Here is a 51016-nt window from a genome sequence, read left to right as displayed (position 1 = left end):
CCCCCCCCCCCCGAAAATATGTTATAATTAGCTCACATTTTATGCACTTTGCACAAAGACTGGAGGTTTCACCATGAAAAAATTGAAGCGCATTTTTTCCGCCCTTCTGATCGGTGCCATGGCCCTGACCTTGTTGGTCGGATGCGGCGGCAGCGGCGGCTCTACCGGCTCTTCCGTCCAGTACATGGACGAGAGCTCTGCCGCCCTGAATACCTTTATTGCCAGCGGCGAATCCTGGGCCAGCGGCGGCCCCATCGACATCATTGAAAATGAAGCCCTGCGCGAGCTCACCGACAAGTGGGCTGAAGAAGCCTCGTTTGCTCTTAGCAGACTCTGCGATCCCAATGCGGGCGGGGAGGATGGCTTTATTGAAAACTATCTCAAGCGCCCGTTTGATGCCCGCTGCGAAAACGTTCTGAGTGCGGAAGGTATCCTTAATGATGACACAAATCGCATGGATACCGGCCTTATGATTATCGGGGCCGAAGATCTCCCGGAAAGCGAACTGAACAATGCTCTTACCCAGTTTTTCAAAGATCAACAGCACATTGGAGAGAATCAAATCCCCAGCGGCGTTGCTCTGCACGTCTATCTGGTGACCGACGCCACCAACGAATACCAGAAAGCCTGGATCGCCTTCCTGGTCGTGACTGGCTCCAACAAGTAATTCCTTACATTCTCGCACAGAACAACAATACTATACTTAACACCGCCGCAGCGCCATCCGCCTGCGGCGGTGTTTTATTCGCGCTGTACGTTGGGCGGGGGCCGCTACGCCCGAGTCGCGGCAGTCGCAGGTTTCATCGCGCCTTAGGTGCAAGATGTAGGTGGGTTTAAAATAACTTATTCACTATTCACCCTTACTTCTTACCTCAAACTGCGGAGCACCGGCTGAACCTGCCGGCCCGCAAAGGCCGCCTCCAGCGTGTCGGGCAAAAGGGTGAGGTCCGCTTTCAGGCTCTGGGGTTTGTTCACCCAGTCGTCCTGCAAAAAGGGCACGAAGTAGTAGTGTTTGCGGTTCATCAGCCGGGCGATGTTCTCCGCCGAGGCCCCCAGGCCGTCGTTGGTGGAAACGGCGATCACCACCGGGCACCCCACCCGCAAAAGGCTCTTGGCCGCCAACGTCACCGGCGTGTCACTGAGGCCCGCCGCCAGCCGGGCCAGGGTGGTGCCGGTGCAGGGGGCGATCACCAGCGCCTGGGCCAGGCCTTTGGGGCCCAGGGGCTCCACCGCCGTCAGGCTGGCCCGCACCGGCTGGCCGGTGATCTCCTCCAGTTTATCCTTCCAGTCGGCGGCCTGGCCGAACCGGGTGTCCAGCCCCGCCGCCGAAAAGCTCATCACCGGCAGCACCTTCCACCCCGCCGACACCAGCCGGGCCGCCTGGGGCACCGCCGCCTCAAAGGTGCAAAAACTGCCGCACATGGCAAACGCAATGGTTCCCCGGCTGCCGGGCCGGGTGTTCTCCTGTTTCATCCCTCTGCCTCCTCCTTCTGTGCCGGGCCCTCCCGCCCGGCCAAAATCCCCAAAACCGCCCGGGCCACATACTCCCCCGCGCTCTCGGGGGCGCACCGGCCCGGCAGGCTCAGCGCGTGGATGGCCTTATGTCCCAGGGCCGACGCCGCGGCGAAATCCGTCCCCCCGGGCTTGCTGGCCAGGTCCACGATCAGACTGGCCGGGGGCAGCCGCCCCAGCACCGCCGCCGTCAAAACCGGAGCGGGGACGGTGTTCACCACCGTGTCAAACCCCGGGGCCAGTTCTTCCAGCCGGGCGATCTCCGCCCCTTTGGCCCCTTGAGCCTCGGCCAGGGCTCGCTGGGCCGGGCGGCGGGCCGCCACCGTGACACGGGCCCCCAGGGCCGTCAGCCGCACCGCCAGCGCCTGGCCCACCGGGCCGTAGCCCGTTACCAGAATCGGCGAGCCCCAGAGGGTCCGGGGCCGCTCGGCCAGCAACATCCCGATGCAGCCCTCCGCCGTGGGGATGGCGTTTAAAATGGTCAGCTCCTCCCGGGCGAAGTAGTCCACCAGCTCCACCCCGGCCCCGGCGGCCAGAGCCCGGGCCGCCGCCGAGGGTTTGCCCCCCAGGGCCAGGGCCCCGGGTTTGGCCGCCCGCAACAGCCCCGCCAGGCCCTCCCGCTCGGCGTCCAGGGGCAGGGGCAGCAGGATATAATCCGCCCGGGGCACCTGCTCGGCCCCGCCCACGGCATACCCCGCCTTTTCCAGCGCCCGGCCCGCGGCGGCCTGGCGGGGGTCAGACCCCACCACCGCAAACAACTTTTTCCCTTCCATCTCGCTTCTCCCCTTTTCCCGGCTGTTTGGCGTTTTGCTCTGGGCCATCCTATGCGGGGGCGGGGCGGGGTGACAATCTTTTTTAGGGAAGAGTGAATAGTGAAGAAGTATCGGGCGCGGTTGATCCCCCAGCCCACATAAAACCCTAGGGGTTCGCAGGGCCCGCGGCTGTCGCGGCGCGAGCCTTCCGGTTTCCGCCAGGTTACGGCGCGAATAAAAAAGCGGGCCCGAAGGCCCGCCGGAATCGATGTTTTGTGTAATATATAAGGTTCAGCCGCCGCGCCCATCTTTTGCGGGGCTTACTTCAGATACTTTGCCACCGCCCGGGCCACCACGCCGCCCAGGATGCCGCTGACCAAAAACTCAGCCACGCCCTGGATGCCCACCAGCAGCACCACGAACATCAGGGGGTTGGCGGCGCCGTTCTTGGCCACCAGGCCCTGGACGTAATCGCAGTTGTAGAAGGCCAGCACAATGTACCCCATGAAAAACAGGGTGTTGAGGGCGGGGGCCATCATGGCGCTGAGGATGTAGCTCCAGCCGCCGGCCTGGTCGGCTTTCCGCAGGGCGGCGAAGATCAGGGCCACGCACAGGCCCATGAGCATCCGGGTCACCACGCAGAGGATGAAGGTGTGCACCGGGCTGACCTGGAACAGGGCGCTGGTCATGGCCGAGCCGCCGGTGATGGCGTCGTAGAAGCTCACCGCGCCGAACACGCCGCCCAGCACCAGACCCGCCACCGGGCCCATGGCGATGGCGCCCACCGCGATGGGCAGGGTCAGAAAGCTCATGTACAGGGGGCCCATGGGCACGCTGCCCAGGCCGACGGCTTTCATCACCAGTTCGATGGCCACCAAAAGGGCCAGACGGGTGAGCATCTTAAGGTCCATTGCTTGTTTGTTCATTGTAAAATCCTCCTGCTGCCGTTCCGCCCTAAAATGTCGGATACGGCGCAAACCTGCCCGCCCAAAACGGGGCGGGAATCGTTTTTGTTGTACGGACAAATCCGGATATAATTTGATAGATGGGCTCGGTGCTTTTCAGACAAAGTGACCTTGCCTGCAAAGCCTAATAAATGGGGGCCGCCAAGGCGAGCGCCCGCAAAAAGATAAATCGCGGTTAAAAACTTAGGGTTCGCAGCCGTTACAGCTGCCGCGGCTCGGGCCTTACGGTTCCCGCTAAAGTTACGGCGCGGTTGAATCGTTGGGGAATACAATGCCAGCCGACTGGCGGGCCTGGGTCAAAACACGGCTGACAGCCAGGCTGGTGTCCAGCATCCGGCTGCACAGCTCCTGATCCCCCGACTTGATGGCCCGGGCGAAGGCCTCGAACTCCGCCGCCTGGCGGGGGCGTTTGCCGTTGAGGCTGAAATACTCCTCCTTGCCGCTGTTCAGGTGGAGGGTCACCACCCCGCAGAGGTTGGCGGTGGTTTTCTGGAGCAGGTAGCCCTTGGTGCCCTGGATGACGTACCGGGCGGGGGCGGCGCAGTCCTTGGCGGCGATGCAGACCGCCTTGAACCCCTGGTAATCCAGGCTCAGGATGCCGCTGGTGTCGATGCCCCGGTCGAGGTTGGCCGCATACCGCACCTGCCGCGGCGCGCCGAAGAGGCCCACCACATAGCTGATGTTGTAGACGTTCAGGTCCATCAGGGCGCCGCCGGCACAGGCCGGGTCAAAGACCGGCGGGGTCTCCCCCGCGCAGAAGGCGTCGTACCGGCTGGAATACTGGCTGAAATTGCAGTGCACCAGCTTGACAGAACCGATCCGGGGCAGCAGCTCCCGGATCTTCTGGTAATTCTCCAGGTACTGGGTGGTCATGGCCTCGAAGAGGAAGAGCCCCTTCTTCCGGGCCAGGGCCGCCAGCTGTTCGGCCTCGGCGTCGGTGGCGGCCATGGGTTTTTCCACGATCACGTTCCGCCCGGCTTCCAGGGCCTTTTTGGCATAGGGCGCGTGGAGGTGGTTGGGCAGGGCAATGTAAACGGTGTCCACCGCCTCCAGCATGGCCGCGTAGTCGGTGAACTGCCGGGGGATGTGGTAGTCGATACAGAGCTGGGTGGCCAGCTGGGCCGAACGGGGGGTGCTGCACAGCGCCGCCAGCTCCACCGCCGGGCTCTGGGCCAGCCAGGGCAAAAATTCCTTGACGATGGCGCCGGTGCCCAGGATGCCTAGCTTCATCTATTGTTCCTCCTTCTCATGCACAGGAGGCGGCCGCCGCGTTCTTCCGGCGCGCCCCGCGGGGGCGGCTGAGGCGCGGCTTGCCGCCAGCGGGTTCCTGCCCCCGGGCCGGGCCGGGGCCCGAGCGGCGGCGGGGGGCGTTGAGCTTATAGAGCAGCGCCAGCCCTTTCAGCAAAAGCTCCGGGTCGTAGGTCAGGGGGTGGCGGCAGAGGGGGGTGACATACTTGGCCAGCCCTCCGGTCACCACCAGGGAGACCGGTTTGCCCAGCTCCTCCTCGATCCGGGCGGTGATCCCGTCCAGCAGGACGGCGGTGCCCAGCACCGAGCCCGAGAGCATGCACTCCTCGGTGTTGGTGCCGATGGCGTGGCGGGGCTGGCTCAGATGCACCTGGGGCAGCTGGGCGCACCGCTCCCCCAGGGCTTTCAGCCCGGTGGAGAGCCCCGGGCAGATCACCCCGCCCCGGAACACCCGGTGTTCGTCCACTACATTAAAGGTGGTGGCGGTGCCCAGGTCCACGGTCACCACCGGCAGGGGGTAATGGGCCGCCGCATAGGCGGCATCCACCAGCCGGTCTTTGCCCACGGCGGCGGGGTCGGGCACCCCCATGATCAGCCCGGTGCGGATCTCGGGCCCCACGATCACCGGTTTTGCGCCGCCGGTGTAGTGGCGGGCGCACTCGGCCAGGGCCCCGGTGATCTGGGGCACAACGCTGGTCAGCACCGCCCCCTCGAACCGGACCGGCCGCTCCGGGTGCTTGCGGTGGGAGAAAATCTTTTCCATCTCGGCGCGGTACTCCGCCGCCGTGCGAGTGCGTACCGTGTCCATGTGGGCCACAAAGCATACACGTCCGTCCCGAATGCCCCCGAGGGCGACGGTGGTGTTGCCTATATCAATGGCTAAAATCATTCTGTTTATAACCTCCGGGTCATCCCCTGCCAGGGGGCAGGGGGCTTGGGTGTTTTTCCGTTTTTCCCAAAGTGTACACCCTATTTTACCGCATTTTGCCCAAAGACACAAGATGCCCCGCCGGGGCCGCCAAAGATTTTGTTGTTTTGCCGGGCGGATTGGTTTATACTAGGGGCAGCATTGGCATTTCCGCCCCAATCGGGGGGAAACGCGAAACCGATCCGGGAGGTTTTTGGGAATGGATCTGAAAGGCAAATGCGTCCTGTTGGGCGTTTCGGGCGGGATCGCCGCCTACAAAATGGCAAATGTGGCCAGCGCACTGAAAAAACTGGGGGCCGACGTGGAGGTCATCATGACCCGCAACGCCACCCAGTTCATCACCCCGCTGACCTTTGAGACACTCACCGGCCACAAGTGTATGGTGGACACCTTCGACCGGGATTTTAAATTTGAAGTCACCCATATTTCCCTGGCCAAAAAGGCGGATGTGATCCTGGTGGCCCCGGCCACCGCCAACGTCATCGCCAAGATGGCCCACGGCATCGCCGACGATATGCTGACCACAGTGGTGCTGGCGGCGGGCTGCCCGAAACTGGTCTCCCCTGCCATGAACACCGGCATGCTGGAAAACCCCATCACCCAGGACAACCTGGCCACGTTGGAAAAATACGGCTTTACCGTGATCCCCTCCGAGAGCGGGCTGCTGGCCTGCAAGGACGTGGGCAGCGGCCGTCTGCCCAAAGAAGAGGTGCTGATCGACTACATCTGCCGGGCCATCGCCAAGCCCAAGGACCTGGCGGGGCTGCGGCTCACCGTCACCGCCGGGGCCACCCAGGAGGCCCTGGACCCGGTGCGGTATCTCACCAACCACTCCACCGGCAAGATGGGCTACGCCATCGCCCGGGCGGCGGTGATGCGGGGGGCCAAGGTCACCCTGATCCACGGCCAGACGGCCCTTGACCCGGTGCGTTTCGCCGAGGATGTGCCCATCGTCTCGGCCCAGGAGATGTACGAGGCGGTGGCGGGCCGGTTCGACGAGACCGACGTTTTAATCATGGCTGCGGCCGTGGCGGACTACCGCCCCGCAACGGTGGCCGGGGACAAGATCAAGAAGTCCGACGGGGAGATGAGCATTCCCCTAGCCCGGACGGCGGACATCCTGGGCACCCTGGGCCCCAAAAAGACCCACCAGTTCATCTGCGGCTTTTCCATGGAGACCCGAGACCTGATCGAGAACTCCTCGGCCAAGCTCCATAAAAAGAACCTGGACATGATCGTGGCCAACAACTTAAAAGTCGAGGGAGCCGGCTTCGGGGTGGACACCAACGTAGTGACCTTTGTGACGGGGGACGGGGTGCGGCAGCTGCCCCTCATGAGCAAAGCCGACGTGGCGGACGCCATCCTGGACGAGATTCTGGCCCGGCGGAGCTTATTTTAACCCACCCACCCGCCCTTTAGATGTTCCCCCGGCCCTACGGGCCCGCCCCCAGGGGGCTCTAAGCGGAGAGCGGCTTCCTCCAAGGGCCGCCGCCCGGATTTGCCCATCTGTCCCCGCCAAGACATCCCACCACGCGGTCTGTAGTGGCGGGGCCAGCTGGTCAAACCGTTCGGCTGCCTGCCCGTCGGGTCCGCAGCCGGTACAGCTGCCGCGGCGCGGGCGTTTTGGTTTACACCAGGTTACGGCGCGGTTAAAACTGCCGCGGCGCGGGCCTGCCGGTTTCCATGCAAGCAAGGGCGCGAATGAAAAAGCGCGGATGAAAATTGTGGATTTGGCACAAAAAGTTTTTCCCGCCCCGTAGGTTTTAAGAAAAATTATGGCAAACCTGTTTATTTTGTCCGCCAAAAAATATATAATAAGGATATTACCGGGTAGTATTGCGCAATCGGCCGCGCCGGGCTGGCCGTAAAATAGGGAGGTTCACTCTTATGTTTTTTTCCGATTACAACCAGCACCTGCTGGATAATGTAAAAAAGATCCACTTCATCGGCTGCGGCGGCAGCGGCATGTATCCCCTGATCCAGATCCTGGCCTCCAAGGGGTACGAGATCTCGGGCAGCGACGTGCTGGAGGGCAGCATCATCGAGTCCGAGCGGGCCATGGGGGTCAAAGTCACCCTGGGCCACGACGCGGCCAATATCACCGGGGCGGACCTGGTGGTGTATTCGGCGGCCATCCCCAAGGATAACGTGGAGCTGGCGGCGGCGGGTTCCTACGGCATCCGCACCGTGGAGCGGAGCGTCCTTCTGGGCTATGTGAGCCGCCTGTATAAGAGCAGCATCTGCGTCTCGGGCACCCACGGCAAGACCACCACCACCGCCCTCATCACCACCGCCCTGGAGCTGGCCGGGCGGGACCCCAGCGCCGTCATCGGCGGCAAACTGCCCCTGATCGGCGGCTACGGCAAGGCCGGCAAAGGGGATGAAGTGGTCATCGAGGCCTGCGAATACGCCGAGACCTTCCTCAAGCTGACCCCCTATCTGTCGGTGGTGCTGAACATCGACAACGACCATCTGGACTACTACGGCAGCATGGGCGAGCTGAAATTCGCTTTCAAGCGGTTCTCCCTCATGACCCAGTTCATGATCTTCGCCAACGCCGACGACAAGAACACCATGGACGTCATGTTCACCCTGAACCGCCGGGTCCGCACCTTCGGCATCGAGCACAGCGCCGACTACCAGGCCGTCAACGTCCAGGAGTATAAGCCCGGCTTCTATGAGTTCGACCTCAAGGAGTGGGACAACGAGAGCGGCCACATCCGCCTGGCCATCCCCGGGCGGCACAACATCTACAACGCCCTGGCCATGTGCGCGGTCTGCCGCCTGCTGGGCCTGACCATCGAGCAGTGCGCGGCCGCCGCCGCCGACTTCAAGGGCGCGGGCCGCCGGTTCGAGGTCTACGGCGAGTGCAACGGCGCTCTGGTGGTGGATGACTACGCCCACCACCCCACCGAGCTGCGGGCCACCCTGGAGACCGCCCGGAAACTGGGCTACAAGCGGGTCATCGCCGTCCATCAGCCGTTTACATACAGCCGCACCAAAGCGCTGTTGAACGACTTCGTGGATGTTTTGAAACTGGCGGACGTCACCGTCCTGACCCCGATCCTGGGCAGCCGGGAGCCCAACGACCCCACCATCTCCAGCGCCAAACTGGCGGAGAAGCTGCCGGGTTCCGTCCTGGTGGACAGCCTGGAAGCTGCCGCCGACTGGGTCAAGGCCAACGCCAAAGAGGGCGATCTGGTCATTACCTTAGGCTGCGGCGACGTCTACAAGGCCAGCAAGATGATGGTGAAGTAACCCCCCCAAACAACAGACAATCCCCTCAGGGCGCCCCCCTGGGGGATTTTTTTGCAGAAAAGGCTTGCAATCCGCCGCCGGATGTGGTATAATTTCTGAGTCGATACGGCATCTGGACGGTTAGCTCAGCTGGTAGAGCATCTGCTTGACGTGCAGGAGGTCACAGGTTCGAGTCCTGTACCGTCCACCAGAACACCCGAGGGGATTTCCCCTCGGGTGTTTTTTTGCCTTTTTCTGTGTAAAGCGGGGGCCGCCGGTTTCTGCCGCCCGGCCAACGATCCCAAACGGTTTTTGTCAGGGCAGCTTCTCATACACCGGCTCGGCGGCAGCGTCCCGCCGCTTGCGGCGGAAGGGGCGGGTGGCGGCGTCCGCCAGGAAATCGTGCCCGCTGGGGGTCGCCCGGTCCACCCGCAGGCCCCGGCCGCTGCCGCTGTGGGCCGCCTGGAACTGGTCCAGAGTTTTGCACCCCCTCGCGGCGCACTGGTCCAGGCTGCTGCGCAGATAGGCCAGGGGCGCTTTGGGCTGATGCTCCGCCGTCCGGCGGATGACCTCCGCCAGCACCCCCTCCTCGATCCCTTTGGCCCGGCTCTCGGCCAGCAGCTGGGTCAGGGCCGGCAGCGCCCCCTCCCCCAGCCCCAGCCGGGCCCAGAGGGCTTCGGGGGTCTCGGGGGCCGCCTTTAAAAAAGCCAGGCAGCTGTCCAGGGTGGCCATCGGCTCGGCCGGGTCCGGCCCCGTCCCTTCTCCCGGAAAAAATTCCGGCGTCCTCCTCGTCGTCCTCTCCTCCCCTGCCTCAGGGGCAGGACCAGGATGAGGATCAGGCTCAGATTCAGGGACAGGTTCAGGATGAGGATCAGGGACAGATTCAGGGACAGGATCAGGATCATGTTCAGGCGATTTTGCCGACTTTTGCCGTCCGGCCTCGCCGGTGGGGTCCGGGCTGCCCCATCGCTTGCGGTTGGTGACCTCGGCGCCTTTTCGCCCGGCCTCCCGGCGCTTTTCGCAGGTCTGGCGGTACTTCTCCTGGTCCCGGCCGATCTGGGCCGACAAAAAGCTGAACGCCATCGCCACCAGCCCGTCCCCGATCTCGGCGGGGGCGGGGGATCGGCCCTCGGCGGCAAAGTCCAGCAAAAGCCGGAACAGCTGCCCCGCCTGGGCGTCGGACATCATCCCGATGTGCCGCCGGGCGTCGCAGTAAAGAATAAAGCTCTGTTTTTCCTGGGGCATGGGTTTTCCTCCTTTTTTGCCTTTTCTGTGGAAAACTTTCTTCTCACCCATGATACGCCCCCCGCCGGCGCGGGAACAGTGCGGCTTTTTGGGCGCAAAAAACGGGCGGCAGAGAGCATAAAACCCTCTGCCGCCCGCTGATTTTTCTATAAAATTTCTCAGCCCGCGGCTTCCACCAGGCGGGTGGGGCCGTAGACGCTGACCCGGGCGCTGCCGCCGGTGCCGGTAAAGACCGACGGGGCGGTCTTGCCCTCGCCCACCAGGTCGTACCGGGCGTAGAGCTGGCCCCCTTCGGCGGGGATCTGGGCCGTCATCCGGCCGCCCTCGGCGGTGGTGGGCAGCTTTTCGCCCCCGGCCGCGGCGATCTCCGCCGGGATGTTGGCGGCCACCGTGGTGCGGTAGATGCCGTCCGCCCCGCCGAAGCCGTTCAGCTCACAGTAGGCCGCGGCGGCGGCGCCCCCCTCGGTCTGGATGCCGCCCACCCAGGGGGTCAGGCCCCCCAGGTCGATGACCCCCTGGCCGCTGGTGAGGATATGGAGTTTGCCGCTGTCCTTGAGGTTGACGGCCTCCCCCAGATGGGCCTTGATGGTGCCGCCCGACAGGTAGGCCACCCCCTCCAGGCAGAGGGGCACCCGGGCCGACTGTTCCCGGCCGTTGTCCAGCTCGCCGCCGTTCATATACAGGGTTCCGCCGGGCTTGACCCGCAGGTTGCGGATGGTGCCGCCGTTGATCTCCACCACGCCCCGGGTCTCCACCGCGTAGTGGGTGCCGTTCTTCCGGCCATAGGTGCCGTGGTTGATGACGATCCGGGTGCCGGCCGCCGGGGAGTAGACCGCTCCCTCAGCGCCCCAGACGGTGCCCACGCTGTTCAGGTAGGCCGCCGCCCCCGACTCCATCAGTTTGATGGCGTGGCCCACCTCGGCGCCGCCCGTCCCAAACTCGGTGCGCAGCTGGACGCTGCCCCGGGTGATCAGGGTGGAATCGGCGTAGATCTCCACCGGGTCGAGGGCCCGGTAGGCAAACCCGCGGCTCCGGGTGTCGTTGATGTAAAGGCTGTCGTCCAGGATCAGGGTGGCGCCGTTTTTCACCTTGAATTCCACGTACCGCAGCACGCCCCCGCCCCGCAGGCAGAGGTCCCGGGTGATCTCGTACTCCCGGCCCTCGCCCCAGCAGTCCTCGAACTCAATGGTCCCCGCCACCTCGATGGTGGTGACGGCGGGGTTTTCCAGGGCGGCGACAAACTCCGCCTTGGTGGAGGCGGTCACCGTCCGGCCCGCCTGGATGGCCTCCTGGGCGGCCAGGATCTTCTCGGCCTGGGCCAGCTTGTCCCCGCAGGAGATCTGGGCCTGTTCCTCGGGGCTCAGGGCCTCATAGGCGGCCCGGGCGGCCTCCACCGCCCCGGCGTTTTCCAGCCCGGGGATCTCGGGCAGGGCCTCGATCAACGTCTCGGCCTTCCGCCAGGCGGGCAGCGCGTCCTCCCCGGTTTTGTCGATGGCGAAACTGTCGATGAGGATGCTCTGGCCGTTCTCCACCTTATAGGCCTGGTAATACAGCCGCCCGCCCGCGAGGGTGACCCCCGCGTAGACCGGGCAGTCCAGATCCAGGGCCAGGGCGCTGGGCACCTCGGCCAGAAGGGTCTGGGTGTAGTTCTTGACGCCGGCGGTGCCCGCCGTCACAAAGACGGTGCCGCCGGGGTTAAAGGCGGTCTCGAAGCTCTGGCCGTTGTAGCTGGTGGGCCGGGTCTCGGTGTTCTGGACCTTGCCGTAGTTGAGCCAGGGGGTGCGGTTGTAGACGTGGTCGTGGCCCGAGAGGACCAGGTCGATGTCGTACTCCGCCGCCAGCTGGTTCACCTGGGCGCGGATGGCCTCCACATCGTCGTCCTCGGCGTGGGGGCCGTTGGAGTAGGGGGATTTGTGGAGGAGGAGGATCTTCCACTGGGCGTCGGTTTCAGCGGCGGTGCGGCAGGCCCAGTCGAACTGCGCCTGGGACAGGCCGCCGCCCTCGCCCAGGTCGTTGGTGTTCAGGACGATGAAGGCCGCGTTCTGATACTCGAAGCTGTAATACACCCCGGTGGAGGTGTCCTGTTCGGGCAGGTTCTGGAGGTTGAAGTGGGACATCAGGGCGTTGGGCTCGGTGACCCCCGCCACGCTGGACCGGTTCTCGTGGTTGCCGGCGGCGGGCAGGGTGGGCAGAGCCTGGGCGTCGGCGCTGTCCAGCACCATGGTCCAGTAGTTTTCGTTGCTGCCGTCGTCCACAAAGTCGCCGGCGTGGACCAGGAACTCCGCCTCGGGGAAGGTCTGGCGCGCCAGGGCCAGGGCCTCATGGTAGGCGTCGTAGTCGGAGCGGATCATCCCCTGGGAGTCGTTCAGGTTCAGGAAGGTGAAGGAATCGGAATCCGGGTCCCCGGTGGTGAAGGAGGCAATCTCACTCCAATACCCCTTTTCGGGGCAGCCCACCCGGTAATAGTAGGTGGTGTTCGGTTCAAGGCCCTCCACCGCCGCGGTATGGCGCTGGACCGTCTTGGTGGTGTAGGTGGTGAAAAGCCCCAGGTTCATGAGGGGGTAGGGCCGCTCCACCCGGGCGGACTGGGCCGGGATGATCTCGGCCCCGCTCATATCCGGCGAAGTGGAGAGCTGGACGGCCCCGGTCTCCACCAGGACCCCGGTGTACCAGCTGAAGGCCCGGCCGGTCTCGGCGTCGGAGCCCAAGGTCAGGGTGATCTGGTCGGGCAGCAGGCCGTTTTCGGCGGTGGGGGCGGGTTTTTCCACCGCGCCCTCAAAGAGGATGGTCCGGCTCTCGCCGTCCAGCTGGTCGTCCTGGACCTCGTCCTCGATCATGGAGCCCGCCATCTCGTCCAAGAGGCCACCCATCCCGGAGAGGAAGCTCTCGCTCATGTACTCCCCCACCAGGCTGTCCAGCAGCGCCCGCAGGTCAAACCCGGCGATCTTGAGCACCGACAAGAGGCTGGTCTCCACCCCGGTGATCTTGGTCCACATCTCCCCCAGCAGGATGGCCGGGTCCAAAAGCAGGTGGGTGGCCAGATCCTCGGCCAGATCCACTACTTCTTCCAGGGCGACTTCGATGATGTTGGAGACGATCTTGCCGCTCTGGATGTACTGCCGGGCCTCCTTCACCCAGTCGGGGGCGTTCTCGCCGCCCGCGTCGTGGCTCAGGAGGGTGTAGATCATCAGGTCATAAAAACTTTTTTCGTCCTCGGTGCCGATCTGGGCCACCCCGGTCTCCGAGAGGCGGGCCGCCGCCGACTCGATCCGGTTCAAAACCAGGTCGGGGCTGTACAGGCAGAGATCTTCAAACTGGGCCATCAGGTCGTCCACCGCGGCGATGATCTCCTCGTCGGTGATGAGGATCTCCCCCACCAGGCCCACGTTGCCCGAGGGGGCCAGATGGATGGCGCCGTTCCGGTAGCTGGCGTAGACCCGGCCGATGCCCCAGCCCAGTTCCAGCTGTTTGCCGCCCAGAAGGACGTCCTGGACTTTCTGGAGGATGGCCTCATTCAGATCCAGCCCGGGCACCAGCTCGGCCAGGGTGGCCCGGACCCCGTTCTGGCCGATGGAGGCCAGCAGGGGCGCCAGACGGCCCCGGGCCAGGTCCCCCAGCATACTGTCGGGGTAGAGGTGCTCCATGGTATAGGCGGGAAAATCGCTGATCCGCACCCCCTGGAAGGTGATGGACTGGACGCTCCGGCTGCTGAGGGTGATGCTCTCTTTGGTGCGGAGGGTGCCGTCGTTCAAAGGCTCGCCTTTTTCCAGGGTGACCGTCCGCACCGGGGACCCCCAGGAAGAGAGGGAGCCGGTCTCCACGTCCACAATGTGGTTGCCGTTGAGGGTGGTGTACTCGGCGATGTCGTTGGCGTGCATGTGGCCGGTGAAGACATACCGCAGCCCGGCGTCAGCCAGGGCAGAGGCGGTCTGCTCCCAGTCGTTCACAATAAAGGCGCTCATCAGCTCGGCTTCCATCCCGAAATGGGGCAGGATGGCGTGGTGCATCAGGCCGATGACGGTTTTGCCCTCGGCCTCGGCGGCGGCGATCTGCTCCACCGCCCAGGCCAGCAGATCCGGGTCCACCTGGCCGCCGGTCACCTGCTGGTTGGTCTCGAGGCCGGTGGCCTCGGGGCTGTACATACAGGTATCCAGGGCCAGGATCAGATAGTCGTCCTCCACCGTCACCGCGTAGGACAGGCCCCCCGCCTGTTTGCCCTCGGGCGGGGTGTAGTAGACGGCGTCGTATTCGCCGTTGTAGCCGAACTCGGCGTAGATGGCCCGGAACTCGGCGGGGGTCACCGTCTCGGCGGATTCCTTGACCCCGTTCTGGAAGGTACAGGCGTTTTTATAGTTGTAGATATCGTGGTTGCCGTCGATGACGAACACCGGCGCGCCGGTGGTTTGTTCCAGCTGGCGCATCTTCTCGGCGAATTCCAGGTGGGCCTGTTTTTCGCCGTCCTTGGTCAGGTCGCCGGACACCAGGATCAGGTCGGGCTGATCGGCGGCGATCATGGCCATGGCCTCGTCCAGGATGGCCCCCGACTCGGCCAGGAGTTTCGGGTCCGCGCCGATGTAGTTCTGGTAATCGGGGCAGTCGGACACATAGGTCAGGGGATAATAATGGGCGTCGGAAATGACGCAGATTCTCAGGCTGCTGGGGTCGGGGGCCACCGCCGCCAGAGCCGACGCCGGGGGCAGCAGCCCCAGCACCATGGCCCCCAGCAGGCAGAAGCTGAGAATCCGCCGGGTGAGTTGTTTGAACATAGTCTTCTCCGTTTCCTCGGTTTGCCCCGGCATACCCTCCGGGGCCGATCAGAACAATTATGACACATTCTGCCACCAAAATCAAACCCGCCGCCCCCGCCCCCAGCCCCGAAAAGCAAAAAACCGCGCGGCACAGCGTCCTTTTTGCTGTGCCGCGCGGCGCGTTTTTTCACATCTTTTTCAGTAGCTGCCAAGCCCCAGGCTCACGTCCAGGGCCTGATCCACCCGTTTCTGATCCTCGGGGGTAATCTGGCCGGCCCGCTCCCGCAGGCGGTGTTTATCCAGGGTGCGGATCTGCTCCAGCAGGACCACGCTGTCCTTGGCCAGGCCGGTGTCCGCCGCCCGGATGTTGATGTGGGTGGGCAGCCGGGTTTTATCCAGCCGGGATGTAATGGCCGCCGCGATGACGGTGGGGCTGTGGCGGTTGCCGATCTCGTTCTGGACGATCAGCACCGGCCGGACGCCCCCCTGCTCCGACCCGACCACCGGCGAAAGATCGGCGTAGAAAACTTCTCCTCTGTGTACCTCCATGGAACGTCCCTCCTTGAAAAATTGGGGGATGCAGCCGCCTATGTGGTGCGCGGCCGCCGCCCCTTTGGGTTCACAAGCAGTATTGCCCAAAGGCGGGGCGGCTATGCACACGGGGTGCTGTTCCATTTTATGCGGCGCGGCGCAGGAATTACGAATTGACAAGTACCAAAGGCAGGTGGGTTATTTTTGCAGCGGCTCCCGGGCAAGGGCGGCCAAAGTTCCTATTGTTTCAGATTCGGTCAGGTGGTGCGCTATTGATCTATCCTCCCTCCCACCCGCCCTTTTAAGGAACTTGGGGCTCCGCCCCAAACCCCGTTTGGACTCCGTGCGAATCCAGACGGCGGTTTTAGAGATAGCCGCCGTTTTCGGTTTAGAGCCCCCACGGGGGGCGGGGCCGCAGGGCCCAGGGGGTACATTAAAAAGGGCGGGCGGGTGGGTTCCAATCATTTTTCCAGGGTGCAAAAGGCCAGGGCCACCCCGCCGTCGTGGCTTAAGGAGAGCCGGGCGGCGAGGCCCCGCTCGGCTACCCAGGCCGCCGTCCGGCCGGAAAAGCGATATTCCGGCGCGCCGGATTCCAGCCGCACCGCCTCGATCTCCGCCAGGGAGAAGGGCCCTGCGAGGCCCGTCCCCGCCGCCTTTAAAAAAGCCTCTTTGGCGGCGAAGTTGGCCGCCGCGCTGGCCGCTGTTTTATGGGAGAGGGGGGCCCCAACCTCCAGGCCCAGGGCCGCCCGCTCCGCCGGGCCGAACACCCGCCGGGCAAAGGCCGCCCCGTGGGGGCCGGAGAGGCTTTTCTCCAGCCGGGCGATTTCGCACAGGTCGCATCCAATACCATACAGCATAAAATAGCGTCACGCTCCTTTTTTGGGGGGCGGCCCGGGGGATAAATCCCGCAATTCCAGCAGGATACACTTGAAGTTTCGGGCCAATTCGTGTAAAATAAACCATAGTATTATATAAGGGGGTGCATTGCGTGGGCGAACCTACTGCTATTTTCTCCATCCACGACGAAAAGGACGACGAGATCCGCGACATCGTGCAGCAAGTGTATGCTGCGCTCAAGGAAAAAGGCTATAACCCGGTCAATCAGATGGTGGGCTACATCCTTTCGGAGGACCCCACCTACATCACCACGCACAAAGGCGCGCGTTCCCTGATCCGAAAAATCGACCGCTACGATCTGCTTCAGGCCCTGCTGCGCAGCTACCTGAACGTCTGATCCCCCAACCCGTCCCCCGCTGCCCATCCGGGCGGCGGGTTTTTTGTTTATTCGGCCTCGTCCCGGAGGGGCAGCTGGGCGAAGATCTGGCCCACCGTCACCTCGTATTCCCAGGGCTGGCGCTGTTTGCGGAGCTGTTTTTCCAGCTTTTCGGCCCCCTCGAACCGGCCGAAGAGATACTGCCAGAACCCCTTCATCCGGCTGATGGCGCACCCCGCGCTGCCGAAGGCCTCGGTGTACCCGGCGTAGAGGGCCGCCGCAAAGGCCCGCAGCTCCTCCCGGGTGGCGGGGGCCCCGCCCCTTGCCCGGCGGAAAAGGGCCGGGTCGGCGATCAGCCCCCGCCCCACCATGGCAGAGGCAAGGCCGGGGTACTCCCCTTCCAGCCCGGTGAGCTGGCCCGGGGCGGTGATGTCCCCGTTATAACAGACCGGCATCCTGCACTGACCGAAGGCCCGGGCAAAGGCGGCCCGGTCGGCCTCGCCCCGGTAGAGCTGTTTCAGCACCCGGGGGTGGATGATCAGCTCACAGAGGGGGTATTTGTTGTAGACTTCCAGAATTTCGCCGAACTCGTCGGGGTCGGCCACCCCCAGCCGGGTCTTGACCGACACCGGCCCGCCCGCCTGGTCAAAGACAGTATACAGAAATTCATCCAGGGCGGCGGGGCTGCGGAGCATCCCGGCCCCCTTGCCCTTGGCGGTGACGGTGCCCGAGGGGCAGCCGAAGTTGAGATTCACCTCGGTGTACCCCAGCCCCCGCAGCTGGCCGATCATCCAGGCGGCCAGGGCGCCGTCTTTCGCCAGCAGCTGGGGGATCACCGGGGCCCCGGGGTTTTGTTCGGGGGCCACCTCGGCCATCTTTTTGGGGATGAGGACCCGGTTCTCCGGCGGGGAAATAAAGGGCGCATAATACCTCTCCGGCGCGGCCTCAGGGCCGAAAACCGCCTGGTGGGCCTGACGAAAGACCCGGTCGGTGAGCCCCTCCATGGGGGCGGCGTAATAGTGCATGGGCAGTGTGTTTCCTTTCGGTTTTGTCCCCGCAAACATAGCACAGCCCCGGCGGGCTTGTCAACCCGGCGGGGCTGTTTGAGGAAGAAGGGCGAATTAGAGTCCATTCGCCCCTCCCCCGGCGGAATCAGATATTAAACATGGGGGTAGACAGATACCGGTCGCCGGTGTCGGGCAGCAGGACCACGATGTTCTTGCCCGCGTACTCGGGCCGCCGGGCCAGCTGCACCGCGGCCCAGGCCGCCGCGCCGGAGGAGATGCCCACCAGCACCCCTTCTTTCTGGCCGATGGCCCGGCCCATGGCGTAGGCGTCCGCCTCTTTCACCGGGATGATCTCGTCGTAGATGCCGGTGTCCAGCACCCCGGGCACAAAGCCCGCGCCGATGCCCTGGAGGCCGTGGGGGCCGGCTTTCCCGCCGCTGAGGACCGGGCTGCCGGCGGGCTCCACCCCGACGATCTTGACATTGGGGTTCCGGCTCTTGAGGTACCGGCCCACGCCGGTGATGGTGCCGCCGGTGCCGATGCCCGCCACAAAGACGTCCACTGCCCCGTCGGTGTCGGCCCAGATCTCGGGGCCGGTGGTGGCCTCGTGGGCGGCGGCGTTGGCGGGGTTGTCGAACTGGCCGGGGATGAAGGCCCCCGGGATCTCCTGCGCCAGCTGGTTTGCCTTCTCGATGGCGCCGGACATTCCCTTGGCGCCCTCGGTGAGCACCAGCTCGGCGCCGTAGGCCTTCATAATCTGGCGGCGCTCCACGCTCATGGTCTCGGGCATGACGATGATGACCCGATAGCCCCGGACGGCGGCCATCACCGCCAGGCCGATGCCGGTGTTGCCCGAGGTGGGCTCAATGATGACCGAGCCCTCTTTCAAAAGGCCCTTGGCCTCGGCGTCCTCGATCATGGCCCGGGCCACCCGGTCCTTCACCGACCCGGCGGGGTTGAGGTATTCGAGCTTTGCCAGCAGACGGGCGCTCAGGCCCTCGGCCTGTTCCAGCCGGGCCAGCTCCAAAAGGGGGGTATGGCCGATGAGCTGCTCGGCCGAAGTATAAATCTTTGCCATAAAAAAGCTCCTTTCCGCCCGGGGGGGACGGGGGTACACAGACCCCGGCCCGGGCTTTGCTTTGGCAACGTTTCGCGGTTTATAAAACAGATGATACCGCAGCTTTTGGGTTTGTCAAGCAAAACCAAGAATTTTCACTTTCCGGGGCCAAAACCCAGCCGGAAAAGGGGCCGTTCGGCTTGTGGCCGCCGGGCGGATATGGTAGAATAAAGGGGATTCTGCGGCCCCGATTCCGGGCCGCCACAACAGCGGGGCGCCCCCCGGGAAAGAAAGAGGATTTCTGCCATGAAACGGTACGCAATCTTTGATATGGATGGTCTTTTGGTGGACAGCGAACACGTGTTCCGGGTGGTGTTCGAGGAGATGGCCGCCGAGCGGGGCCTGACGGTGGACCCCCGGTTTTTCCACGACGTCTGCGGCACCTGCGGCGACTACGAGATGCAGATCATCCACCAGTATTACCCCACCCTCAACCCGCCGGTTTTCTGGCAGGAGTGGCACAACCGGGGGATGAAGCGGATGGAAACCCAGGTGGATCTGAAACCCGGCGTGGTGGAGCTGCTCTCCTATCTCAAGGGCCAGGGGGTACAGATCGCGGTGGCCAGCTCCAGCGGGCCGGAGGTGATCCGCCATCATTTGGAAGTGGGCGGCATCCGGGAGTATTTCTCCCACATCGTCAGCGGCCAGCAGGTGGAGCACTGCAAGCCCGCCCCGGATATCTTCCTGTTGGCGGCCCGGGAGCTGGGGGCCGACCCCACCGAGTGCTATGTCTTTGAGGACAGCCGCCAGGGGGGCTGGGCCGGGGTCAAGGCCGGATGCACCACCGTTCTGGTGCCCGACCAGGTGCCCCCCACCCCCGAGCTGGAACAGGCGGTGGCGGCGGTCTGCCCCACCCTGAACCATGCGCTGGAGATGATCCAGGAGGGGAAGCTGTAAAAATTATTTTAACCCACCCTCCTCTTGCGCTTAGCCAATATTTGCGGCGTGACTAGCACACTTGCAAATATTGGAGCGCGGCGCCAACAACAGCTCCCTCCCCCTGCCACTGGCAGCGGTCGCTGTTGTTGCCCGCCCATTTAATGTACCCCCCTTGCCGCTGCGCGGCGTTCCCCCTCCGGGGGAAATAAACCGTCGGCATCTGCTCTAAGGGCCGCCGCCCGGATTCGCCCGGCAGTCCCCGCAAGTCGGTCCACAACGCGGCCCGAAGGTGCGGGGCCAGCCGGTCAAACCGTTCGGCTGCCTTTTCAACTTCATGGTCCGCAGCACGTACAGCTGCCGCGGCATGAGCCTCCCGGTTTCCATCAAGTTACGGCGCGGACGAAAACGGCGCGAATAAAAACCCGTCCCCCAGCAGCTAAGGGGGACGGGTTTTTATGTCAGAGCGGGGCAGGCGCGGGGGTTAGACGGCGCTCTCGTAGTCCAGCATGAACTGGGTCACCCCGTCCATGGCCAGCTCCCGGGGGTCGAGCTTGAGCTCGCCGGCCCGGATCTTGTTGTAAGAGAGGGGCATGTACTGGTGCAGCATGTTCATGGGGATGGGATACTCCCGCAGATTGTCGAACAGCTTGTTCATGGCAGCCACCACCTCGGGCTGGCCGATGTAATACCGGGCCCGGTCGGAGTAGCTGTACTTCCGGCAAAGGGCCAGCTGGCGCTCGTCGCCATGGTAGTGCTTGGCCCAGTTGGCGGGGTTGGCCAGCATGACCTCTTCCAGGGTCTCGATGAAGTTGGCCCGCTTTTCCTCGGGCACCAGCTCCTTCTCCATCATGCTCAGGGAGAACAGCGCCTCCCGCAGACCGTAGGTCAGGGCGGGGCCGACTTTCAGGATGGCGATGCCGTCGGTGACCATGTTGTAGAGATCCTGGGCGGTCTGGTAGTCGGTGGAGTGGCCCTCAAAGCAGATGCCGGGGAACTCCTTCAGGGCGGCGCAGAGGTCTACTGCGGCGGCGGGGTTGTAGTCAAAGACCTGCTCGTCGCCGAACTCCACGCCGGGCTGAACCACCACGGCGATCACGTCGGCCATGCCGTCGCCCACGCCCTCCTCGGCCCAGACCCGCTGGTAGGTGGAGACGGTGTCCCGGAATGCCTCGGGCTTGGTGACGGCCAGGGTGTCCTCGGCCTCGGTGGCGCCGCCGGGGATGGGCACCTCGCTGCCGATGACGAAGACCGGGCGCATGGCGTCGGGCTTCTCGGCTTTCAGCTCCTCATAGCCCTTCATGGCGGCCTTATAGAGGGCGGCGCCGCGGCGGGCCACCACCTCCGTGGAGAGCAGCCCCTCGGGGTCGTCGGCCACCTTCATGCTGGTGTCCAGGTGAATCTTGGTGAAGCCCGCCCGGGCGTACTGGTAGACCAGCTCCCGGGAGTTCTCCATGGCCTTTTCCTCGGGCAGGTTCTGCCAGGTCAGGGGGCCCAGATGGTCGCCCGCCAGGATAATCCTATTTTCAGGCAGGTCGATGGCCTGGGCCATCTTGAGCACCATCTGATAGAAGTCCCCCGGCACCATGCCGGTGTAGCCGCCGAACTGGTTGACCTGGTTGGCGGTGGCCTCGATCAGGACGGGGGTGTTCCGCTCCTTGGCCCGGCGGAGGGCGATCTCCAGCACCAGCTCATTGGCGCTGCAATACGAGGGGATGCCGCAGCGGATGCCCTGGCGGCGCTTTTCCATCATTTCCTGCAAGGGGTGTTTCATGGTTTTAACCTCCTCTTTGGCTCAGAGCTTGGGCTCGCCCATGCAATAGGTCTGCAATACGGTGTAATCGGTGTCCAGCACCACCAGGTCGGCGTCCTTGCCCACCTGGATGGAGCCCTTGCGGTCGGCCACGCCCAGGCAGTTGGCGGGGTTGATGGTGCAGGCGTTGATGGCGTAGTTGAAGGGCACCATGGCCTCCTCCACCAGGATCCGCAGGCCCTGGTTCAGCCGCAGGGTGGAGCCCGCCAGGCCGCCGGTGGAAGTCAGGTGGGCGCTGCCGTCGGGGTAGATGACAATTTCATTGCCGCCGAAGAGGAACTTGCTGCCCACGGGGGTGCCCTTGGCCATCAGGGCGTCCGAGATCATGATGGCGTAGTCGGGGCCCTTGGACATGAAGTAGTTGTTCAGGGCGGCGGGGGTGGAGTGGTTGCCGTCGCAGATGATCTCGCCGTACATGGTGCGGATGCGGTAGGCCGCCCCCACCAGGCCGTTGGCCCGGTGGTTGAAGGGGGTCATGCCGTTGTAGACGTGGGTCATGGACCGGGCGCCGTGGGCCCAGGCCATCACCGCCTGGTCATAGGTGGCGGCGGAATGGCCGATGCTCACCACCACGCCGTGCTCGGCGCAGTAGCGGGTCAGGGCGAAATCCTCGTCGGTCTCGGTGGCCATGGTGATGTACTTGATGTGGCCCTTGGCGGCGGCCTGGTACCGCTTGAACTGCTCGATGGTGGGCTTGGCGATGTACTGCTCGGGCTGGGCTCCCTTATACACCATATCCAGATAGGGCCCCTCGAAGTGGATGCCCAGGATCTCGGCGCCCTCGTAGCCCTCCTCCATCACGTTGGCCACGTTTGCCACGGCGGCGGTCAGGACCTCCTCGCTCTGGGTGATGGTGGTGGCCAGGAAGCTGGTCACGCCCTCGGTGACGATGTTCTTGGCCCAGTTGCGCAGGCCCTCGGGGTTTGCGTCGTTGGTGTCGAACTCAAAGGCCCCGTGGCAGTGAATATCCATAAAGCCGGGGACGACGCGTTTGTCGCCGTAATCCACATCCACCGGGCCGCTGCCATAGGGGGAAATCTCTGCGATTTTGCCTCCCTCCAGCCGGACGGCGGCGGGCACAAACTGGTCGGCGATCCATACCTTTTTGCTTTGAAGAATCATAAAAAGCTGGCCTCCTTTGAATCCAGGGTTCACAGGGCAAAAAACCGCCCATCTTGGTTATCTTGCATATATTATAACGCCCCTGCGGCCAAAAATATTTGCAATTTTTAGCTCACTTGTTGCCGCTTTTAGTATTTGGGTTGTTTTTTGGAAGAAAGGTGCGATATAATGAAATCACCAGAAACACCCGACAGGAGGTTTGCAACCATGAACATTTTTAATCTGTCTGAAGAGAAAATGAAGGAGACCTTCTCCAGCTACACCATCCACGAAATTTACCAGCAGCCCGCCACCTGGCGCAAGACCTGCGCCCAGCTGGCCTCCTGCAAGGACGAGCTGCAGAAGTTCCTGGACCAGGTTGTCAAGGCCGAGGACTTTGACATCGTCCTCACCGGCGCGGGCACCAGCGAGTTTGTCGGCAACTCGCTGTTCCAGGCTCTGGCCCAGAAGTACAACTACAAGGTCAAGAGCTACGCCACCACCGACATCGTCCCCTCGCCGGAGAATTTCCTCTCCCGTGAGAAACCCACCCTGCTGATCAGCTTCGGCCGCTCGGGCAACAGCCCCGAGTCCCTGGGCGCTGTCCAGGCCGCCGAGGTGGTCTGCAAGAACCTGTACCACCTGTTTGTCACCTGCAACCACGAGGGCACCCTGTCCAAGCTGGCCAACGACCGCACCAACTGCTTCGCCCTCAACCTGACCCCCGAGACCCACGACCAGTCCTTCGCCATGACCTCCAGCTATTCCAATATGTACATGGCCACCTATCTGGCCCTGAACCTGGACCGCCTGGAGGAGCTGACCGCCGAGATCGAAGAGGTGGCCAAGGCCGCCGAGCACTTCCTGGACGAGCAGTACGGCCAGGTCAAGCAGATCGTGGACGAGTTCGACTTCAACCGGATCGTCTATCTGGGCAACATCGCCCTGAAGGGCGTGGCCCAGGAGTCCGCCCTCAAGATGCTGGAGCTGACCGCCGGCCAGGTGGCCACCATGTACGACTCCCCCCTGGGCTTCCGTCATGGCCCCAAGTCCATCATCGACCCCCGCACCCTGACCGTGGTCTACCTGAGCGATGACGAGTACCGCCGCCGCTACGAGATCGACCTGATCAAGGAGATGGGCCCCCAGCGCAAGGGCAACAAGATTGTGGCCGTCATGAACCAGCCCGTCGAGGGCCTGGAGGATCTGGTGGACTACATCGTCCGGATCCCCGTGGGCAGCTACAAGGAGAACGTGCTGCTGGGCTTCGACTACATCCTCTTCGCCCAGACCCTGGCCGTCATGAAGTCCCTGTCCCTGGGCATCACCCCCGACAACCCCTGCCCCACCGGCGAAGTGAACCGGGTGGTCAAGGGCGTCACCCTCTACCCCTACACCTTGAAATAACAAAGAGATCGGAGTAATATTATGGTAGGTTTGTTGATTACCGGCCACGGCGAGTTCGCCGCCGGCATGCAGAGCGCCGCCAAGATGATTGCCGGCGAGTGCGAGGTCATCAAGTACGTCAAGTTCCTGGAAGGGATGTCCACCGAGCAGCTGGCCGACCAGCTGAATGCGGCCTTCGACGCTCTGTCCAGCTGCGACGGCGTGGTGGTCCTGGCGGATCTGCCCGGCGGTTCCCCCTTCAAGACGGCCGTGGAGTGCAAGTACGCCCGCCCCGACCAGAAGATCGAAGTAGTGGCAGGCACCAACCTGCCCATGATCGTCACCGGCGCCACCCTGGTGGAGGACGAGTCCGACCCCAAGGCCCTGGCCGACGAGCTGATCGAAGTGGGCAAGGACTGCCTGGTGCCCTTCGTCCTGGAGATTCACGAGGACGACGCCGAGGAAGACGGAATCTGACCGCAATCTATAACACAGAGAGGGTAGCATTGTCATGAATTGGGAAGTTATTGGATGGACTTGTATCACCATCGCGGTGATTATGGGCGTGATCGCCCTGATCCTCGTCGCGATCTCCGCCCGGGGCATGCGCGCCAAGCGGAAGAGCGTGGGCGATCTCCAAACCGGAATGAAAGTCGGCTCAAAGGTCATGTTTGCCGGCGGCATCTACGGCACCATCACCGGGATGGACGAGGATACCCTCCGGGTGGAGGTGGCCCCCAAGACCGTCCTCACCATCTCCCGCTATGCAGTGCAGGCCCTGGTGAAAGACTGAATACCATCATCCCCCATTCGCCGGGGGCGGCCCCCAAACGCCGCCCCCGGCTTTTTTGCGCCTTTTTTTGCCAAAACAAAACGCCCGGGGCCGCAGCAGGCAGGCGCTGCGGCCCCGGGCACCGGGTAAGAGATCGCAAAATCTCACAGGGGGAATGATAGGTTCTTTATGTAGGGATCAGATCAGGCTCAGAGCGGCCTCGTCGCCCACCAGGATAAAGTCCGGGTGCATCTGGAGGATGGAGGCGGGCACGGTGGGGGTCACCGGGCCGAAGAAAGCCTTCTTGATGATCTCGGCCTTGTCGGCGCCGCTGGCCACCATCAGGACCTTGCGGGCCTGCATGATGGTCTTGATGCCCATGGTGTAGGCCTGGCGGGGCACCAGGGACTCGTCCCCGTTGAAGAAGCGCTTGTTGGCCTCGATGGTCTCTTTGGTCAGATCCACACAGTGGGTGCCCAGCTCGAAGGCCTGGCCCGGCTCGTTGAAGCCGATGTGGCCGTCGTGGCCGATGCCCAGCAGCTGGAGGTCGATGCCGCCCGCGTTGCGGATGATGGCGTCGTACTCCCGGCAGGCAGCCTCGGCGTCGGGGTTGGAGCCGTCCGGCACATGGATCCGGTCGGGCTGGACGTTCACGCTGTCAAAGAAGTTCTTGTGCATGAAGTACCAGTAGCTCTGGTCGTGCTCCCGGGGCAGGCCGCGGTACTCGTCCAGGTTGATGGTGGTCACCTCGGAGAAATCAATGTCCCCTTTGTTGTACCAGTCGATCAGCTGGGCGTAGGTGCCCACGGGGGAGCTGCCGGTGGCCAGGCCCAAAACGCAGTTGGGTTTCATGATCACCTGGGCCGAGATGATGTTGGCGGCCTTGCGGGACATATCCTTGTAGTCTTTTGCGCGAATGATCTTCATGAGAGGGCCTCCTGTCCTATGGGTGGTTGAAACGCCGGGCTCGTTCTCCCCCGGCGGGGCTTACCGTCTCAGGCGCGGCCGTTGCTGCCGCAGACCAGAATCTTGCTCATGACGTACTCTTTGACCTTCTCGCGGCCCAGGGCGTTGTACTTCTTGGGATCGAAGGCGTCGGGGTCCTTGGCCAGGTACTCCTTCAGGCCGGTGCTGAAGGCGATCCGCAGGTCGGTGGCGTAGTTGACCTTGCAGATGCCGCGGCGGATGCACTCCCGCACGGCGTCGTCGGGCACGCCGCTGGTGCCGTGGAGCACCAGGGGGATGGAGACGACTTCCCGGATCTGGCTCAGGCGCTCCACATCCAGCTTGGGCACGCCCTTGTAGACGCCGTGGGCGGTGCCGATGGCAACGGCCAGGGAGTCCACGCCGGTCTTGGCCACAAAGTCGGCCGCCTCGGAAGGCACGGTGTAACCGCCGTCGCCGCCGTCCAGATCGTCCTCTTTGCCGCCCACCTTGCCCAGCTCGGCCTCAACGGGGACGCCGGCGGGGTGGCAGGCATCCACCACAGCCTTGGTCACGGCGATGTTGTCCTCATAGCAGCTGTGGGAGCCGTCGATCATGATGGAGGTGTAGCCCGCCCGGAAGGCCTGCATGGCCAGCTGGAAGCTGCTGCCGTGGTCCAGGTGCATCACCACGGGCACCGAGGCAGCCTTGGCGGCCGCGGCCACGTTGGCGTAGAACATCTCGGGGGAAGCATACTTCAGGGTGGAGGGGGTGGTCTGGATGATCACCGGGGAGCGCAGCTCCTCGGCGGCGGCCACAACGGCCTGGACCATCTCCATGTTCTCAACATTGAAAGCGCCGATGGCGTAGCCGCCCTTCTGGGCGTCCAGCATCAGTTGTTTAGCAGTAACCAGCATACGATCAGCTCTCCTTTTCACGTTACGTTTTGAACCGTCAGTCTCCCGCCCCGACGGGACGGGAGGAGCTTATCCTTCTTCTATCATTATATATCAGGGTGCGACGGGTTTTCAATTACGACTTTTAACCGGGTTTTTGCAATAATTAACAGCGCCCCGGCTCAAAAGCCCAGCCCCGCGTCCCGCCGGGCCTCTTCCAGCACCCGGGCCACCTGGCAGGAAACTTCCAAAAGCCGGTCACATTCCGCCCGGTCCCCCCGGGCCACCATCCCGGCGATGGCCTGCATCTCGTAGTGCCAACCGTTTTCGGGCAGTTCGATGACCTCGGGCTCCCGGCCCCGGAGGGAAAACTCCACCTTTTGGCAGTTGCTGGCCCCGGGGGTCACCCGCAGGTAGCCCTTCTCCCCCACGATCTGGACTTCGTTTTTGCCCTGGCCGTCCTTGGCGCCCATGCACTGGCAGACAAAGCCGGGGTATTCCAGCAGGGCCAGGCCGTGGGTGTCGATGCCGTTTGTGTGGGTGTGGGCCAGGTATTTCACCCCCTGGGGCGGACCCCACAGCCCCACCGCAAAGTGGATGTTGTAGAGGTTCAGGTCCATCAATGCGCCCCCGGCGAAGGCCGGGTTAAAGACGTTGGGGTTTTGCCCGTCCAAAAGGGCCTGGTACCGGCTGGAATACTGGCAGAACCAGCACAGGGCCGCTTGAATGTCCCCCAGCTCGGGCAGCCGACGGCGGATGAGCTGGTAGTTCGGGTGGTAGGCGGTGGCCGCCGTCTCGAAGAGCCAGAGCCCTTTTTCCCGGGCCAGGGCGGAAAGTTCCCGGGCCTGGCCTTCCGTGGGGACCATGGGCTTTTCACACAGGACGTTTTTGCCCGCTTCCAGGGCGGCTTTGGCCTGGGGGTAGTGGAGGCTGTTGGGGGTACAGACGTAGATCCAGTCGAGGGCCGGATCGGCCAGCATCTCCTCCAACTGGGTGTAGACGGCGGGGATGCCGTGTTCCGCCGCCAGGGCGCGGCCGGTTTCCTCCCGGCGGGAGCAGACCGCCCCCAGCTCCATCCCCGCCCGCTTCATCTGGGGCAGGATGCTGGCCAGGATAAAACTAGTGCCGATGATGCCGATTTTCATAACTGCGCCTCCTTTACCGGGCGGTGTTCCCCGGCTGCTGATAAAAGCGTTTTGCGTACTCGCTGGGGGAGACCTCGTATTTCCGGTTGAAGGCGTTGGAGAAGTAGTGGATGGAGCTGTACCCCAGCCGCAGGGAAATTTCGCTGATGGTGTAGCGGTTTTCCTGGAGCATCTGGCAGGCCTTTTCCAGTTTGAGGTCGCTGATGTACTTTTTGGGGGTCTGTTTCACCGCCGTCTTGAATAGAATTTGGAGAGAGGAGCGGCTGAGGGAAAAATGCTGGCAGATGTCGGCGATGGTCAGCGGCTCGTAGATCCGCTCGTTGATGTACTGTTCGATCCGCTGGAACAGATCGTCCTGGTAGTTCTGGCGGGAGATGCTCACCGGTTTTTCCTGCTGTTTGGGGGGCGCCAGGTACTGGCTCTGGAGCAGCCGGATGATGGTCTCGGAGAGAAGGCAGCTCATCAGGGAGTACATGTAGGGGACGCCGGTGGTGCTCTCCTGGACGAGGGTGCGGATCAGGGTATAGATTTTCTTGTCGTAGGGGAACACCCGGTTGACCAGCGGCCGGAACCACTCCCCCTGGACCGAGGGCTCGGCCCCCATGGTGAAGAGGATGGTCACATAAGAGGCGGTCTGGCCCTCGTTTGTAAACTGGGTGTGCCACTGGCCGGGGGCGTAGATCATCATCTCTTTTTCCCCGATCTCATAGAGCTTGTGGTCCACCTCGGTGTTGAGCCGGCCGGTGTCCACATAGGTCAGCTCGAAAAAGTCGTGGCGCTCGCCCTTGAACTGGTACCCCCCGTTCCGGATGCGGTAAAAGTGCCCCAGGATGTTGGTGGCCTCGATCCGGGGCAGGCGGTGCTTGTATTCATAGGGGGCGGCCAGGGGCACCACGTTCAGGTGATAGCGGGTGTCCACGATGGTGTCGTAGACCACCTGGGGGGTGGTGGCCACCACAGCATAAAACACCCCGGCCTTTATCCGGACCAGGTGGTTCATGGAAAATTCCTGGAGCTGTTTTGGGTCGGGCTCGTGGGCCACCAGCAGGGCGGCCAGCCCCTCATGAATCTCCAAAAAGACATCACAGTTGAAGCAATACAACTGTGTTACGTAATTTCGGGCAGTCTGTGTGGTTGCCTGGCGGATCAGAGAGCCGCCTTTCTGGGGGATCGGCGTGCGGTAGGCCGAGCCGTATTCCAGAAAACTGGCGCTGGAAGTTTCAGTCTGCATAAGCGTAGGTTCCTCCGTATTGTATATATTATAATACCATAAAAGTGCGATTTGTCAATTTTGACAGTATTAAACACTTTTCGTTGACGGCAAGTCACACATTCACCAATTTTCGGCAATGAATTACTAAAAAGTGCAAAGACTTTAAAACGCATTTTCGATATAATAAGGGTACCTTGAATTGGAAACTCAGGGCAAAAAAGTTAAGGAGGAATCTTTACATGCCGAACATCGTTTTAACCAGAATCGACAATCGGTTGGTCCATGGACAGGTGGCCACCCAGTGGTGCGGCGCCATCGGCGCGAACCTGATCCTCGTCGCCAACGACGAGGTGGCGGGCAACAAGCTCCGCCAGGGCCTGATGGATATGGCCGCCCCCAGCTACGCTTCCATGCGGTACTGGACCCTCGAGAAAACCATTTCCACCATCCACAAGGCGTCCGACAAACAGCTGATCTTCATCGTGGCGGAGAACCCCACCGATGTTCTCAAGCTGGTTGAGGGCGGCGTCCCCATCAAGAAGGTCAACATCGGCAACATGCACATGGCCGAGGGCAAGCGCCAGGTCGCGGGCTCTGTGGCTGTGGACGACAAGGATGTCGAGGCCTTTAAGAAGCTGCGGGATCTGGGCGTGGAGCTGGAGATCCGCCGGGTGCCCACCGAGCCGGCCGAAAGCATCGAGAAGCTGTTCAAGTAAACCGCTTCTCCTGCGAACTTGTGTAAAGGAGAATAAATCATGGGCTTTAGTGCTATTCAGATTATTCTGGTCTTTCTCTTCGTGTTTATCGTTGCGATTGACCAGTTCGACTTCCTGGAATCTCTGTACCAGCCTATCGTCACCGGCGCTGTGATCGGCGCCATCCTGGGCGATCTGCCCACCGGTCTGGTGGTCGGCGGTACCTATCAGCTGATGACCATCGGCAACATGCCCGTTGGCGGCGCACAGCCCCCCAACGCGGTCATCGGCGGCATCATGGCTGCTGTTTTCGCAATTTCTTCCGGTCTGGACACCACCGCTGCGGTCGGCCTGGCTGTTCCCTTCGCCATCATTGGTCAGTACATGGTGACCCTGCTGTTCACCGCCATGTCCCCCATGATGTCTGTTGCGGATAAGATGGCTCAGAAGGGCGACACCAAGGGCATTGTCCGTCTGAACTACCTGGCCATGGCTATCCTGGGCGTTCTGTTCGCCATCGTCTGCACCGCCGGCCTGCTGGGCGGCGCCGCAATGGGCGAGACCCTGAGCGCTCTGTCCGACAAGTACCAGTGGTTCATGAACGGTCTGAGCGCTGCCGGCGGCATGATGCGTTACGTCGGTTTCGCCGTCCTGCTGCGGATCATGCTCTCCAACGATTACTGGGGCATCTACTTTGCCGGTTTCGCTCTGGCTACCGTCATCGGCTACATCCCCGATCTGTCCGGCTCTGCCCTGCTGCTGGTTGCTTTCGTTGGTATTGCAATCGCTCTGTACGACTTCCAGACTCGCTGCGCCATCAAGAGCGCCGGCGCTGGTGCAACTGTGAATGGAGGCGACGAAGATGGCATTTGATGCTACTCATTACAACAATCTGACCCCGGCTCAGCCGCTCGATAAAAAGACGCTGAACAAGATGGTCTTCCGTTCCCTGAACCTGCAGGCATCCTTCAACTACGAGCGCATGCAGGCTGGCGGCTGGCTGTACTGCATCCTGCCCGGCCTGGAGAAGATCCACGCCGACAACAAGGAAGACCTGGAGATCTCCATGCAGCACAACCTGGAGTTCTTCAACACCCACCCCTTCCTGGTCACTTTCGTGATGGGCATTGTCCTGTCCCTGGAGCAGCAGAAGGCTGACATCAACACCATCCGTGCCGTCCGCGTGGCGGCCATGGGCCCCCTGGGCGGCATCGGCGACGCCATCTTCTGGTTCACCCTGGTGCCCATCACCGCAGGTATCACCTCGAACATGGCCATCAATGGCTCGCTGGCCGGCCCCATCCTGTTCCTGTTGATCTTCAACGTGGTTCAGTTCGCCTGCCGCTTCTTCCTGATGTACTGGTCTTACAACCTGGGCACCAAGGCCATTGAGCTGCTGACTGCCAACGCCAAGGAGTTCACCCGTGCGGCTTCCATGCTGGGCGTGTTCGTTGTTGGTGCTCTGACCTCCAACTACGGCGCTACCACCATCAACCTGGTCATCGAGAACGGCGACAGCCCCATCGTTATCCAGAGCATCCTGGACGGCGTTCTGCCCAAGCTGATCCCCCTGACCATCACTCTGGTTCTGTTCGCTCTGATGAAGAAGAAGGGCTGGACCCCCGTCAAGTGCATCGCTCTGCTGCTGGTTCTGGGCATTCTGGGCGGCGCCATCGGCATCTTCTGATTCTGAACCCCCAAACCTTCTTGACTTTCCGGTGGCCCTGTTCTCTTAGACAGTCCCCCGTCGGGGGTTGTCAGGCAGATCCATCAGTTTCCAATCCCTAAGCATCGTTCCAGCGGGCAGCCGCCCGTTGGGATACCGGCAAAGGCCGGGCGGTGATCCGCCCGGCCTTTGTTGCGTCTATTCCCTTTTCTCACGGCGAACGAGAGGGCCCTCCCGGTGCGGGAGGGCCCTCGGTGTTTCTCCGGCCGGCCACTGCCCCGCCCCCTCCCTTGGGGGGGCGGGTTTCTTCTGGGAGAGGCTAGAACCCAGCGGGGGCGCGGGTTGCAGCAGCGCCTCCAAAAAGGCGGGCAGCGGCCCCGCCTGCGCCCCCTCCGATGGGTGCCAGGCGCCCGCCCAGAAGCCCCCCGGCGCAAGGGCGGCGGCCTCCGTGGCAGGGAGCGGGAACCGCCGTCTGCCACGCTCCGGCTCTCCCAAAGGGTCATCGCAGCCCGCCGGTCTCCTTCCCTATTCCCTAAAAAAAGCCCCCAGGCAGGCCGCCCGGGGGTGTTCTCTTGGGGTATATGGTTTATAGTTGGGTTCTCTCTCAGGCCGCCTCTGCCGCGGTCTCTGCGGCCTGGGAGGCTGCCGGTTCTTCGGCCGCCGGCTCCGACTCGGCCGGGAGGCTCTCGGCGGGGTCGAAACAGCCCTCGGCCTCCACCTGCTCGGCCATCTGGGCCTGGGTCCAGTCCAGCTGCACCGGGCCCATCAGCTCCAGCTCCAGCCGGCCGCCCTGGAGCTCCTGGTCGGGGCGACCCTCGGGCCGGTAGTCGTAGTAGAAGTAAACCTCCTCGGGCTGGTGGGCCTGGCTGCGGATCACGTCGGTCAGGGCCCGGCAGTCCGCCGCAAAGTCCTCGCTGCCCTCGTAGGGGCCGTAGAGCTCCACCCAGAGGTAGAGCCGGGCCGCGTCGTCCGAGAGGTCCAGCCGCTCGGGCTCCTCGTCCACCGTGTTCAGGTAGACGTTGCCCCGCAGATCCTTGAGCCGGATCTGCCCCGCCTGGCTTTCCAGGTCGGAATACAGCTGGTCAATATAACCGTCGGTAAGCTGCTGCTCCCGGATGCTCCGGGCCGGGCCCATCCGCTCCCAGACCACCGGCACAAAGGCCAGGCAGAAGGCCCCGCCCATCAGGGCCAGACAGGCGAACACCGAGAGGAAATCGTATTTCCACCGGCCGGGGCGGGCGGCGCTGTACAGCACCTCGCACCCCAGCAGCACCAGCGCCAGGGCCGGGGCCAGCTTGAGCACCAGCTGCCAGTTGAAGGCCGGCCAGAAGTAGAACAAGAGGAAGAACGCCCCCGCCGCGATCAGGGCAAAGCCCAGGGTGATGCTGCCCACCCGGCGGATCGGACGGTCCGGGGCGGCGGGCCGGGGAGCCTTGGGGGCCGGGGGAACGGGTGCCGCTCCCTCCATGGGTTCAGTTTTCTTCGGTTCGGTCGTCATGGTCGTCACGCTCCTCCTGTGCGATATAGTTGCAGAAATCCTCGTCCCCGTCGTAACCGGCGTCCCCGGTCTCGGGGCCGGGGATGGTATTCCGGGCGTTCCGGGGCCCCCGCACCAGCCAGAGACCCAACAGGATCAGGGCCAGGCAGAGGATCAGCTGGGGCACCTCCCGGAGCAGCTCATACACCGCCCGGAGCATCCAGTTGCGGACGTCGTAGGTCCAGAACAGCCGTTCCAGGGTGCCCAGGATAAACTCGTCGTACAGGATATAGCCGCCCAGCGCCACCAGGCCCCAGCCGAACAGCTTGTGCCGGCGGGCCAGCAGCCGCTCAAAGCTCTCGTCCCGGCCCAGGTGGATCAGGAAATCATCGGCGGGGGCGTTGCCCGCCCCCAGCTGGGCCCGGAGGTTGAAGGTGTCGAAGAAGCTGTACATCCAGATAATGGGGGTCACCGCCAGCAGGGGCTCGGCCAGCCAGCCCAGCACAAAGCCCCCGCAGAAGAGGCTCACCAGAGAGAGGCCCCGCTTCATATAGCCCTGGTACATCTGCCCGGCCCCGGGCACAAAGGCAAAGCAGAAGGTCAAAAATCCGTTTTTCATTGTAGATCACCTCGTGGTATTGGTTTCGTCGGTTGTGAAGAGGGCACCCCAGGCCTCGAACAGCTTGTCGTAGAGGTGGCCGGGCCGGTCGGGCTCGACCATCTGGGGCGCGGGCGGGGTGGCCCCGCTGGACGGCCGGGTCTGCTCCAGGCTGTGGCCCCGGCTCAGGGCCAGCCGGAAGGCCCCGCTGCCCCAGATGGTCAGGGCCAAAAGCGCCGCCACCCCGGCCACGGCGGCCCGGCCATAGAAGTTCTGCATCACCCGGACCCAGATGGTCTGGAGCACCGGGCGGCTCATCCCCCGGGGCGGCTGTTCCAGGGTTTCGCCGGTCAGCCGGGCCGTGTACCGGTCCAGGCACCGGTCGCAGTAGGACAGATGCTCGGCGGCTTCCAGCCGCCCCAGTTCGTCCAGTTGGTTATGAATCAGGGCGTCCAGACCCTCGTCGGTCAGACAGCCATCCTCCCGAAACAGCTCCATCGCCGTTCCCCCTTTCCATGGTAAGTATCTGTTCCTGCAACATCCGCCGGGCCCGGGTGAGCTGGGCGCTCACCGTTTTCTCGGGCCGGCCGCAGAGGGCCGCCGCTTCCCGGACGGAGTGCTGTTCCAGCCAGCAGAGCCGGCAGGGCGTGCGGTAGGGCTCCCGCAGGTTTAGGATCAGCCCTTCCAGCGCCTCGGCCCCCAGGGTGTCCAGGGCCCGGGCCTCGGGGCCGTCGCCTGGCGGGGCCCCCGCCAGGGCCAGCACCTCGTCGCCGGGGGTGTCCATCCGGCGGGCCCAGCCGCTGCGCAGGTAATCCTTGGCCTTGTTGGCGGCGATGCGGGCCAGCCACTGTTTCTCGTACCCCGCCGGGCAGCGGTCGATGGCCCGCCAGGCCGCCAGGAAGGTCTCCTGAGCCAGGTCCTGGGCCTCTTCGCCGTCCGGCACCAGTTGGTGGCAGACCGTGTACACCAGCCCCTGGTATTTCTGCACCAGGGCAGAAAATTCTCGGATTGTCATTCCAGCCGTCCGGCATCCCTCCTCTCCCGCAGGCGCTGCACCCCCCGCGCCCTTTCTATCCATCAATACGAGCCCCAGGGAGAAAACCCTGCAAGTTTTCAAAAAATATTTTTGGCCCCCTCTCCCGGGCGGGCCTGCGGCTTTCAAAATTCGCCTCTTTATGGTAGAATAACTCCCGCTGCCGGGCGCGCACCGGCAGGGATCATCCAACAGTATAAGGAATCGGGAGGCGCATTACAATATGTTCTGGTGGATCACCGCCACGGTCTGCGCGTTTTTCATTAAAGGCCTCTGCGGCTTTGCCAACACCCTGGTGTTCACGACCATTTTAAGTTTCGGGAACGACAACGCCAACATCTCCCCCGTGGAGCTGGTGCTGGGCTACCCCACCAACCTGATCGTCGCCTGGCGGGAGCGGAAATCCATCCGCTGGTCGGTCTGCCTGCCCCTGGCGGCCCTGGTGCTGGCGGGCAGCGTCCCCGGCATCCTCTTTTTAAAGAACGCCGATACCTCCCTGGTGAAACTCTTCTTCGGCGCGGCCATCGTCCTGGTGGGGGTGGAAATGCTCTGGTCCGAGTCCCACCCCGCCAAGGGCCGGGGCTCCCGGCTGGCCCTGGGGGTCATCGGGGTGCTCTCGGGGCTGCTCTGCGGCTTGTATGGGGTGGGGGCCCTTTTGGGGGCCTACGTCAGCCGGGTCACTGAGGACAGCCACGGCTTCAAGGCCAACATCTGCGTCGTCTTTTTTGCCGAGAACACCCTCCGGCTGGTGCTCTACTCTCTCTGGGGCATCCTGACCCCGGCCTCTCTTTTCCAGGCTTTGACCCTGGCCCCCGCCATGCTGGCAGGCCTGGGGCTCGGGATCTTCAGCAGCCGGTACCTGGACGAGAAGCGGATCAAAAAAGCGGTGATCCTGCTCCTGATCTTCTCGGGGGCGGCCCTGGTGGCGGGGCAGCTCTAACCCATACAAAAACACAGCGGCCCCCGCGGCAGAAAACGCCGCGGGGGCCGCCATGCTTTTGGCAGAGTTTTATCCACAAGGGTTGTTATGGAGGTTTCCCCTAAGGATCACAGGCCGAAGAGGGCCATCAGTTTGGGCAGCTGGCCGGACAGGGCCGAGCCGGTCATAATCAGGGCGAAAATGTAGCTGATGGTCATGCAGATGCGGAGGACGGTGGGCTTTTTGTACCCTTCGTTCACGTCATTGCGCCAGAGCAGCAGCAGGATGAACAGGCCGCCCACCGGGGTGGCGATGGAGGTGGCGATGTTGGCCATCAGGATCAGCTGGGTGGGAGAGCCGTCGTAGCTGTAGCAGATCACCATGGCGAAGGCCAGGCAGATCAGGCAGCCGATCCGGATGAACTTGCTCTCCAGGCTGACGTCCTTGTCCAGGCCCGCCCCCAGCAGCACCATGCCGCGCTGGGTGTTGGCCAGCAGGGAGGAGAAGCCCGCGCCCAGCAGCGCCAGGCCCATGATGTACCGGGCCGCGCCGCCCATGATGGGCACCAGCAGCTCCGCCAGCTGGGCCGGGGCCGAGATGGAGAGCCCCTGGGGGTGGAGCACCACGGCGCCCACCAGGATGATGGCGCCCGAGATCAGCACCACGCTGATGATGTGGACCAGGGCGTCGGTGAACATAACGCCGTTGAACAGGTCCTCTTTCTTCCACTTCTTTTCCTTGCCCAGGTAGGTGGCGTAGATGCCCGAGGTCACCGCCGCGTTGGTGGAGATAAAGGCCAGCGCGGTGGCGAGGCTGCCCTCGGGGATCTCAAAGCTCACCAGCCCCTTGCCGAAGGCGCCCCAGTCCGGGCCGCCCACGCCGATCAGGGTGGCGTAGAAGGAGACGATCATCACCAGGATGCAGAGGGTGATGATTTTTTCCACTTTGGAGTAGACGTTCTTGGCGAAGTAGCAGTAGACCACCACCGCAATCATGATGACCGAGCCCAGTTTCCAGTTGACGCCAAAAATCAGGTTCATGCCTGCGCCGGTGCCCGAGATGTTGCCCATGGTGAAGAACAGGCAGGCCATAAACACGGCGATGCCCACCACATAGGCGGCGGCCCGGCCGTAATATTTGCGGATGGCGTGGATGGTGGGCATGCCGGTGATGATGGCCAGACGGTTGGTGGTCATCATAAAGGTGATGCCCATAAAGATGATGGGAATAATCAGCCAGACCAGGGAGTACCCGTAGTCTGCGCCCAGCATGGCGGCGGTGGTCACCGCGCCGGGGCCAATGACGATGCCGGTGGCCACCAGACCGGGGCCGATCCGTTTCAGCAGTTCCCGCAGGGGCAGTCGTTTAATGTCAGCGCCATAGACAGTTTTATTCTCACTCATAAGGAAGCTCCTTTTCGTAAAAAAAGGGGCGCTGCGCTCCGGCAGCGCCCCACGAAAGGTCACTTGATGTCAGACAAGGAGGGTCAAATTTTTATTTGTACTGCTCCATGTCCACAGCGGGCAGCTGGCTGCGCTCGAGGCCCAGGGCCACCCAGTCCTTTTCCTCCTGGTTCAGGGGCAGGACGGGCTTGCGCATCAGGGCGTTGGAGAAGATGCCCCGCTGATACAGAGCCTCCTTCAGGCGGGCGTGGGCCTCGCCGGAGGGCTGGCCGCCGCCATAGATGGCCTGGGAGATGTGGTAGATCCGGTTGGACCAGTCCTGCGCCTCTTTCAGGGTGTGCTTGTCCGGGTTGCGGAAGACGTCCCAGGCGGGGCAGATCAGCTCGGGCACACAGCCGGCAAAGCCGATCAGAGCGCCGTCCATGCCGGGGAACCAGCTGACGCAGAGGGTCTCGTCGTGGCAGGTGATGAGGGAGATGTCGGGGCACTCCTCACGCAGCTTGCGGACGTCGTGCTCGTAGATGGAGGTGACGCGGGTGCCCATCTTGATGCACTTGACGTGGGGGATCTCCTTGCACATCTTGATCAGAGTCTCCACAGGGTAGAAGGCCTTGGAGGTGGCGGGGTACAGGTGGATGATGATGTCGATGTCGGCGCCCTCGGCCACGTCCTTGATGTACTCAAAGGGAGCGTTGGCGTTCATGCCGAAGCGGAGCCACATGTGGGGGGGCATCAGCAGGATGCCGTCGGCGCCGGCCTCTTTGGCCTCCTTGGCCATCTCGATGGACTCGATGGTGTTCTCGCAGTTGACGCCCGAGATGATGGTCATCACGTCGCCGCACTCCTCGGCGCAGATCTCCACCACACGCTTGCGCTCGGCACGGGTCAGGCCGGTGATCTCACCGGTGTGGCCGTTGCAGACCAGACCCTCGATTCCCTTGCCGTAGAAGCTCTTGATCCAGCGCAGGTAGGCGCGGAACTCGGGCTCGTTGATGGAGTAGTCGGCGTTCAGGGGAACAGAAACAGCGGGGAAAATGGTCTTGAAAGTTTTAACCTTAGCCATGGTGATTGCTCCTTTCCAAAGTCGAAACACAAAATATAAAACGTATCACTGTCATTTTGAATTCCGGGTGCGCACCTCAGATTCTTTGTGCAAACGTTTGTTTGCTTGTTGTGGCCCTATTATGTCACCGGCCGGGCGGATTGTCAACGAATCCGGCAATGGCTGCAAAATTTTGCATACGAGTTACAATGTTTTGCACAAAATGTACAAAATCATAAAAACCAGAGCAATAATTGTGCAACTTCACCACCCGGTTTTTGGCCCTGGAACGATTGTTTTTTCTGCCGGACACGATTATAATAGATTTATATACAAACGTTTGCATGGAGGTGTACCATGGCGACTCTGAAAGACGTGGCCCGGCTGGCCTGCGTGGATGTGAGCACCGTCTCCCGCGCGCTGAACAATACCTCTTATGTCCACCCGGACACCAAGGCCCGGATCTACGCCGCGGCCAAGGAGCTGGGCTATCACCCCAACATTATGGCCCAGGCCCTGCGCCAGGGTCGGCGGCACACCATCGGGGTGGTGGTGCCCCGGCTGCACATGACCATCTTCTCCGAGATCCTCCAGGGCGTCGAGCGGAAGGCCCGCCAGCTGGGCTATGCCACCCTGATCTGCACCACCGAGGACGACCCCAAGCTGGAAAAAGACTGCCTGAACCGGCTGCGGAACGGCTTTGTGGACGGGATCATCGTCACCGGCACCGGGCGGAACGGCCGCTTATTAAAGGATATCCAGGCCAGCGGGGTGGCGGTGGTCCAGCTGGTGCGGCGGCAGGAGGCCCAGATCAGCAGCATTGTGGCGGACTACCGGGTCTGCGGCGAGGACGCCGCCCGGTACCTCAAGAGCCGGGGCTGCCGGAAGATGGGGCTGATCAACGGGTCGTTTCAGTTCGCCCCTTATAAAGAACGGTACGAGGGGTTCAGCCGGGCGGTGGAACAGCTGGGTCTGGAGGCCCATTTCTGCGAGTCGGACCGGCCGGGGAACAGCTTCGAGTATGGGTATGACTGCGCCAACCAGCTGCTGGACGAGACCCCCGACCTGGACGCGATTCTGGCGGCGGTGGATGTCCAGGGGCTGGGGGCCATCCGGGCGGTCACCGAGCGGGGGCTGAAAATCCCCGAGCAGATCAAGATCATCAGCCTGACGGGCCACGAGATCGGGGCCATGCTCCAGACCACCATGACCTCCATGGAGATGCCCGCCCAGCGGATGGGCGAAAAGGCCGCCCAGATGATCATCGACGAGATCGAGACCGGCGGCCCCCAAAAGACCGCCGGGCCCCAGCACCTTTCCTTCACCATGCAGCTGGAAGAACGGGAGAGCACCTGACCGGTACCCCCTGTGGGCCGGCCCGGGGGCGCACAAAAAGTCCGTCTTATTTTTGTACGCCTCCACGAAATTTGGTTAAAAGATTGACAAACCCGCCGGAGTGTGCTATCTTTACTCCAGATTCGTTGGAATGTTACCGGTGAAGCGGGCTTGACCAACTCTGTACAGCATTTTTTGAGGGAACAGTTTTTTCGCGAGCGATCCCCAATGAGCAGAGCTGTATGGGGCTGGTTTTTTCTTTTGTCAGGAGAGGCGGAGGGACAGTGCGGATCAAAAAAGTCATCAACAACAACATCCTCTGCGTTGTGGACGAAAAGGGCCATGAAATGATTGTTACCGGCCGGGGCCTGGGCTTCAAGCGGAAGGCCGGCGAGCTTTTGGACGCCAGCCTCGTGGAAAAAACCTACCACATGGACGACAAAGCCGCCCAGCGCCGCCTGCGGGAGCTAGCGGGCCAGATCGAACCGGAACTGCTGAAGCTGACCGAGAATCTGGTGGAGTACATCCAGAGCCAGATCAACCAGCCGCTCAACGAATCGCTGCTCATCACCATGGCGGACCACATCAGCTTTGCCCTGCGGCGGAAGGCCGAGGGCCTGGAGTTCCAAAACCCCCTCAAGGGGTCCATCGTCTGCTACTACCCCAGCGAATACCGGCTGGGCCGCCGCTGCCTCGAAGAGATCCGGGCGAAAACCGGGGTCAACCTGGCCGAGGACGAGGCCGCCTTTCTGGCGCTGCACATCGTGAACGCCGAGCTCAACACCAACATGAGCGAGATGTACGACATCACCCGGATGATCGAAGGGGTGATCCAGGTGGTGGAATATTACTACGGCCGCCCCTTCGACCGGGATTCGCTGGATTTCAGCCGGTTCGTGGTCCATCTGCGGTACTTCGCCCAGCGGATCTTCCAGGACAAGACCATGCCGGACGGCACCGACGAACAGGACATCCTCTTCCGCCGGCTGGTGGCCCGGAACAGCAAGGTGCACTACAAATGCGCCCAGCACATCGCCGAGTACATCGCCAGCGCCTACCACAAACAGCTCTCGGAAGAAGAGCTGATCTACCTCACCATCCATCTGCGCCGGATCAATCTGGGCGGCGCGCCGGAATCGCCGGATTCCGAAATTTAAGAACCAAATCACTGCCCCGCACTTTTTTGCGGGAACGGGATAGTTACCGTGTTTTACCATCGGGCTAAACCCATACTCTGTGCACAGAATCCCCCTCTGCGCGCGGGGTGTGGGTTTTACTATTTTCCGGCCGGACGCCCCTTCTCTCCCCTGGGGCGGCGGCCGGGGCCGCATCCAAACTTTTCCTACATCCAAAAGGAGGAATCATTGTGAAAGACAAGATCTTCGGCGTTTTGCAGCGTGTGGGCCGCTCCTTTATGCTCCCCATCGCCCTGCTGCCGGTGGCCGGCCTTCTGCTGGGCATTGGCAGCTCCTTCACCAACGCCACCATGCTGGAGGCCTACGGCCTGACCGGCGTCATCTATGAGGGCAGCGTCATCTATACCGTGCTGGACATCATGAACCAGTGCGGCAGCGCCATCTTCAACAACCTGCCCCTGCTGTTCGCCATGGGCGTGGCCATCGGCATGGCCAAGAAGGAAAAAGAGGTGGCCGCCCTCTCCGGCGCCATCGCCTACCTGATTATGAACACCGCCATCTCGGCCCTGATCAACGCCCACGGCGGCGTGGAGGCCATGGCGGCCAACTCCACCACCTCCATGCTGGGCATCACCACCCTTCAGATGGGCGTCTTTGGCGGCGTCATCGTGGGCCTGGGGGTGGCCGCCCTCCACAACAAGTTCTATAAGATCGAGCTGCCCCAGGTGCTCTCCTTCTTCGGCGGCACCCGGTTTGTGCCCATCGTCTCCAGCATCGTCTTTTTGATCGTGGGCATCGGCCTGTTCTTTGTCTGGCCGGTGGTCCAGAACGGCATCGCCGCCCTGGGCAACCTGGTCATCCGCTCCGGCTACGCGGGCACCTGGATCTACGGCCTGATCGAGCGGGCCCTGATCCCCTTCGGCCTGCACCATGTGTTCTATATGCCCTTCTGGCAGACCGCCGTGGGCGGCACCGCCATCATCGACGGGGTCACCGTCCAGGGCGCCCAGAACATCTTCTTCGCCGAGCTGGCTTCCAAGTCCACCGAGGTCTTCTCCGTCTCGGCCACCCGCTTTATGGCGGGCAAATTCCCCTTCATGATCTTCGGCCTGCCCGGCGCCGCCCTGGCTATGTACCGGGCCGCCAAGCCCGAAAAGCGGAAGGTCGCCGGCGGCCTTTTGATCTCCGCCGCCCTGACCTCCATGCTCACCGGCATCACCGAGCCTTTGGAGTTCACCTTCCTCTTTGTGGCCCCCGCCATGTACGCGGTCCACTGCGTCTACGCCGGCCTGTCCTACATGCTGATGCACATCTTTAACGTGGGCGTGGGCATGACCTTCTCCGGCGGCCTCATCGACCTGACCCTCTTCGGCATCCTCCAGGGCAACGCCAAGACCCACTGGATCTGGGTGGTGATCGTGGGCGTGGTCTACTTCTTCCTGTACTACCTCACCTTCTACTTCATGATTACCAAGATGAACCTCAAGACCCCCGGCCGTGAGGACGACGACGAGGAGACCAAGCTCTTCACCCGCTCCGACTTCAAGGCCAAGACCGGCGTGGGCCCCGACGGCTCGGCCCCCGCGGCGGGCGGTTACTCCGACCCCACCTCGGCCCTGATCCTCGAGGGCCTGGGCGGCAAATCCAACCTCTCGGACGTGGACTGCTGCGCCACCCGTCTGCGGGTCACCGTGGTTGACCCCGACAAGGTTCAGGACGCCCTGCTGAAACGCTCCGGCGCTTCCGGCGTGGTCCACAAGGGCAACGGCATCCAGGTCATCTATGGCCCCCAGGTGGCGGTCATCAAGTCCAATCTGGTGGACTTTATGGAGAAGCCCGAGTCCGACCGGGTGGGCCAGGGCAGCGCCCCCGCCCCCGCTCCGGCTCCCGCTGAAAAGCCCGCCGCTCCCGCCGCCCCCAAGATGAAGGATTCCATCCTGGGCTCCCACATGAACGGCCAGGCCCTGGCCCTGGCCAAGGTCCAGGACGAGGCCTTTGCCTCCGGTGCTCTGGGCGAGGGCGTGGCCATCGAGCCCACCGAGGGCGCCCTCTATGCCCCCGCCGACGCCAAGGTGGAGAACGTCTTTGACACCAAGCACGCCATCAGCCTGCTGACCGACGACGGCGCAGAGCTCTTGATCCACATCGGCATCAACACGGTGGAGCTGGGGGGCAAGCACTTCGACGTGAAGGTTGCCGAGGGCGACCAGGTCAAGAAGGGCCAGCTGCTGACCACCTTCGACATGGAGGCCATCAAGGCCGCCGGCTACCCCTGCACCACCCCCATGATCGTCTGCAACACCGACGACTACAAGGCCGTGGATGCCCTGCGGACCGAGGGCGAGATCAAGGCCGGCGAGGACATTCTGGCCCTCCGCGGCTAAGCCATTTCCTTTCTCTTTCTCTCTTATAGATCCTTCCTAAGCGCGCAGAGGCCGCGCCTGTCTTAAACCGACAGGCGCGGCCTCCGCGTTTTTTGTTTTACCGGCGGGTGGAGTCCTGCTCCACCAGGGTATACCCCAGCTTGATCTCCTTGGCGGGCAGATCGGGGGTTTCCAGCTGTTCCAGCAGCAGCCGGGCGGCGCTGGTGCCGCTCTCCTCGTAGAAATACCGGATGGTGGTGATGGTGGGGGTGGTGGCCTCGCTGATGTTGGAGGCCCCCTGCCCGGTCAAAAGGGTCTGGCCCGGCACCCGGACCCCCTGGCTGCGGAGGTATTGCAGCGCGCCCACCGCCATGGAGTCGGTGGCGCAGATCACAGCGTCCAGGGGGCCGAACTTCTCCCACAGCTCCCGAGCCTTCTCCCGGCCGGAGGCGATGGAAAACTCGGCGATCACCGTGTTCCCGGCCTGGTCGGCCATTCCGGCGGCGGTCAGGGCGTCGGCCCAGGCCCGGCTCCGCTCGGCGCCCACGGCCACGTCCTTTGGCAGCGCGCCGATGTACCCCAGCCGCCGGCAGCCCTTGGCCAGCACCAGTTTCGTCATCTCATAAAAGGCGTTGTAGTCGTCGTGGTAGACGCAGTTGCCCCCCCGCAGCCGCTGGCCCACCACCACCACCGGCCCCATCCGGCGCAAGAGTGCCCGGTGAGCCGCCGTTAGGACGGTGGCGATCAGGATCACCCCGTCCACCCGCTGGTGGGCGAAGAGCCGCAGAGATTCCAGCTCCCGCTCGGGGTCGTTGTGGCTGTCCGCCAACAGGATCTGAAACCCCTGTTTTTCCAGCACCGACTCGATCCCCGCCAGGATGGTGCTGATGGAAAAGGAGTTGATCTTGGGCAGCACCACCCCGATGATCCGGGTTTTGCGGGTGCGCAGGCTCTGGGCCTGGATCATGGGCCGGTAGCCCGTCTCCGCGATCACCTTGGCAATGGCCTGCTTTTTCTCCTCGGAGAGGTAGCCGTCGTTCAGGTAGCGGGACACCGCCGCTTTGGACACACCGGCCAGTTTTGCGATTTCTGATATATTCATGGGTCCTCCCGGTGGGGGCTAAGCACGGCCCCCCTCATCCTGTACCATACCACACTCGCCGCACCTTGCCAAGAGTTTTTTAAAGTTTCGCGTCCGTTCGTTCTCTTTGTCAAAGGGCGGGGGCTTTTTTTGGGCAAACTGCCGACGGCTCTTTTCTTTACAGCCCCGGGGGGCCGTGCTATAATTTTGATATGAAACCATTTTCAGTTTTGACCATTTTTATCCCTCAAACCCCAAAAGGAGGCCCTTTGTTATGAATCCCACCCTGATTTTCCTGGACATTGACGGCACCCTCACCGAGCCCGGCTCCAACGTGCCCCCCGCCTCGGCCCTGGAGGCCGTCCGCCGGGCCCAGGCCCGCGGCCACAAAGTCGCCCTCTGCTCGGGGCGCAACTACGGCATGCTCTCCCCCCTGCTGCAATACGGCTTTGACGCGGTGATCGCCAGCGCCGGGGGCTACATCGAGTACGGCGGCCAGGTGATCTACGACTGCCCCATGACCCCCGCCCAGCAGAAGCTGGTCCTGGAGACCTTTGCCGCCAGCGGGGTCTACCGCACCATCGAGGGGCGGCTGGGCAGCTACACCGACGAGAGCTTCAAGGACTTTCTGGCCCAGACGTCCGGCGGCAACAGCGAATTGGTCCGCTGGCGCCAGCAGCTGGAGCAGAACCTGGGCATCCGCCCCATGTCGGAATACGACGGGGAGCCCATCTATAAAATCGTCTTTATGAGCCCCAGCCGGGAGGCCCTGGCCGAACCCCAGCGGCTTCTGGGGGCGGACTTTGACTTCTGCATCCAGGATCCCGACGCCTCGGGCATCGTCAACGGCGAGCTGATCAACAAGCAGTTCAACAAGGGCACCGCCGTCCGGCGTCTGGCCGAGGCCGCGGGCATCCCCCTGGCGGACACGGTGGCCTTTGGGGACAGCATGAACGATCTGGAAATGATGCAGACCGCCGGCCTTTCCATCTGCATGGGCAACGGCAGCGAAACCCTGAAAAAAGCCGCCCACGAGGTCTGCGGCCGGGTGGAGGAGGACGGGCTCTACCACGCCTTCGCCGCCCACGGGCTGATCTGATCCCCGGCCCCGGGCGTTCCTCCCAAAACAATGGGCCCTCGTCTCTTTTTGCACAAATTTGGCAGAAAATGTTTGGCTTATCTGCCGGTTTACAGCCCCCGGGCCCGGCGCTATAATGGGTGTCGGAAAATGAAACCGATTACACATCATTTCAAGCTCACCCAAGGATCTGTGGAGGAAGAATTATGGCATTGGATTACGCAAAATGCGCCCAAGAGATCTTCAGTCATCTCGGCGGGCGGGAGAACCTGGTCAGTGCGGCCCATTGCGCCACCCGGCTGCGGCTGGTCACCGTGGACAACAGCAAGGTGGACATGAAAGCCCTGGAGAATGTGGAGGGCGTCAAGGGCGTTTTCAGCTCCAATGGGCAGTTACAGCTCATCATCGGCACCGGCACCGTGAACAAGGTGTACGATGAATTTTTGAAAATCACCGGCATGACCGCCGCCACCAAGGACGAGGTCAAGGCCGCCGCCGCGGCCAAACAGCCCCTGCCCCAGCGGCTGATCAAGTCCCTGGGCGACGTGTTCGTCCCCATCCTGCCCGCCATCGTGGCCTCGGGCCTGATGATGGGCCTGGTGGAGGCCCTGGGCAACGCCATCCCCAGCTTTGCGGGCTCGGACTGGTATGGCTTCCTCGATCTGGTGTCCGGCGCAGCCTTCGCCTATCTGCCGGTCCTGGTGGCCGTCAGCGCGGCCCGGGTCTTCGGCGGCAATATCTTCCTGGGCGGCGTCATCGGCCTGTGCATGATCCACTCCAGCCTGATCAACGCCTGGTCGGTGGCCAGCTATGAGGGGGCCATCCCCACCTGGAACCTGCTCTTCTTCACCGTCAACAAGGTAGGCTACCAGGGCCACGTGATCCCCGTCATCATCGCCGTCTGGCTCATGTGCCAGATCGAGAAGCGGCTGCACAAGATCGTGCCCGAGGTCATCGACCTGTTCGTCACCCCGCTGGTCACGGTGCTGACCACCGCTTTCCTGACCTTCACCATCATCGGACCCATCTTCTCCACCGCGGAGACCTACCTGCTCAGCTTCGCCCAGTGGCTGATCACCGTGGGCTTCGGCATCGGCTCTCTGGCCATGGGCGCAATTTATCCCCTGACGGTTGTCTGCGGCCTCCATCACATGTATAATGTTATCGAGGCCGGTCTGCTGGCCGAGGGCGGCCTGAACATCTGGATGCCCATCGCGTCGGCAGCCAACTTTGCACAGTGCGGCGCCTGCCTGGCCGTGGCCCTCAAGAGCAAGAACCCCAAGAATAAGACCATCGCCATTCCCTCGGCCCTGTCGGCCGCCCTGGGCATCACCGAGCCCGCCATCTTCGGCGTCAACCTGCGTCTGGTGAAACCCCTGGTCTGCGGCATGATCGGCGGCGCCATCGGCGCCATGTTCGGTGCCATCATGGGCATCGGCGCCAACGCCTACGGCGTCACCGGCATCCCCGGTTTCCTGATCGTGGACAGCGGCAAGATTCTCCCCTACGCCATCCTGCTGGCCATCTCCGGCGGCGTGGCCTTCGCCCTGACCTGGGTGGTCTGGAAGGACGAGGAGTCCGCCCCCGCCGAAAAGCCGGTGGAAACCGCTCCTGCTGCCCCCGCCGAGTCCGCTGAGCCGGTGGTGTACGCACCCCTGACCGGCAGCGTCGTCGCCCGGGATCAGATCCCCGACGAGACCTTTGCTTCCGGCGTTTTGGGTGACGGCTGCGGCATCGAGCCCACCGTGGGCGAGGTGGTGGCCCCCTGTGACGGCGTCATCTCCACCGTGGCCGAGACCCGCCACGCCGTGGGCATCAGCGGCCCCGCCGACATGGAGCTGCTGATCCACGTGGGCGTGGACACCGTCGAGATGAAGGGCGACGGCTTCAAGGCCCTGGTCAAGACCGGCGACACCGTCAAGAAGGGCCAGAAGCTTTTGACCTTCGATCTTGCCAAGATCCGGGCCGCCGGCCACCCCACCGTCACCACCGTTCTGGTGACCAACGCGGACGACTACGCCGGGCTGACTCTGGAAGCCGCGGGCTCCGTCACCGCCGGGGACAAGCTGATCGCTGTGCAGAAGGCTTAATTCCCCCCTTTTATTCCATCCATTTTTTCTCCGCCGCAGGCAGGCACTGTTTGCGGCCCCCTTTGTGTGAGGTGTTCGTATGACAAAGAAGGAAGAAGCCCTGTTCCAGAGCCGTCTGGAACGCCACCTGGACGAGCTGCGCTGGCTGTATATGGAGCTGTACGACAACGGCTCCATGTTCGCCGAGCTCTGCGACAACCTGCACCGGTTCGCCGAGGAGCGGGCCGCTGCCCTCAAGGCCCGGGACATCGCCCGGGAGGCAGACCCCGACTGGTACAAATCCAGCGATCTGACCGGCATGATGATGTACATTGACAACTTCGCGGGCAACCTGAACGGCGTGCGGGAGAAGCTGCCCTATCTGGAGCAGACCGGCGTCAACCTGCTCCACCTGATGCCCTTCCTGGACACGGTGCCGGGCCGGAGCGACGGCGGCTATGCGGTGGCCGATTTCCGGAAAGTGCGGCCGGATCTGGGCACCATGGAGGACCTGGAGGCCCTGACCGATGCCTGCCACAAAAAGGGCATCAACGTCTGCATGGACTTCGTGATGAACCACACCAGCGAGGACCACGAGTGGGCCAAGCGTGCCCGGGCGGGCGACGGCGAGTACATGAGCCGGTATTTCTTCTATGCGGACCCGGCCATCCCCGCCGAGTACGAGAAAACCGTGCCCCAGGTGTTCCCCACCAGCGCGCCGGGCAACTTCACCTGGCTGCCCGAGTGCGGCCACTATGTAATGACCACCTTCTACCCCTATCAGTGGGACCTGAACTACCGCAACCCCCGGGTCTTCAACGAGATGATGTATAACTTCCTGTACCTGGCCAACCGGGGCATGGACGTCATCCGGATCGACGCGGTGCCCTATATCTGGAAAGAGCTGGGCACCGACTGCCGCAACCTGCCCCGGGTCCACACCATCGTGCGGATGATGCGGATGATCGGCGAGATCGTCTGCCCCTCGGTGATCCTGCTGGGCGAGGTGGTCATGGAGCCGGTGAAGGTTGTGCCCTACTTCGGCACGGTGGATAAGCCCGAGTGCCATATGCTCTACAACGTCACCACCATGTGCACCACCTGGCACACGGTGGCCACCCAGGACACCCGCCTTTTGCGGATGCAGCTGGACAGCGTCAACAGCCTGCCCAAGGAATATGTGTTCCTGAACTATCTGCGCTGCCACGACGACATCGGCTGGGGCCTGGACTTCGCCACCCTGAAGGGCTGGGGCATGGAGGAAGTGCCCCACAAGCGGTACCTGAACGACTACTTCCTGGGCAACATCCCGGGCAGCACCAGCCGGGGCGCCCTCTACAACGACGACCCCACCTCGGGCGACGCCCGTTTCTGCGCCACCACCGCCAGCCTCTGCGGCATCGAGAAGGCGGGCTTTGAAGGGGACGCCGCCGCCATGGAGCGGGCGGTCCGGTTCGACCTGACCCTCCACGCCATGATGCTGATGCAGACCGGCATCCCCATGATTTACAGCGGCGACGAGATCGCCCAGGTGAACGATTACAGCTACCTCGACGACCCCAACAAGGCCGGGGACAGCCGCTACATCCATCGGGGCAAGTTCCGCTGGGACATCGCCGAGAACATCCACGACCTCTCCACCCCGGAGGGCCAGGTGTTCTGCGGCCTCAACGCCCTGAACGCTCTGCGGAAGACAAACCCCGCCTTCGGCACCACCGCCGACGTCTGGACCCTGGACACCGGGGACAACGGGCTTTTGGCCATCGGCCGGTACGCCGAGGGCCAGAAGGTGATCGGCGTCTTTAACTTCACCGGCGAGGAGAAGGCGGTCACCTTCCCCCATGACGGCGGGGTGTTCCACGACCTGCTCACCGACGAACCCCACACCCTGGAGGGGCTGACCATCCCCGCCTATGGATTCTACTACATGGAGCAGATGGTATGATGAAAAACGACGCGCGCTATGATATCGTGGCCCTGGGCGAGCTCTTGATCGACCTGGTCCAGTGCGGCCGCAGCACCCAGGATAACCCTCTCTTGGAGGCCAACCCCGGCGGCGCACCCTGCAACGTGCTGGCCCTGCTGGCCCGTCTGGGCCACCCGGCAGCCTTCATCGGCAAGGTGGGCCAGGACGGTTTCGGCAACCAGCTGGAAGCCGCCCTGCGGGAGGTGGGCATCGACCCCCGGGGCCTGCGGCGGGACAAAGCCGCCACCACCCTGGCGGTGGTGACCACCCAGCCCGACGGGGACCGGGCCTTCTCCTTCTACCGCACCCCCGGCGCAGATACCCTGCTCCGGGCCGACGAGCTGGACGAAGAGCTGCTCACCGGCTGCCGGATCTTCCACTACGGCACCCTGTCCATGACGGCAGACCCCTGCCGCACCGCCACCCGCACCGCCGTAGAGGCCGCCAAGGCGGCGGGGGCCCTGCTCTCCTTCGACCCGAACCTCCGGGAGTCCCTCTGGGATGACCTGGAGGACGCCCGAGCCGCGGTGGCCTGGGGCCTCGAACACTGCGACATCCTGAAAATTTCGGACAACGAGCTGCAATGGTTCACCGGCAAGGAGGACTTTGACGAGGGGATGGCCCTTCTGCGGGCGCAGTATCCCATCCCCCTGATCGTCCTCTCCCTGGGCAAAACCGGCAGCCGCGCCTATTGCGGTGAGGTCCGGGTGGAGATGCCCGGCTTCAAGATGGAAAACACCATCGAGACCACCGGCGCCGGGGATACCTTTATGGGCGGCATCCTCCACGGGGTGCTGACCCGGGGCTGGCGGGGTTATACCGCCGAAGAACTGGCCGAGATGCTCCGCTTCGCCAATGCGGCGGCGGCCATCGTCACCACCCGCCGGGGCGCTTTGCGGGTGATGCCCACCCGGGAAGAGATCGACGCTCTGCTGGCCCGGGGCTAAGTTTCCGCTATTCTCTCAATCCCATCCCGTTGGTTCTCTCTTTCTCTCTTTCTCAACTCAAAACTCAAACAATTCCATCGGCAAAAAAGCCGCTGCAAGTGGGATGGCTTGCGGCGGCTTTTTTCCGTGTTTCGGGGCGATGCCCGCGGCTATGGGGCCCCCAGTAACCCGGGGGTCATATTGGTTTTTACCGCCGGCCCAGTTCCATCCCGCAGCGGACGGCCCGGAGCAGCCGACAGGCCGCGTCCAGATAGAGCTCCTCGCTGCGGGCCAGGGCCTCTTCCAGCGACATGGCCCCATTGATGGTGGTGGTCACGCTCCAAATGCCGTGGCGGTAGATCTCCTCGTAGCCCGCCAGAAGGCCGCCCACCACGGCCACCGCCGGGACCCCCGCCCGTTTGCAGCGGTCCCCCACCCCGGCGGGAACCTTGCCAAAGGAGGACTGCCAATCCATCCGCCCCTCGCCGGTGATGACCAGGTCTGCGCCTTTCAGCTTTTCGTCGAAGCGGATCAAATCCAGCACCGTCTCGATGCCGGGCCTGCGCTCCGCGCGGAGGAACGCCATCAGCCCAAAGCCCAGCCCTCCGGCTGCCCCGGCTCCGGGCTGGGCGGAGGCGCAGACCCCCGTTGCCTGTTCCGTCAGGGCGGCATAGCGGCGCATCCCTTCTTCCAGCTGTTCCACCATGGCGGGGTCGGCCCCTTTCTGGGGGCCGAAGGTGTAGCTCCCGCCGCTGGGGCCCAACAGAGGATTGGTCACATCGCACATCACCGTAAAGGTGGTCTGGGCCGCCGCGGGGTGCAGCCCACTTTGATCCACCCGCCGGACCCGGGCCAGATCCGCCCCGCAGCCCGGGAGGGGCTGGCCGTCCCCGTCCAGGAACTTCACCCCCAGGGCGGCCAGCGCCCCCATGCCGCCGTCGTTGGTGGCGCTGCCCCCCACCGCGATGGTGATATCCCGGATGCCCTGGTCCAGCGCGTCCCGGATCAACTGGCCGGTCCCGTAGGTGGTGGCCTTCATGGGGTCCCGCTCCCCCGGTTTTACCAGGGGCAGGCCCGAGGCCTGGGCCATCTCGACGATGGCCCGCCCGCCGGGCAGCAGCCCGTAGGACGCCTGGACCGGTCGGCCCATCGGCCCCCGGACCTCAATGGTGCGGATCCTGCCCTTTTGCTCGGCCACCACCGCATCCATAGTCCCTTCGCCGCCGTCCGCCACCAGCATCCCCTCGGTGTCCGCCCCCGGAAAAACCTGTTCCACCGCCTGTTCCAGCAGCTGGACGATCCGTTCCGAGGTCAAGGACCCTTTAAAGGAATCCGACGCAAACAAAATTTTCATCGCGGTTTTGCCTCCTTGCTCCCATCCGGGCGGCTTTCGCCCACATTCAGGGTTTCGTCTCTCTGCATTATAAAACATCCCCCCGGAAAAGGCAAAGTGAACCGGTCCAAATTGTGTGGACAGTACAAAAAAGCCCCAAGTGTAGGAGATTAGGATTCAGCAGGAGTGGCGGAGCGTTAGCGGAGCCACTCCTGCTTTCGTTTGGATTCGCTCGTGGTTATAAAACTGGATGTATCGGTCGATCAT

The 51016-nt window shown here is 63.3% G+C and carries 44 protein-coding genes and 1 tRNA gene; 20 read left to right on the top strand and 25 right to left on the bottom strand.

Annotated features, from left to right (window positions below; all coding sequences use genetic code 11):
• The first annotated feature begins 73 nt into the window (after window positions 1-73).
• Window positions 74-667, top strand: a complete 594-nt coding sequence (locus tag JCM17207_RS00530; RefSeq protein WP_238315502.1) for a hypothetical protein — start codon at window positions 74-76, stop codon at window positions 665-667.
• Window positions 668-867: 200 nt separating this feature from the next.
• Here the strand turns inward: JCM17207_RS00530 and JCM17207_RS00525 are convergent, their stop codons facing one another.
• From JCM17207_RS00525 to JCM17207_RS00505, 5 genes are all read right to left on the bottom strand, one after another.
• The gene (locus JCM17207_RS00525; RefSeq protein WP_238315501.1) at window positions 868-1473 is read right to left on the bottom strand and encodes a dipicolinate synthase subunit B; all 606 of its coding nucleotides are present in this window, start codon (window positions 1471-1473) and stop codon (window positions 868-870) included.
• Complete coding sequence (locus tag JCM17207_RS00520) at window positions 1470-2285, bottom strand: NAD(P)-dependent oxidoreductase (protein ID WP_238315500.1); 816 nt, start codon at window positions 2283-2285, stop codon at window positions 1470-1472. Before JCM17207_RS00520 ends, JCM17207_RS00525 begins: the two co-directional genes overlap by 4 nt.
• A gap of 299 nt (window positions 2286-2584) precedes the next feature.
• Complete coding sequence (locus tag JCM17207_RS00515; RefSeq protein ID WP_238315499.1) at window positions 2585-3190, bottom strand: ECF transporter S component; 606 nt, start codon at window positions 3188-3190, stop codon at window positions 2585-2587.
• A gap of 279 nt (window positions 3191-3469) precedes the next feature.
• A complete protein-coding gene (locus JCM17207_RS00510; protein WP_238315498.1) occupies window positions 3470-4459 on the bottom strand; it encodes a Gfo/Idh/MocA family protein in 990 nt (329 codons plus the stop codon).
• 16 nt (window positions 4460-4475) lie between these two features.
• Window positions 4476-5366: a type III pantothenate kinase gene (locus JCM17207_RS00505; protein WP_238315497.1), complete on the bottom strand. Its 891-nt coding sequence runs from the start codon at window positions 5364-5366 to the stop codon at window positions 4476-4478.
• Window positions 5367-5604: 238 nt separating this feature from the next.
• On the opposite strand from JCM17207_RS00505, the gene coaBC reads away from it, so the two are divergent.
• The 3 genes from coaBC to JCM17207_RS00490 all read left to right on the top strand — a co-directional run bounded on the left by coaBC (window position 5605) and on the right by JCM17207_RS00490 (window position 8853).
• Complete coding sequence (gene coaBC / locus JCM17207_RS00500; protein WP_238315496.1) at window positions 5605-6804, top strand: bifunctional phosphopantothenoylcysteine decarboxylase/phosphopantothenate--cysteine ligase CoaBC; 1200 nt, start codon at window positions 5605-5607, stop codon at window positions 6802-6804.
• 488 nt (window positions 6805-7292) lie between these two features.
• Window positions 7293-8663 (top strand): UDP-N-acetylmuramate--L-alanine ligase, encoded by a 1371-nt coding sequence (gene murC, locus JCM17207_RS00495; RefSeq protein ID WP_238315495.1) that lies wholly within the window; start codon window positions 7293-7295, stop codon window positions 8661-8663.
• 114 nt (window positions 8664-8777) lie between these two features.
• A tRNA-Val gene (locus JCM17207_RS00490) sits at window positions 8778-8853 on the top strand.
• Window positions 8854-8957: 104 nt separating this feature from the next.
• Here JCM17207_RS00490 and JCM17207_RS00485 read toward each other — a convergent pair.
• The 4 genes from JCM17207_RS00485 to JCM17207_RS00470 form a co-directional block, all read right to left on the bottom strand.
• Window positions 8958-9887 carry a DUF6291 domain-containing protein gene (locus tag JCM17207_RS00485; RefSeq protein WP_238315494.1) on the bottom strand — a complete coding sequence of 310 codons (930 nt, stop codon included), beginning with the start codon at window positions 9885-9887 and terminating at the stop codon, window positions 8958-8960.
• Window positions 9888-10045: 158 nt separating this feature from the next.
• Window positions 10046-14653: a metallophosphoesterase gene (locus tag JCM17207_RS00480; protein ID WP_238315493.1), complete on the bottom strand. Its 4608-nt coding sequence runs from the start codon at window positions 14651-14653 to the stop codon at window positions 10046-10048.
• Window positions 14654-14833: 180 nt separating this feature from the next.
• Complete coding sequence (locus JCM17207_RS00475) at window positions 14834-15184, bottom strand: type II toxin-antitoxin system PemK/MazF family toxin (RefSeq protein ID WP_238315492.1); 351 nt, start codon at window positions 15182-15184, stop codon at window positions 14834-14836.
• Between the two features lie 443 nt (window positions 15185-15627).
• Window positions 15628-16023 carry a holo-ACP synthase gene (locus JCM17207_RS00470; protein WP_238315491.1) on the bottom strand — a complete coding sequence of 132 codons (396 nt, stop codon included), beginning with the start codon at window positions 16021-16023 and terminating at the stop codon, window positions 15628-15630.
• 131 nt (window positions 16024-16154) lie between these two features.
• Between JCM17207_RS00470 and JCM17207_RS00465 the strand changes: the two genes are divergently transcribed.
• Entirely contained in the window at window positions 16155-16400 is a 246-nt protein-coding gene (locus tag JCM17207_RS00465; RefSeq protein ID WP_238315490.1) for an IreB family regulatory phosphoprotein, read from the top strand.
• 47 nt (window positions 16401-16447) lie between these two features.
• On the opposite strand, the gene JCM17207_RS00460 is transcribed toward JCM17207_RS00465, so the two are convergent.
• Together JCM17207_RS00460 and cysK are read right to left on the bottom strand one after the other, a co-directional pair.
• Window positions 16448-17404 carry a tRNA-dihydrouridine synthase family protein gene (locus JCM17207_RS00460; RefSeq protein ID WP_238315489.1) on the bottom strand — a complete coding sequence of 319 codons (957 nt, stop codon included), beginning with the start codon at window positions 17402-17404 and terminating at the stop codon, window positions 16448-16450.
• A gap of 127 nt (window positions 17405-17531) precedes the next feature.
• Window positions 17532-18464 (bottom strand): cysteine synthase A, encoded by a 933-nt coding sequence (gene cysK, locus JCM17207_RS00455; RefSeq protein WP_238315488.1) that lies wholly within the window; start codon window positions 18462-18464, stop codon window positions 17532-17534.
• 285 nt (window positions 18465-18749) lie between these two features.
• On the opposite strand from cysK, the gene JCM17207_RS00450 reads away from it, so the two are divergent.
• Window positions 18750-19400, top strand: a complete 651-nt coding sequence (locus tag JCM17207_RS00450) for an HAD family hydrolase (RefSeq protein WP_238315487.1) — start codon at window positions 18750-18752, stop codon at window positions 19398-19400.
• 463 nt (window positions 19401-19863) lie between these two features.
• Here the strand turns inward: JCM17207_RS00450 and JCM17207_RS00445 are convergent, their stop codons facing one another.
• Window positions 19864-21153: a class II D-tagatose-bisphosphate aldolase, non-catalytic subunit gene (locus JCM17207_RS00445; protein WP_238315486.1), complete on the bottom strand. Its 1290-nt coding sequence runs from the start codon at window positions 21151-21153 to the stop codon at window positions 19864-19866.
• Window positions 21154-21174: 21 nt separating this feature from the next.
• Window positions 21175-22314: an N-acetylglucosamine-6-phosphate deacetylase gene (gene nagA / locus JCM17207_RS00440; RefSeq protein WP_238315485.1), complete on the bottom strand. Its 1140-nt coding sequence runs from the start codon at window positions 22312-22314 to the stop codon at window positions 21175-21177.
• A gap of 207 nt (window positions 22315-22521) precedes the next feature.
• On the opposite strand from nagA, the gene JCM17207_RS00435 reads away from it, so the two are divergent.
• Genes JCM17207_RS00435 through yajC form a run of 3 tightly spaced genes read left to right on the top strand, consistent with a single transcriptional unit; the run spans window position 22522 to window position 24472 of the window.
• A complete protein-coding gene (locus JCM17207_RS00435; protein ID WP_238315484.1) occupies window positions 22522-23700 on the top strand; it encodes an SIS domain-containing protein in 1179 nt (392 codons plus the stop codon).
• 21 nt (window positions 23701-23721) lie between these two features.
• A complete protein-coding gene (locus tag JCM17207_RS00430; protein WP_238315483.1) occupies window positions 23722-24156 on the top strand; it encodes a PTS sugar transporter subunit IIA domain-containing protein in 435 nt (144 codons plus the stop codon).
• Window positions 24157-24190: 34 nt separating this feature from the next.
• The gene (yajC, locus tag JCM17207_RS00425) at window positions 24191-24472 is read left to right on the top strand and encodes a preprotein translocase subunit YajC (RefSeq protein ID WP_238315482.1); all 282 of its coding nucleotides are present in this window, start codon (window positions 24191-24193) and stop codon (window positions 24470-24472) included.
• A 177-nt stretch (window positions 24473-24649) separates the two neighbouring features.
• Here the strand turns inward: yajC and nagB are convergent, their stop codons facing one another.
• The 4 genes from nagB to JCM17207_RS00405 form a co-directional block, all read right to left on the bottom strand.
• Window positions 24650-25378, bottom strand: coding sequence for a glucosamine-6-phosphate deaminase (nagB, locus tag JCM17207_RS00420; protein WP_238315481.1), 729 nt, complete (start codon window positions 25376-25378; stop codon window positions 24650-24652).
• A 68-nt stretch (window positions 25379-25446) separates the two neighbouring features.
• Window positions 25447-26292: a class II fructose-1,6-bisphosphate aldolase gene (gene fba / locus JCM17207_RS00415; RefSeq protein WP_238315480.1), complete on the bottom strand. Its 846-nt coding sequence runs from the start codon at window positions 26290-26292 to the stop codon at window positions 25447-25449.
• Between the two features lie 161 nt (window positions 26293-26453).
• The gene (locus JCM17207_RS00410; protein WP_238315479.1) at window positions 26454-27416 is read right to left on the bottom strand and encodes a Gfo/Idh/MocA family protein; all 963 of its coding nucleotides are present in this window, start codon (window positions 27414-27416) and stop codon (window positions 26454-26456) included.
• Window positions 27417-27429: 13 nt separating this feature from the next.
• Window positions 27430-28647, bottom strand: coding sequence for an AraC family transcriptional regulator (locus JCM17207_RS00405; protein ID WP_238315478.1), 1218 nt, complete (start codon window positions 28645-28647; stop codon window positions 27430-27432).
• Window positions 28648-28868: 221 nt separating this feature from the next.
• Here JCM17207_RS00405 and agaV point away from each other — a divergent pair, with 221 nt between their 5' ends.
• The 3 genes from agaV to JCM17207_RS00390 are packed head-to-tail and all read left to right on the top strand — an operon-like array spanning window position 28869 to window position 31011.
• Complete coding sequence (gene agaV / locus JCM17207_RS00400) at window positions 28869-29345, top strand: PTS N-acetylgalactosamine transporter subunit IIB (RefSeq protein WP_238315477.1); 477 nt, start codon at window positions 28869-28871, stop codon at window positions 29343-29345.
• 39 nt (window positions 29346-29384) lie between these two features.
• Window positions 29385-30197, top strand: a complete 813-nt coding sequence (locus tag JCM17207_RS00395; protein WP_238315476.1) for a PTS mannose/fructose/sorbose/N-acetylgalactosamine transporter subunit IIC — start codon at window positions 29385-29387, stop codon at window positions 30195-30197.
• Window positions 30187-31011, top strand: coding sequence for a PTS system mannose/fructose/sorbose family transporter subunit IID (locus JCM17207_RS00390; protein WP_238315475.1), 825 nt, complete (start codon window positions 30187-30189; stop codon window positions 31009-31011). Before JCM17207_RS00395 ends, JCM17207_RS00390 begins: the two co-directional genes overlap by 11 nt.
• A gap of 583 nt (window positions 31012-31594) precedes the next feature.
• Here the strand turns inward: JCM17207_RS00390 and JCM17207_RS00385 are convergent.
• The 4 genes from JCM17207_RS00385 to JCM17207_RS00370 are packed head-to-tail and all read right to left on the bottom strand — an operon-like array spanning window position 31595 to window position 34080.
• Entirely contained in the window at window positions 31595-32488 is an 894-nt protein-coding gene (locus JCM17207_RS00385; protein ID WP_238315474.1) for a hypothetical protein, read from the bottom strand.
• Window positions 32463-33086, bottom strand: a complete 624-nt coding sequence (locus JCM17207_RS00380; RefSeq protein WP_238315473.1) for a hypothetical protein — start codon at window positions 33084-33086, stop codon at window positions 32463-32465. Before JCM17207_RS00380 ends, JCM17207_RS00385 begins: the two co-directional genes overlap by 26 nt.
• A 6-nt stretch (window positions 33087-33092) precedes the next feature.
• Window positions 33093-33563, bottom strand: coding sequence for a hypothetical protein (locus JCM17207_RS00375; RefSeq protein ID WP_238315472.1), 471 nt, complete (start codon window positions 33561-33563; stop codon window positions 33093-33095).
• Window positions 33502-34080, bottom strand: coding sequence for an RNA polymerase sigma factor (locus tag JCM17207_RS00370; protein WP_238315471.1), 579 nt, complete (start codon window positions 34078-34080; stop codon window positions 33502-33504). The genes JCM17207_RS00375 and JCM17207_RS00370 overlap by 62 nt, the downstream gene beginning before the upstream one ends.
• 241 nt (window positions 34081-34321) lie before the next feature.
• Between JCM17207_RS00370 and JCM17207_RS00365 the strand changes: the two genes are divergently transcribed.
• A complete protein-coding gene (locus JCM17207_RS00365) occupies window positions 34322-35038 on the top strand; it encodes a sulfite exporter TauE/SafE family protein (protein ID WP_238315470.1) in 717 nt (238 codons plus the stop codon).
• Window positions 35039-35145: 107 nt separating this feature from the next.
• On the opposite strand, the gene JCM17207_RS00360 is transcribed toward JCM17207_RS00365, so the two are convergent.
• The gene (locus JCM17207_RS00360; RefSeq protein WP_238315469.1) at window positions 35146-36420 is read right to left on the bottom strand and encodes an Nramp family divalent metal transporter; all 1275 of its coding nucleotides are present in this window, start codon (window positions 36418-36420) and stop codon (window positions 35146-35148) included.
• A 91-nt stretch (window positions 36421-36511) separates the two neighbouring features.
• Window positions 36512-37483, bottom strand: a complete 972-nt coding sequence (locus JCM17207_RS00355; RefSeq protein WP_238315468.1) for a dihydrodipicolinate synthase family protein — start codon at window positions 37481-37483, stop codon at window positions 36512-36514.
• A 336-nt stretch (window positions 37484-37819) separates the two neighbouring features.
• On the opposite strand from JCM17207_RS00355, the gene JCM17207_RS00350 reads away from it, so the two are divergent.
• The 3 genes from JCM17207_RS00350 (at window position 37820) to JCM17207_RS00340 (ending at window position 42317) form a co-directional block, all read left to right on the top strand.
• Complete coding sequence (locus tag JCM17207_RS00350) at window positions 37820-38818, top strand: LacI family DNA-binding transcriptional regulator (RefSeq protein ID WP_238315467.1); 999 nt, start codon at window positions 37820-37822, stop codon at window positions 38816-38818.
• Window positions 38819-39081: 263 nt separating this feature from the next.
• Complete coding sequence (licT, locus tag JCM17207_RS00345) at window positions 39082-39954, top strand: BglG family transcription antiterminator LicT (RefSeq protein ID WP_238315466.1); 873 nt, start codon at window positions 39082-39084, stop codon at window positions 39952-39954.
• A gap of 209 nt (window positions 39955-40163) precedes the next feature.
• Entirely contained in the window at window positions 40164-42317 is a 2154-nt protein-coding gene (locus JCM17207_RS00340; protein ID WP_238315465.1) for a PTS sugar transporter subunit IIABC, read from the top strand.
• Between the two features lie 97 nt (window positions 42318-42414).
• Here JCM17207_RS00340 and JCM17207_RS00335 read toward each other — a convergent pair whose 3' ends face one another.
• Window positions 42415-43398, bottom strand: coding sequence for a LacI family DNA-binding transcriptional regulator (locus JCM17207_RS00335; protein ID WP_238315464.1), 984 nt, complete (start codon window positions 43396-43398; stop codon window positions 42415-42417).
• Window positions 43399-43651: 253 nt separating this feature from the next.
• Here JCM17207_RS00335 and JCM17207_RS00330 point away from each other — a divergent pair, with 253 nt between their 5' ends.
• The 4 genes from JCM17207_RS00330 (at window position 43652) to JCM17207_RS00315 (ending at window position 49437) form a co-directional block, all read left to right on the top strand.
• On the top strand, window positions 43652-44476 hold the full coding sequence (locus JCM17207_RS00330) for an HAD family hydrolase (protein ID WP_238315463.1): 825 nt from the start codon (window positions 43652-43654) through the stop codon (window positions 44474-44476).
• A gap of 185 nt (window positions 44477-44661) precedes the next feature.
• Window positions 44662-46545: a PTS sucrose transporter subunit IIABC gene (locus tag JCM17207_RS00325; protein WP_238315462.1), complete on the top strand. Its 1884-nt coding sequence runs from the start codon at window positions 44662-44664 to the stop codon at window positions 46543-46545.
• 79 nt (window positions 46546-46624) lie between these two features.
• The gene (locus tag JCM17207_RS00320; RefSeq protein ID WP_238315461.1) at window positions 46625-48469 is read left to right on the top strand and encodes an alpha-amylase family glycosyl hydrolase; all 1845 of its coding nucleotides are present in this window, start codon (window positions 46625-46627) and stop codon (window positions 48467-48469) included.
• Window positions 48466-49437, top strand: a complete 972-nt coding sequence (locus JCM17207_RS00315; RefSeq protein WP_373871899.1) for a carbohydrate kinase family protein — start codon at window positions 48466-48468, stop codon at window positions 49435-49437. Before JCM17207_RS00320 ends, JCM17207_RS00315 begins: the two co-directional genes overlap by 4 nt.
• A 187-nt stretch (window positions 49438-49624) precedes the next feature.
• Here JCM17207_RS00315 and JCM17207_RS00310 read toward each other — a convergent pair whose 3' ends face one another.
• Window positions 49625-50770: a glycerate kinase family protein gene (locus tag JCM17207_RS00310; protein WP_238315460.1), complete on the bottom strand. Its 1146-nt coding sequence runs from the start codon at window positions 50768-50770 to the stop codon at window positions 49625-49627.
• Window positions 50771-51016 lie beyond the last annotated feature (246 nt).

Source organism: Faecalibacterium gallinarum (assembly GCF_022180365.1).
Taxonomy (GTDB): domain Bacteria; phylum Bacillota; class Clostridia; order Oscillospirales; family Ruminococcaceae; genus Faecalibacterium; species Faecalibacterium gallinarum.
Note: the sequence above shows the minus strand (reverse complement) of the source record. Positions and strands in the feature narration are given on the sequence as shown.

Coding starts and splice junctions, on each gene's coding strand:
- JCM17207_RS00350 (WP_238315467.1), top strand. CDS start 37,820: ATGGCGACTCTGAAAGACGTGGCCCGGCTGGCCTGCGTGGATGTGAGC.
- nagB (WP_238315481.1), bottom strand. CDS start 25,378: ATGAAGATCATTCGCGCAAAAGACTACAAGGATATGTCCCGCAAGGCC.
- JCM17207_RS00470 (WP_238315491.1), bottom strand. CDS start 16,023: ATGCTGTATGGTATTGGATGCGACCTGTGCGAAATCGCCCGGCTGGAG.
- JCM17207_RS00510 (WP_238315498.1), bottom strand. CDS start 4,459: ATGAAGCTAGGCATCCTGGGCACCGGCGCCATCGTCAAGGAATTTTTG.
- JCM17207_RS00515 (WP_238315499.1), bottom strand. CDS start 3,190: ATGAACAAACAAGCAATGGACCTTAAGATGCTCACCCGTCTGGCCCTT.
- cysK (WP_238315488.1), bottom strand. CDS start 18,464: ATGGCAAAGATTTATACTTCGGCCGAGCAGCTCATCGGCCATACCCCC.
- JCM17207_RS00325 (WP_238315462.1), top strand. CDS start 44,662: ATGGCATTGGATTACGCAAAATGCGCCCAAGAGATCTTCAGTCATCTC.
- JCM17207_RS00435 (WP_238315484.1), top strand. CDS start 22,522: ATGAACATTTTTAATCTGTCTGAAGAGAAAATGAAGGAGACCTTCTCC.
- JCM17207_RS00335 (WP_238315464.1), bottom strand. CDS start 43,398: ATGAATATATCAGAAATCGCAAAACTGGCCGGTGTGTCCAAAGCGGCG.
- JCM17207_RS00485 (WP_238315494.1), bottom strand. CDS start 9,887: ATGCCCCAGGAAAAACAGAGCTTTATTCTTTACTGCGACGCCCGGCGG.
- yajC (WP_238315482.1), top strand. CDS start 24,191: ATGAATTGGGAAGTTATTGGATGGACTTGTATCACCATCGCGGTGATT.
- JCM17207_RS00365 (WP_238315470.1), top strand. CDS start 34,322: ATGTTCTGGTGGATCACCGCCACGGTCTGCGCGTTTTTCATTAAAGGC.
- JCM17207_RS00320 (WP_238315461.1), top strand. CDS start 46,625: ATGACAAAGAAGGAAGAAGCCCTGTTCCAGAGCCGTCTGGAACGCCAC.
- fba (WP_238315480.1), bottom strand. CDS start 26,292: ATGCTGGTTACTGCTAAACAACTGATGCTGGACGCCCAGAAGGGCGGC.
- JCM17207_RS00355 (WP_238315468.1), bottom strand. CDS start 37,483: ATGGCTAAGGTTAAAACTTTCAAGACCATTTTCCCCGCTGTTTCTGTT.
- JCM17207_RS00360 (WP_238315469.1), bottom strand. CDS start 36,420: ATGAGTGAGAATAAAACTGTCTATGGCGCTGACATTAAACGACTGCCC.
- JCM17207_RS00410 (WP_238315479.1), bottom strand. CDS start 27,416: ATGAAAATCGGCATCATCGGCACTAGTTTTATCCTGGCCAGCATCCTG.
- JCM17207_RS00370 (WP_238315471.1), bottom strand. CDS start 34,080: ATGACAATCCGAGAATTTTCTGCCCTGGTGCAGAAATACCAGGGGCTG.
- murC (WP_238315495.1), top strand. CDS start 7,293: ATGTTTTTTTCCGATTACAACCAGCACCTGCTGGATAATGTAAAAAAG.
- agaV (WP_238315477.1), top strand. CDS start 28,869: ATGCCGAACATCGTTTTAACCAGAATCGACAATCGGTTGGTCCATGGA.
- JCM17207_RS00375 (WP_238315472.1), bottom strand. CDS start 33,563: ATGGAGCTGTTTCGGGAGGATGGCTGTCTGACCGACGAGGGTCTGGAC.
- JCM17207_RS00330 (WP_238315463.1), top strand. CDS start 43,652: ATGAATCCCACCCTGATTTTCCTGGACATTGACGGCACCCTCACCGAG.
- JCM17207_RS00405 (WP_238315478.1), bottom strand. CDS start 28,647: ATGCAGACTGAAACTTCCAGCGCCAGTTTTCTGGAATACGGCTCGGCC.
- JCM17207_RS00480 (WP_238315493.1), bottom strand. CDS start 14,653: ATGTTCAAACAACTCACCCGGCGGATTCTCAGCTTCTGCCTGCTGGGG.
- JCM17207_RS00505 (WP_238315497.1), bottom strand. CDS start 5,366: ATGATTTTAGCCATTGATATAGGCAACACCACCGTCGCCCTCGGGGGC.
- JCM17207_RS00445 (WP_238315486.1), bottom strand. CDS start 21,153: ATGAAACACCCCTTGCAGGAAATGATGGAAAAGCGCCGCCAGGGCATC.
- JCM17207_RS00390 (WP_238315475.1), top strand. CDS start 30,187: ATGGCATTTGATGCTACTCATTACAACAATCTGACCCCGGCTCAGCCG.
- JCM17207_RS00315 (WP_373871899.1), top strand. CDS start 48,466: ATGATGAAAAACGACGCGCGCTATGATATCGTGGCCCTGGGCGAGCTC.
- coaBC (WP_238315496.1), top strand. CDS start 5,605: ATGGATCTGAAAGGCAAATGCGTCCTGTTGGGCGTTTCGGGCGGGATC.
- JCM17207_RS00520 (WP_238315500.1), bottom strand. CDS start 2,285: ATGGAAGGGAAAAAGTTGTTTGCGGTGGTGGGGTCTGACCCCCGCCAG.
- JCM17207_RS00430 (WP_238315483.1), top strand. CDS start 23,722: ATGGTAGGTTTGTTGATTACCGGCCACGGCGAGTTCGCCGCCGGCATG.
- JCM17207_RS00310 (WP_238315460.1), bottom strand. CDS start 50,770: ATGAAAATTTTGTTTGCGTCGGATTCCTTTAAAGGGTCCTTGACCTCG.
- JCM17207_RS00395 (WP_238315476.1), top strand. CDS start 29,385: ATGGGCTTTAGTGCTATTCAGATTATTCTGGTCTTTCTCTTCGTGTTT.
- JCM17207_RS00525 (WP_238315501.1), bottom strand. CDS start 1,473: ATGAAACAGGAGAACACCCGGCCCGGCAGCCGGGGAACCATTGCGTTT.
- JCM17207_RS00380 (WP_238315473.1), bottom strand. CDS start 33,086: ATGAAAAACGGATTTTTGACCTTCTGCTTTGCCTTTGTGCCCGGGGCC.
- JCM17207_RS00530 (WP_238315502.1), top strand. CDS start 74: ATGAAAAAATTGAAGCGCATTTTTTCCGCCCTTCTGATCGGTGCCATG.
- nagA (WP_238315485.1), bottom strand. CDS start 22,314: ATGATTCTTCAAAGCAAAAAGGTATGGATCGCCGACCAGTTTGTGCCC.
- JCM17207_RS00475 (WP_238315492.1), bottom strand. CDS start 15,184: ATGGAGGTACACAGAGGAGAAGTTTTCTACGCCGATCTTTCGCCGGTG.
- JCM17207_RS00460 (WP_238315489.1), bottom strand. CDS start 17,404: ATGCACTATTACGCCGCCCCCATGGAGGGGCTCACCGACCGGGTCTTT.
- JCM17207_RS00450 (WP_238315487.1), top strand. CDS start 18,750: ATGAAACGGTACGCAATCTTTGATATGGATGGTCTTTTGGTGGACAGC.
- JCM17207_RS00385 (WP_238315474.1), bottom strand. CDS start 32,488: ATGACGACCGAACCGAAGAAAACTGAACCCATGGAGGGAGCGGCACCC.